The following is a 57,671-nucleotide window of genomic DNA, read 5'->3' as shown; positions in this document are numbered from 1 at the left end:
GTGGCTCACGGCCAAGTCCACCGCCCGGGCGACGAATTCGAGGCTGGTTGGATCGGTCCAATGCGCATCTTCGAAAATCATCAGCACGGGATGGATCCGTGCCAGCGCCTCGATGTGCGAGCCAAGCGCTTTCAGCGTTTTCTGACGACGGAGCTGCGGCTCGACTTCAACCGGAGGGTAGCGCCCATCGCTGGGCAGCGACAGCATTTCGGCAAACAGCGCCACATCCTCTGAAGGCGTCGAGCTTTGCACCAGCAGCGCGTCGAGCTTGTCAGCTTTCGCTTGCTGGCTGTCATCGTGAGTGGAGCCGGCGGCGCGCCACATCTCGCCGATCACCGGGTAGAGCGTGCTGTCGGTATGCTGCGGCGAGCAGAAGTACTGCAGGCGGATGTGCGGCTCGCGAGCAAGCTTCTCCAGAAGCGCGACGGTGAGCCGTGATTTGCCGATGCCCGCTTCACCAGAAAGCAGCACCACCTGGCCTTCGCCGCTCCTGGCCCGCTTCCATCGGCTCAGAATTAGCTCCATTTCTTCATCACGACCGATCAGCGGCAGCACATCGCAGCTTTGCAGAGCGTGCGATCGGCTGGTCACCGTTGTCTTACCGGCGACTTGCCAGGCCGCGACTGGTTTTGCGAATCCCTTGATCTCGACCTTACCGAGATCGAGATACTCGAATTGCGGTCCCGTGATCGTCTTTGTGCGACCCGAGATGACAACGCTGCCTGGTTGTGCGAGCGATTGCAGCCGGGCGGCAAGGTTCGGGGTGTCGCCGAGGATGCCATGCTCCTCGGAAATCGCGCTGTCGGACATATCGCCGACAATCGCTATGCCCGTTGCAACACCGATGCGCGCGCTTAATTTCTGTTTCGCGGGCAAGGCGGCGATCGCCTGCACCAGTGCAAGGCTGGCTTGAACGGCACGCTCCGCGTCGTCTTCGTGCGCCTGCGGATAGCCAAAGCATACGATCGCGCCGTCCCCATGATGTCGCGCGACAAAGCCGTCGAAGCTGGCAACGGTTTCAGTAATGCAGCGCCGGTAGCCGGCGATGATTGCGCTGAAGTCTTCGGGATCGAGCCCCGCAGAGAGTGCAGTCGATCCGACCAGGTCACAAAACAGTACGGTAAGCTGCCGGCGCTCGATCGGGCGCGAGTCCCGCACCATCGGTACGGGAGAATCCACACGCAATTTGGTCCCACAGTCGACGCAAAATTTGTTCAGGGCTGGGTTTGCCGCACGGCAGGCCGGGCAGCGTCGCATCATCGCCGCTCCGCATTGCCAACAAAATTTGCTTTGCTCGGGGACTTCGGCTGCGCAACTCGTGCAGTGCATCCGGACCTCAAGAGATATCAACAGCGGCGGCACAATGCGCCCGAAGTCGAGGGAACAATATGATCTCGGTCACAACTCCAGGTGTCTGTCTCGAGGTTCCATAGTGATTCTAAAGCGCTGACGTTCGGGGTTGATAATGTCAGGCGTCCGCTCACACCGGCGATGGGTTTCGCTGAACTCTACCCATCCTACGCGCTGCAACCAAACGATCCGCAGCTACTTCGTCGAGGTTTGCGCACGCGATGGCGCGGTCGCGGTACCGAAACGCAACAGCCGGCCACAATCAGATTTCAGAATCAGAGTTGCAACGAAGGAACCAACCAGGCTCAGGGTTAGATTCCCTACGATTGGCACTTGGCAGGGGGCTGCAATGCCATACTTGTCCGATCCGCGACAGGCCCAACCTCTAACAGCGGCATCGTTCGCCGACGGCGACGCAACTAGAGCACGTTGGTCGCATGCCGCGACAGGACACCCATACTTACGTTGGTGGCGGCGCTTCTTGACGTTCGCCCGGCCCGTCTGGAGCGAGATTAAATGAACGAATTACCGGAGCTGGCCGGAACGGGCTCGCATCGGTTGCGTTCGCAAAGGGTGCACTGTAAACGGAGTACAACCATGCGCCCAACAACCTCAATAGTAGCTCTAAGCCTGATAGCCGCTGGTCTAACCCTGCTACCTGTTGAATCGGATGCACGTCCACGTGGTCGGGCGGGCGGATTTCATGCAGGCGGGTTTCATGCGGGCGGTCACCCTGGAGTAAGACCCGGTTGGCACGGCGGCGGCACCCGGTGGGCCGGCGGTCGGTACTACCGCGGAGGCTATTACGGCAGAGGCTGGGGGTATCCGGTTGCCGCAGGCGTGGCGGCTGGTGCCGCACTCGGTGCCGCGGCTGCTTACGGGTCCTGCTACCAAACTCAGTCCGTGTGGAACGGCTACACGTACGTTCAGCAGACGGTTAGGGTCTGCTAGTCCCGGAGCTTTGCGGACATCAGGCGGTGACGCACTTTGCCATGGACCGCCGATGTCCGAGCTCCGCCGACGTCCCGGGTGAGCCCGTGCGCGGTTGGCGTCATTCGAGACCAAAGCGCGGAGTCGATGAACACCAAGGAAACGTGGGGTTGAGGCCTTCTTTTCCCCAGACGGCGCGAGCAGCCGGTGAACAGCTTCGACATGGCCGACCGCCCGCCAGTAGCCGGCCCGGCCCGCAGCGTAGGATCAGAAGCCGGTTCGATCAAACCAGCCGTGACGGCGTCGCGCACGGCAAACGCAACCGCCATCGATAAGTATGCGGCCAGATGCACCGGCCACGCCTGGCCTATGTGACTGTTCAAAATGGGCATCGTGCGTGTCGGATTGCGCTCACACAAACAAAACGCGCCTGAAGGCGCTGGCACGCAGGTAGGAGAGGTAGGAGGTGCCGCGCACCAACGGCGAGTTGATTCCTGCGATTGGTGACATGGCCGATCATGCAGTTAGTTGTATCCGATGAGAATGTAGTTCACATGCCTCACCGACCGACATGAAGTCGCAAAACAAGGGCAAGAGCAGTCGCGCCACCAGCTTCGGCAGCGCCCATCGCGCAAAAGAATCGATTTTTCTTGAATAATGAATTTTACCCAACAACTTCAACGTGATTTGCCCCGTCCAGTCTCGCTCGAGAAAATAAACTCCTTCGCCGCAGACCCAAATCACGCTTACAACTTCCGCCGTCCCGTCCCGACAAGAGGGGCGTTGGCCATCGTCACGAACGTGGGGCGGGATGCGGTGGACGCGGCAGCGTCGGCGCGAGAAGTTGTTCGCAGGGCGGCTCTCGCCGTGAGCGGACACGGCGCGCAGGACGTACGGCGCCAATGCCCGGCGAAGCCTTCAGGCGAAGACGGGTGGCTGCGTACGGCAAAACCGTGTGGTCCTGGCACCCGTGGCTGGTGTCAAGCTGACGGAGGTGCGTCGAACCCAACCGGGTTCGACAAACCTTCAATCCGGCAGCGATGGAGGCAAGAGGAATTCGTCTCCAGGGAGAGCGCGGCATAAGCCGTAAAACCACTGCGCAGGGAATGCCGGAGTGCCTCGGCTGTACCTGTATGCTCGTGTGCGTTTCTTTTGCGCTATTTGCACACGAGACCGCGGGTGCAGCAAGCACCCGGCATTTCCTGCGCCCTCTTCCTTTAGGGCGAATGAATTTGCAAAGCTCGGGCGCAATGCGTCGCGAGAACGCGGACACGTATCTGGTTGTCGTCACCCGCGCAGGCGGGTGACCCAGTATTCCAGAGGCAGCAGTGATTGAACCGATAAGCCGCGGCGTACTGGATCCCCCGCCTTCGCGGGGGACGACGATCCGTTATGTGGCGAATGGATCGCTTCGCTCCGCCCATCCTACAAACTTAGAACAATTCGCAACAAATCGCTCCTGCAAGTGAGTGGCGATTGCGCATCCAACTGTCAGCTTTAATCCCACACAGCGCCCTGCTAAACCGCCGGCCATGACCACTATCCCCACCCTAAAAACCAACGTCGCCGCGATCTCGATCCTCGCCAGCGCCAGTATGGCTGCGGCGAAGTTCGCGGTTGGTATCGCGATCGGCTCGCTCGCGCTGATCTCGGAGGCGCTGCATTCCTCCGTCGACGTGATCGCGACCGTCATCACGTGGCTCGTGGTGCGAGTGTCCGACCAGCCCGCCGACGAGGAACATCACTACGGCCACGGCAAGTTCGAGAGCCTGTCGGCGCTGTTCGTCATCGCGCTGCTCTACGTGCTGGCCGGCGGCATCCTGGTCGAATCCTGGAGCCGGCTGCGCGAGGGCGCGCCGCCGCCGACGATATCGGCTGTCCCCTTCGTCGTGCTGGTGATCGATATTGCGGTCAATTTCTGGCGCGCGCGGGCGCTGCATCGCACGGCGCGGCAGACGCGGAGCCAGGCGCTGGCGGCGGACGCGCTGCATTTCGCTTCCGACGTGCTCGGCTCCCTCGCCGTCATCGCCGGCCTGGCGCTGACCGGGCTCGGCTATGCCTGGGGCGACTCGGTTGCCGCCATCGCCGTTGCCGTCATGATATCGATCCTCGGCCTGAGGCTCGGGCGCTCCACCGTCGAAACCCTGCTCGACCGCGCCCCGGCGGGCGCGTCGGAAAAAGCGACCGCGGCGATCCGCGCGGTGCCCGGCGTGGTCGGCGTCGAACGCGTGCGCGTGCGCATGGTCGGGCCGACGCATTTCATCGACGCCATCGCAAAGGTGCCGCGCACCTACCCGATCGACCGCGTCGAGGCGATCAAGAAGACCGCGCAAGTCGCGGTCACGCAAGCGCTCGGCGACGCCGACCTCACCTTCACCGCAGTGCCGGTCGTGCGCGACAATGAGAGCGTGCGCGAGCGCATCATGGTGATCGCCCGCAATTCCGGTCTCGCCGTCCATCATGTCACCGTGCACGATCTCGGCGACCGGCTGATTGTCGGCATCGACCTCGAAGTCGACGGCGACATGGAACTTACCGCCGCGCACGCCATCGCCCACGACCTGGAGCGCAGCATCCGCGAGGACTTTGGCGAGGACGTCGAGGTCGACACCCACATCGAGCCGCTCGAGCCGGAGCTTCCGCACGGCACCGATGCCGCGCCGGAACGCGTCGAAACCATCAAGGCCGCGCTGTCTCGCTTTGCCGGCGGCAACGGCGCGATCCATGACATTCACAATGTGCGGGTCCGCGACACCGATGCGGGCGAAATCGTCAACTTCCATTGCCGCGCTGCGCCATCGATGAGCGTCATCAAGGTGCATGAGAACGTCGATGAGATCGAGCGCGCGCTGCGCCGCGCGTTCCCGTCGATCAAGCGCGTCATCAGCCATGCCGAACCGCCGCGCGCGTAGCATTGCGGGCCCGTTCCCGTTTCGGACTCGCATCGAGCGTGCCTTACATTCGCGTTGGACAAGATTTATTTCGAATTAACGAATCGTTGACTCTCGACAGCCCGAAAAAAGTGGATTCAAATCGGCATGATTCGGAAGCTACGGGGTGCTTCCGGACAATGTGCAAAAGAGCCTTCGGCGGGGGTCTAAAGCATGGCGCGCGCGCATGCGGCGAATGCGGCGAACGCGTGTGTCCAATCCGATTCGATCAAAGGATTGGCGCAATCGATCGCAAAACCTGCCTACCACCGGCTACTCACCGCAGAGCCGGCGCTTCGCCGCGCCGTGCCCACGCTCATCATCGCCTTCCTGATCACGATCTGCCTCGGCGCCTTCGTGCAGGTGATCGACCAGAGCCGGCAGAAGCGCGCCTCCATGAAGCGCGACCTCTCGGCGGTCACCGAGCTCCTGGCCGAACGCCTCGACCGCTTCGCTTCGGTCCGGCAAGATCGCGCCGCCAATATCGAGCGGCTGCAGAGCCTGCTGCCCGACCTGATCCCGGCCTGGGGCGTTGCGAGCGGCCGCCACGTCATCATCACCGGCTCGGATCACCGGATTCTGGCCCGCGTTCCCGTCGAAGGCAGCCTTGGCGGCGATCGCATCCTCGACGTCATCAGCACGGCGCAACTGCTCGCCACGCCCGGCCAGCAGGGCGTCGTCAGCGACATGACGCTGCCGAACGGCAACGGCGCCATGGCGATCTCGCGGTTGGTCAAATCGCTGCCGGGCATGGTCATTGTCATCCAGGAACGGAACGAGCCGCTGTGGGGTTCGGATGCCGCTCTGTCGGTGACGCTGTCGGCCACCACCGGCTTCGTCGTGCTGATCCTCGGCTTCGCCTTCCACTGGCAATCGACCCGCGCCCGCGAGGGCGACCTGATCAACGACGCAGTGCGCGGCCGGATCGATACCGCGCTCAACCGCGGCCGCTGCGGATTGTGGGACTGGGACCTCTCGCGCGGCCGCATCTTCTGGTCGGCATCGATGTTCACGATGCTCGGCCTCGACTCCCGCAACGACCTCCTCACCTTCGGCGAAGTCAACGCGCTGGTGAAATCCGACGACATCGACCTGTTCGCGATCGCCGACCAGATGATCGCCGGCAAGATCACCCACATCGATCAGAGCTTCCGCATGCAGCACACCGGCGGCCACTGGATCTGGCTGCGCGTGCGCTGCGAGCTCAGTCACACCTCGGCCGACGGTGGGCTGCATTTGATCGGCATCGCGGTCGACATCACCGAGCAGAAGAGCCTCGCCGAGAAGACCGTGGAAGCCGACCTCAGGCTGCGCGACGCGATCGAAACCATTCCGGAAGCCTTCGTGCTGTGGGACGCGGAAGACCGCCTCGTGCTCTGCAACTCGCACTTCCAGCGCCTGCACAAATTGCCCGATACGGCGGTGACGCCCGGCACGTCGTACGAGACCGTGATCGAGGTCGGCAGCATGCCGGAGGTTCGCACCAGGCTGCAGGAGACCGGCGCGCAAGCGCCGGGAGCCCGCACGTTCGAGGCGCAGCTCGACGACGGAAGCTGGCTGCATATCAGCGAGCGCCGCACCAAGGACGGCGGCTACGTCTCGGTCGGCACCGACATCACCCGGATCAAGGCGCACGAGCAGAAGCTGATCGAAAACGACGCCCGCCTGCGCGCCAACGTGCTCGACCTGAAGCGCTCGCAGGCCGAGCTGGCCGATCTCGCGGAAAAATATTCGCAGGAGAAGAACCGCGCCGAGGAAGCCAACCAGGCGAAGTCGAAATTCCTCGCCAATATGAGCCACGAGCTGCGCACCCCGCTGAACGCCATCATCGGCTTTTCCGAGATCATGGGTAGCGGCATGTTCGGCGTGCTCGGCTCCGACAAGTATCAGGAGTACTGCCACGACATCCTGACCAGCGGCAAATACCTGCTCGAAGTCATCAACGACATCCTCGACATGTCGAAGATCGAGGCCGGCCGCATGAAGCTCGACATGGAGCAGCTCGACTTGTCGAAGATCCTGGCGGAGTCGCTGCGCGTGGTGTCCGGGCGCGCCGAGGACAAGCACCTTACGCTGGACGCGGACATCGAAAGCACCATTTCCGTGATGGCCGACCGCCGCGCGGTCAAGCAGATCTTCGTCAACCTGCTGTCCAATGCCGTAAAATTCACCCCCGACGACGGCAAGGTCACCGTGCGCAGCCACGTGCTGCCCAACTCGATCGTGCTGATGATCGCCGATACCGGGATCGGCATCGCGCCCGCTTCGCTGCGACGGCTGGGCAACCCGTTCGAGCAGGTCGAGAGCCAGCTCACCAAGACCTACCAGGGCTCGGGCCTGGGACTAGCCATCGCGCGGTCGCTGACCAGCCTGCATGGCGGCACGATGCGGCTGCGCTCCAAGCTCGGCACCGGCACCGTCGTCCGCATCGTGCTGCCGCGCGAACCGCAACAGCCGAAAACGAAAGCAAAGGCCGAAGCGGCCTGATCTTACGCCAGCGTCGGCGCCACTTCGCGGGCGACCTGCACCAGCGCCGCGATCAGCGGCGTCATCGGGTCGCGCTGCGGGATCACCATGCCGATGCTGTAGTCGACGACGGGATCGACGATCGGAATACTGCGGACGGAGTCGGCCAACCCCAGCGTCTCCGCAAGCTTGGCCGGCATCACGCTTGCCCAGCGCCCGGTCTTCACATGCGTGTAGAGCACCAGCAGCGAGTTCGAGGTCAGCGTCGGCGTGGCCTCGGCCCCGACGGAAGCCAGCGCGCGATCGATGATGCGGCGGTTCTGCATGTCCGGCGTCAACAGGCACAACGGCACCTGCCCGACCTCCTTCCAGGTGACCTGCTTGCGATCGCCGAACATGGCGTCCGGCGCCGTCAGCAGGCGATAGCTTTCGTTGTAGAGCGGAATGGTGCGTACCTTGCCGATCGGCTCGTTCTCTATGTAGGTCAGCCCGGCATCGACCTCGAGATTTTCGAGAAGACCCAGCACGTCGGCCGACGTGCAGGACTGGATGCGAAAGCGCACGTCGGGATATCGCGCGCGGTACGGCGTCGTGAGCTGCGCCACCATGCCGAGCACGGTCGGGATCGCGGCGATCCTGATTTCGCCGGAGAGCTTGTCCTTGAGGCTGTTGATCTCCTGCCGCATGGCCCGCGCGTCGCCGACGATACGCCGCGCCCAGTCCAACGTGCGCTCGCCCTCCGGCGTAAAGCCCTGAAAGCGGGAACCGCGCTGCACCAGCATGACGCCGAGAATTTCCTCGAGCTGCTTGAGGCTGGTCGACATGGTCGGCTGGGTGACGCCGCAGGCTTCCGCCGCCCGCCCAAAATGCCGCTCCTTTGCCAGCGCCAGCAGAAGTTCAAGCTTGTCGATCACCGAGAAAATCCCACGAAATTTGGCCGTATGGGCGGTCGCCCAAGTGCCACAAATAGCACGGGCGTGAAGGCGCCAATACTTCAAAACAGCGTCCGAGGGACGGAAATTCGATACTCATATTGTCCAATTTTTCAGCCCTATCGAGCAGGCAGGCTCGTAAGCGCTGCATACGTGTTCATCCCGCGTATGCAAGGAGACAACCCGGCGCGCTTGTCGACCGAACGCCATCCGCTTGCCGTATCGGTCATAGGGTTTGCCTATGCGCCGAGCCCATCGCGTTTTGAAATCGCAGCATGAGACAGCTTTATTGATATCCCGCGCAATTCCCCTACTCATCGGAGCACACAACCTCTGATGAGAACGTGGAAATGACATCGGCATACGAACCCTGGAATGAAGCGCGCGGCGCCGAGATCATCGCCGAGCACGAGAAGCTCGAAGGCGCGACGCTGGTGATCCTGCACGCGATGCAAGAGGCGTTCGGCTACGTGCCGGAGCCCGCGATTCCGATGATCGCATCCGCGCTTCGTCTTTCGCGCGCCGAGGTGCACGGCGTGTTCACGTTCTATCATGATTTTCGCCGCGAGCCCGCCGGCCACCATGTGCTGAAACTATGCCGGGCCGAGGCGTGCCAGGCCGCAGGTGGCGATGCGCTCGCCGCGCGCGCCGAAGCGACGCTCGGCATATCGATCGGAAGCACCACCGCCGATGCGCGTGTCACGCTGGAGCCGATCTATTGCCTCGGGCTGTGCGCCACCGCACCGTCGGCGATGCTCGATGGCCGCGTCATCGGACGGCTGGATGAAGCGCGTCTCGATGCGTTGGTCGCGGAGGCGCAGCGATGACGATACGCATCTTCGTTCCCCGCGATGCCGGTGCCCTCGCCGTGGGCGCCGATGACTTGGCCGTCGCGCTGGAGCAGGCCGCCGTTAAGTCCGGTATCCCCGTCGAGATCATCAGAACGGGATCGCGTGGGCTCTATTGGCTCGAGCCGATGATCGAGGTCGCGACATCACAGGGCCGCATCGCGTTCGGTCCCGTGACGGCAGTGGATGCGCCGTCGGTGTTCGATGCAATGACCACCGGTGGAGCGCACCCGCTGCGGCTCGGCATCACCGACGAAATTCCCTGGCTGAAGCGGCAGACTCGCCTGACATTCGCGCGCTGCGGCGTGATTGATCCCCGCTCGGTCAGCGATTACCGCGCCCATGATGGCTACAAGGGCCTGGAGCGTGCGCTGACGCTGACGTCGGACGATATCCTCGCCGACGTCACCGCGTCCGGCCTGCGCGGGCGCGGCGGCGCCGGCTTTCCCACTGGCATAAAGTGGAAGACGGTGGCGCAAGCCAACGCCGACCGCAAATACGTCGTCTGCAACGCCGACGAAGGCGACAGTGGCACTTTTGCCGACCGCATGATCATGGAGGGCGATCCCTTTGTCGTGATCGAAGGCATGACGATCGCGGGCATCGCCGTCGGCGCCACCAAGGGTTACATCTACATCCGATCGGAATATCCGCACGCGGTTGCGGCGATGAACGCCGCGATATCGGCCGCTAGGCGCACCGGCTATCTCGGCGAGAGCATCGTCGATTCCAACCACAGTTTCGACCTCGAAGTGCGGGTCGGCGCCGGCGCCTATGTCTGCGGCGAGGAAACCTCGCTACTGGAGAGCCTTGAGGGTCGCCGCGGCATCGTCCGCGCCAAGCCGCCGCTGCCCGCGCACAAGGGCCTGTTCGGCCGGCCGACCGTCATCAACAACGTGCTGTCGTTTGCGGCAATCCCGTTCATCCTCGCCGGCGGCGCAAAGGCCTATGCCGATTTTGGGATGGGCCGCTCGCGCGGCACCATGCCTATCCAGCTCGCCGGCAACGTCCGGTATGGCGGCCTGTTCGAAACCGCCTTCGGCGTCACGCTTGGCGAACTCGTCGACGACATCGGCGGAGGCACATTCACTGGCCGCCCCGTCCGCGCCGTGCAGGTCGGTGGACCGCTCGGGGCCTACTTCCCCCGCGCGCTGTTCGACACGCCGTTCGACTACGAAGCCTTCGCGGCGCGCGACGGACTGATCGGCCATGGCGGCATCGTGGTGTTCGACGACAGTGTCGACATGGCGAAGCAGGCGCGCTTTGCTATGGAATTCTGCGCGATCGAATCCTGCGGCAAGTGCACGCCGTGCCGGATCGGCTCGACGCGCGGCGTCGAGACCATCGACAAGATCATCCGCGGTGAGCGCACATCCGAAAGCCTCGCCGTCGTCGAAGACCTCTGCAACACCATGAAGTTCGGCTCGCTATGCGCGCTCGGGGGCTTCACGCCCTACCCCGTGCTGAGCGCCTTGAAACATTTCCGGGAAGATTTTGGCCCGGCACCGGCCACCTTGCAGGCCGCGGAATAGGAGACCGACAATGTCCTTGATCGAAGAGATCGACTTCGGCACGCCCCGTTCGAAATCCGAAACGATGGTAACGCTCACCATCGACGGGCAAAGCGTCACGGTGCCCGAGGGCACCTCCATCATGCGCGCGGCGATGGAAGCCGGCACGCAGATCCCAAAGCTTTGCGCCACCGACATGGTCGACGCGTTCGGCTCCTGCCGTCTCTGCCTGATCGAGATCGAGGGCCGCGCCGGCACGCCGGCGTCCTGCACGACCCCCGCCATGAACGGCCTCGTCGTGCACACCCAGACCGAACGGCTGAAGAAGTTGCGCAAGGGGGTGATGGAGCTCTACATCTCCGACCACCCGCTGGACTGCCTGACCTGCGCCGCCAACGGCGATTGCGAATTGCAGGACATGGCTGGCGCCGTGGGCCTGCGCGACGTGCGCTACGGCTATGAGGGCGAAAACCACGTGTTCGCCAAGTCGCACGGCTTCGACAATGACAGCTGGATGCCGAAGGACGAGTCCAATCCCTACTTCACCTACGACCCTTCGAAGTGCATCGTCTGCTCGCGCTGCGTCCGCGCCTGCGAGGAAGTTCAGGGCACCTTTGCGCTGACGATCTCGGACCGCGGCTTTGATAGCCGCGTCTCGCCCGGCATGGGTGAAAGCTTCCTCGGCTCGGAATGCGTGTCCTGCGGCGCCTGCGTGCAGGCCTGCCCCACCGCGACGCTGACCGAAAAATCCGTCATAGAGATCGGCCAGCCCGAGCATTCGGTTGTGACGACCTGCGCCTATTGCGGCGTCGGCTGTGCCTTCAAGGCGGAGATGCGCGGCGAGGAAGTCGTCCGCATGGTCCCCTACAAGGACGGCAAGGCCAATCGCGGCCATTCCTGCGTCAAGGGGCGCTTTGCCTGGGGCTACACCACGCACAAAGAGCGCATCCTTAAACCCATGATCCGCGAGCGGATCGAGGATCCCTGGCGCGAGGTCTCTTGGGACGAGGCTTTCAACTTTGCCGCCGCAAAATTCAAGGGCATCCAGCAGAGGTATGGCCGCGACGCCGTCGGCGGCATCACCTCCTCCCGCTGCACCAATGAAGAGACCTACCTGGTGCAGAAACTGATCCGCGGCGGCTTTGGCAACAACAACGTCGATACCTGCGCCCGCGTCTGCCACTCGCCGACCGGCTACGGCCTTTCGACGACGTTCGGCACCTCGGCCGGCACGCAGGATTTCGACTCCGTCGAGCATACCGACGTCGTGATGGTGATCGGCGCCAATCCGGCATCCGCCCACCCGGTGTTCGCCTCGCGGCTGAAGAAGCGGCTGCGCCAGGGCGCCAGATTGATCGTAGTCGATCCGCGCCGCACCGAGATGGTGGAAGGTCCGCATATGTCGGCGCTGCATTTGCCGCTGGTGCCTGGGACCAACGTCGCCGTGCTCACGGCGCTGGCGCATGTCATCGTTACCGAAGGTCTCGTCGACGAAGCCTTCGTGCGCGCGCGCTGCGACTGGAGCGAGTTCGAGGAATGGGCCGCGTTCGTGGCGCTGCCGAAGAACAGCCCGGAATCGACCGCGATCATGACTGGCGTCGACCCGAGGGCGCTGCGCGAAGCCGCACGGCTGTTCGCCACCGGCGGCAATGGCGCGATCTATTACGGCCTCGGCGTCACCGAGCACAGCCAGGGTTCGACCACGGTGATTGCGATCGCCAACCTCGCGATGGCCACCGGCAATATTGGCCGTCCCGGCGTCGGCGTGAACCCGCTGCGCGGCCAGAACAACGTTCAAGGCTCCTGCGACATGGGCTCGTTCCCGCACGAGCTGCCCGGCTATCGCCATATCTCGGGCGAGACCGTGCGCGACCAGTTCGAGGCGATGTGGAACGTCAAGCTCAATCCGGAGCCGGGCCTGCGCATTCCCAACATGTTCGACGCCGCGATCGAAGGCACCTTCATGGGCCTCTATGTGCAAGGCGAGGACATCCTCCAGTCCGATCCCAACACCAAGCACGTGGTGGCGGCGCTATCGTCGATGGAATGCGTCATCGTGCATGATCTCTTCCTCAACGAGACCGCGAACTACGCCCATGTGTTCCTGCCGGGCTCGACCTTCTTGGAAAAGGACGGCACCTTCACCAATGCCGAACGGCGCATCCAGCGCGTCCGCAAGGTGATGACGCCGCGCAACGGGCTTGCCGATTGGGAAGTCACCATCGGCCTTGCCAGGGCGATGGGTTACGACATGCGCTACGATCATCCGTCGCAAATCATGGACGAGATCGCGGCCCTGACGCCGACCTTCGCCGGGGTTTCCTACGCCAAGCTCGAAGAGCTCGGCTCGGTGCAGTGGCCCTGCAACGAGAAGGCGCCAGAAGGCACGCCGGTGATGCATATCGACGGCTTCGTGCGCGGCAAGGGCAAGTTCGTCATCACGGAATACCTCCCGACCGACGAACGCACCGGGCCGCGCTTTCCGCTGCTGCTGACGACGGGCCGCATCCTCAGCCAGTACAATGTCGGCGCGCAGACCCGCCGCACCGACAACGTGGTCTGGCATGCCGAGGATCGGCTCGAGATCCATCCGCACGACGCCGAGCAGCGCGGCGTGCGCGACGGCGACTGGGTGCGGCTGGCGAGCCGCGCTGGCGAGACGACGCTGCGCGCCGAAATCACCGACCGCGTCGCGCCGGGCGTGGTCTATACCACCTTCCACCACCCGGACACCCAGGCCAACGTCATCACCACCGACTTTTCGGACTGGGCCACCAACTGCCCGGAATACAAAGTTACGGCCGTGCAAATTTCGCCGTCGAACGGACCGTCCGACTGGCAGAAGGCCTATGATGAGCAGGCCCGCCATTCCCGCCGCATCCTGCCAGCGGAAGCAGCGGAGTAAGGCATGCACGATCCGGTCTACACCGCCGATCGGCAGATCTGGCGCAACGGTCAACTCGGCGAAAGCGCACGCCTGATCCCGGAGGAGACGGCCATCGCCCTCACCTACAATGGCGGCACCTATGCCGTGATGATGGCCACGCCGCAGGATTTGCAGAACTTTGCCATCGGCTTCAGCCTCAGCGAAGGCATCGTGCAGTCGTCCGACGAGATCGAGACACTCGACATCGTGGAACTCGATGACGGCATCGAACTTCGGATGTGGCTGAAGCCATCCAGCGCCGAGTTGATCAACGAGCGGCGGCGGCATATCGCGGGCCCGACCGGTTGTGGCATTTGCGGCGTCGAGTCGATTGCGGAAGCCGTCCGCCCTGCCGCGATCGTGCCAAGGGGGCGCACCTTCTCGCCGTCGGAGATCATGACCGCCATGGCGAGCATTGCCTTATTGCAGCAGATCAACATCCAGACCCGCGCTGTGCATGCGGCGGCATTCTGGACGCCGGCGCACGGTCTGGTGGCGTTGCGAGAGGACGTCGGCCGCCACAACGCGCTCGACAAGCTCGCCGGCGCGCTGGCGCAAGCTGCCGTTCCCTACGCCGACGGCATGGTGCTGCTGACCAGCCGCGTCTCGGTCGAGATGGTGCAGAAGACCGCCGCGATCGGCGCCCCGCTGATGGTCGCGATGTCGGCACCCACCGCGCTAGCGGTGCGGATGGCCGAAGCCGCTGGAATCACGCTCGCGGCGATTGCGCGATCCGACGGTTTTGAAATCTTCACGCATCCGGAGCGAATTGCGGTTCCACAAAACGCCGGCGTTGCGGAGGCTACCCATGTCGCCTGATCGATTGATCTATATGGCTAACCAGATCGGAAAGTTCTTTCAGAGCCAGGGCCATGACAAGGCCGTGCCTGACATTGCCGAGCATATCAGGAAGTTCTGGGATCCACGGATGCGCAAAGCGATCTTTGCGCACCTGGACAATGGCGGCACGGGGCTGGATCCGTATGTCCGCGATGCGCTCGAGACGCTGAAGAAGGCTTAGGCACCCCGGCTGAGCCCGAATTCACCGCCAGGTTCTGCCGGTCGCGCAAGCAACCGGCAGAACCCAGCCGTCTGGAGATTGCAGCGGTCGGCTACATTCCCATGATGGCGATGTCCTTGACCGTACCGCTGACGCCGGTGATCTTTGCCGCCTCGGTCGCCTTTCCGGTCGCGAGGTCGATGCTGTAGAGCGTGCCGCCCGCCATCAGCCAGGCTTCGTTCTTGCCGGTGCCGTCGGACCAGATGTCAAACGCGACGGTATCCGCCTTGATCCCGAGTTTGCCGATCGCGCCGAGCACGCCGTCATTCGGTGGCGCCTGCTTGATCAATCCTCCGATGGTGCCGTCGATATTGAACAACCCCGTCTCCTTTGCGCCCTTGACCGAATTGGTATAGGCGCCGGCGACGATGTTCGGCTTTTCGCCCTTGTGCATGTCGCTGTCGGCAAACTTGTGGTCGCCGTCCTTGGTCACCTTGCCGTCATCGACATTCGCACGCAAGTTCATCCCGTCCGCGCCCATCACACGCAAGCGGTCCGCCACCGGATTGAAATCCACCGTCGCGGCCACGCCCTTGGCAAGCATGGTGTCGAGCTTCGACTTCATCGTGGCCTTGCCGTCCATCGCGATGGTCACAATGGAGCCATCATCGACCAGTCCATAGAGCATGCCGTCGGCCGGACGTACGTCGACGCCGACCAGCGCACCGGAAATGCCGGTGACCTTGACCGATCCGGTCGCCTTCTTCTGCGCGGTATCGACCATCGCAATGGTGTCGCCGCCGATCAGGGCTGCGACCTGCGCGGCGTTGGCGGCTGCGGATGACAGCATTAGTGCGGCCGAAGCGGCGAAAATGGAACGATAGTTCATCGGTGAGCTCCCTGTGTTGCTATGATCCTCTCGGGACCAACACAGCGGGTACGGACGGCGCGGCGAAACGGATGCAGCACACCGAAAATAATTTTCGGCACATGCATCCAAATGCCGCATCTCAAGGTAGAACAACTATGCAAGGCATAGACATGACCGGAAATGGCACCATCACCGCCAACCTGCAGGCTCCCGCCCTGCTCGATCGGGAGCGCGAGTCGCAGCTTGCCGCGGCTCTGGCGCGTTGTGCGGCCGGTGACCGCACTGCATTGCGCGTGATCTACGATAGCGAGGCGCCGCGCATGGTCGGCATCGCGCGCCGCATTCTGTTTCGGCAGGACCTTGCGGAAGAGGCGGTGCACGACGCCTTTATCCGGATCTGGCGCGGTGCGGCCGGCTTCGATCCGCGTCGCGGTAGCGCGCGCGGCTGGCTCTATGCGGTGGTGCGCAACCGCGCCCTTAGCATTCATCGCGATGAGCACCGCTATGAAGCGTCGGATGAAAGCGTCCAGGATGTCGACTGCGAGGCCACCCTGTCGCGGATACCGGAGACCAGCGCGCTGCGCCGGTGTCTCGAGCAGATCGACCGTCCCCGCCGCGACGTCGTCGTGCTCGCCTATGTTCACGGCATGAGCCACGGCGAATTGGCGGGACGGCTCAAGGTCCCTCTCGGCACGGTCAAGAGCTGGGTGCGGCGCAGCCTCTTTGCGTTGCAGGAGTGCATGGGATGAACCTGCACGACGCCGATAACACCATGGCTGCCGATTACGTGATGGGCCTGCTTGACGGCGCAGAGCACGCCGCCGCCGAACGGCGCATCGCAACCGACCAATCGTTTGCTCAGGCCGTCAGCGCGTGGCGGGAACGGCTTGCGGACCTCGATCTCACGGCCGAGGAAGCTCCACCGAGCCCGGCGCTGTGGCAGCGCATCGCGGATGCAACCAAGATTGCGCCGATCGATGCCCTGCCCTCCGCACGCGCCGCACTGCGTGGCGCCACACTGTGGGACAATATCCGGTTCTGGCGCGGCCTCGGTATCGGCGGCGCCTTCGCTGCAGCGGTTTTTGCAATGATCATGATCGGGGCGCTAGCGACGTCGCGCCAGCTTCGTCATGACATGATCGCGCTCGCCCAGCGCAAGCCGGTTTACGTCGCCGTGCTGGTGAACGACACGACGAAAGAGGCCGGCGCCATCGTCAACGCGTTTTCGAACGGCCGGGTCGAGCTGATACCGCTACGGCCGATCGAGGTTCCTGCCGGCCGCACGCTGCAGGTCTGGACCCTGTGGGACCGCGCGATCGGCCCGAAATCGATCGGCGTCACCGGTCAATCGCGCACGCTGCAGCTGGACCTGGAGGCGTTGCCGGAAACCGTGCAGGATCAACTGTTCGAGATCACGCTGGAACCGGAAGGTGGCTCACCAATCGGACGACCGACCGGCCCAATCCTGTTCAAGGGCAACGCGGCACGGGCGTTGTAGTCGCCCTTGCCGCCCACCAACGCCAGGAACACCGCCTCGAAACAGCCAGCGCGGCGGAATACGCTATTCCGCGCTAACGAACTGCGCTCCGGCCTCCAGTTTCAGCACCAGCCCTTCTTCCAGTGACCGGGCGGGCAGCCGCGGCCGCGCCAACCGACCTTCCGGCCGCGACTCCAACCAAACGGACGGTAACCGTGCCCGCGGCCCCAACCATGCCCGCGGCCGTGCCCGCCCTTCACCTCGATCAGATCTCCCTTGACCAGAGCGTCGTGGATCAACGGGTAGCCGCGGGGCATTGCGGTTGCCGGGGACATGAAAGCTATTGGTAGTGTGAGTGCGATGCCAAATAGTAGTTTGCGCATGGGCCATCCCGCTCCAGGGTTGAAGATGCCGCTCTCAAGCAGGAAAAAGTGGCAACAGTTCCACGCGAATGAGGCGGATTTCGAAAGCTGCCATCGGCGCAGCGTTCCATCAAAATCAGGAAGGGCTGTCGATCGGCGGGGCCGCGCCATTTCTTTCGCTCGCAACCGAAAAAATTGGGAACAACATCCATCGTCCGGCGTTAAAGGAGCGAGCAGGTAGTTCAGGAAGGAGAAATCCAACCAGAATTATCAGCTCAAAAGCCCCGTCAGTTATTTTAGATAGCTGGCGGGGTTTTGATTGGGAGAGGCTTGTGCCCTACGCGCTGTTCGCCGACGACAGGCAGATCGGCCCTGGCCTTCCGACGGAGGCAGAGGTCTGGAAGCAAGCCCTCGACTATTCCCTGATTTCCGATCCTCCCGTTGCCGACAAAGCAGGCGGACCGGCTCTGCCGGCCCGCTATCACGTGAAGGAAACCAGGGAAGAGTGTTGCGCGCCCGATCCGGCCTGGATGCTTCCGGACGAAATTTCCTAGTGCTTTGCCAGCGCCTCACGCAGATCCCTGTTGTGCCTGCTTGACGAAGGCCAGACCGCTCACGGTCAGCCGTTCCTCGCTGGTTTCGCCTTCGGCCACCAGCCCTTCAAGATGGGTTTCGAGTTCCGGGAGCTTGCGGTCGAATTCGGCACCTAAGCCCATCAGCTCACACATTTTTCTGATGCGCCCGATGGGTTTGTCGAAGATGTCGATTTCGGTATGCATACCAGCGCCTCCCGATCCCCGGGGACAATTCCGAACTGCCGTGGGTGTTCCGCCCGTCGGAACAAACGGAAGCCAGAATTGACCGCCCTCGCCCCGCGGTGCAATTGCCGCGCAAGGGCAGCGATAACAGCGAAAGCTTTTACGCAGAGATGACGGGGGCCAGTCTCGCACGCTCCTCTAACCACCGCCGCCCACCAACGCCTGGAACACCCGCCTCACCTCGCCTTGCGTCTCGCGCAGGCGCGCTTCCAGCGTCGAGAAATCCGGCGTGTCGCCGGCGCGCGCCATCACGCGCAAGAGGTTCTCTCCGGACGTCTCCGGCTTGAATTTGCCGGTGACGCAAAGCCTGACGATCTGCGTCAGGTCGTGATAGAGCCGCGCCGCCGAGCGCAAAATTTCGGCGTCGGATGGCGGCAGCACGCCGAGGCGTGCGGCGTTGTCGAGCACCTGCAGCGTGGAGACGCTGAGGATCTCGGGCTTGTCCGAGGCGTGAACGAGCTGCAAATACTGCGCGATGAAATCGATGTCGACCAGGCCGCCGGCGGCCTGCTTGAGGTTCCAGATGTCGTCCTCGCCCTTCTCCAGCGCAATCGCCCGGCGCATGTCGGCGACGTCGCCGGCGGTCGAGGCCGCATCGCGCGGCCGCGTCAGCACGCTGCGGATCGCGTCCTCGATCTCTTTCCGAAACGCCGGTGAAGCCGAGATCACTCGCGCCCGCGTCAGCGCCATGTGCTCCCAGGTCCAGGCTTCGCGTTCCTGATAATCGGAAAAGGAATCGATCCGCGACGCCAGCGGCCCGGCGCGGCCCGACGGCCGCAGCCGCATATCGACGTCATAGAGTACGCCGTAATTGGTCCGCGTCGTAAACGCCGAGATCAGCCGCTGGGTCAGCCGCGTAAAATATTGCGCGCCGTGCAGCGATCGTTCGCCGTCGGAATCGGGATTGTCCGTGTCGAAATCATACAGCAGGATCAGGTCGAGATCAGAAGATGCCGTCATCTCGCGGCTGCCGAGCCGGCCCATCGCGAGGATCGCGGTCTCCTGTCCCTTGATGCGGCCGTACTGGGTCGCGAACTGGTCTCTCACCAGGCCGTGCACGGTGTGCACGATGCCCTCGGCGACGTCGGCAAAGGCGACGCCAGCGTGCTGGGCGGAAACCGTGCCGGACAGGATCCGCGTGCCGATCAAAAACAGGCTCTCCTGCCCGAACAGCCGCAGGCGATCGAGGAAATCTTCGTAAGAGTCCGCGTCCTTCAGCGTCGCCGCCAGCCGCGCCGACAATTCCTTCCGGTCCGGCATCGCGCCGAAGAAACGGGGATCGATCAAGCCGTCCATGATCTGCGGCTGGCGCGCCAGCATGTCGCCGAGCCGCGGCGCGGCGCCGAGGATCAAGGCCACCAGCGCGACCAGGTCGCGGTTCTGGCTCAACAGTGAAATCAGCCGGCCGCCGCGCTGCAATGCGCCGAGAAAGCGATCGAACGTGGTCACGGCGTCGTCGGGGTCTTCGGCATGCGCGAGACCGTGGATCAGGCCGGGCACGAATTCGATGAAGGCTGCCTTGGTCGCCTCGTTGCGGAGCGCGCGATAGTTGCCCTGCATCCAGTGCTGCAGGGTGCCAGCCACCGCGACCGGCTTCTTGAAGCCGAGCATCGTCAGGTGATCGAGCAGACGCGCATCCTCAGGCCCGCCGGCATAGTTGAGCTGCGGCAGCTTCAACGTACCGGTCGGATCGCCTTCGAACAACTTGCCGTAATGTCCCTGCACGATGTTGAGATGGTCGAGCAAGTCCTTCGCAAAGGCTGCCCGGCTCTCATAGCCGAAGAAGTTTGCAAAGCGCTCCACGGCCTCGGCATCCTCGGGCAGTGCATGGGTCTGCTCGTCCGAGATCATCTGCAGCCGGTGCTCGACGCGGCGCAGGAACTCATAGGCCGCGGTCAACTCGTCGTGGGCCTGAAAGCTGATCCAGTTGCTGGTCGCCAGCACCTGCAGCGCATGCAGCGTGGGGCGCACCCGCAATTCCGGATGGCGGCCGCCGGCAATGAGCTGCTGCGTCTGTGCGAAGAACTCGATCTCGCGGATGCCGCCGCGGCCGACCTTGACGTTATGACCTTCGACCGCGATCTCGCTCTGGCCGCGATAGGTCTGCATCTGCCGCTTCATGTCGTGGACGTCGGCGAGCGCGGCAAAATCCAGATGCTTGCGCCAGACGAACGGCGACAGTTCCGCGATCAGCGCCTCGCCCGCTTTGGCGTCGCCGGCGCAAACGCGCGCCTTGATCATCGCGGCGCGTTCCCAGGTCCGCCCTTCCCGCTCGTAGTAATGCAGCGCCGCCTCGGTCGAGATCGCCACCTGCGTCGAGGCCGGATCGGGCCGCAGGCGCAGATCGACGCGGAACACGTAGCCCTCGCCGGAGCGTTGCTGCAGCAGGCGGGCGAGCGTCTGCGTCACCCGCACGAAGAACGGCGCCGGCTCGATGTCTGCTACCAGCGAGGTGCGGGCGGGATCGAAAAACACGATCAGGTCGATGTCGCTGGAGTAGTTCAATTCCCCTGCGCCCATCTTGCCCATCGCGAGCACGATCAATCCGCTGTCTTCCTCCGGCCGGTCATGATTGAGCGCCGTCATACGGCCGCGCGTGACCTCCTGACGTAGCAGAAAGCGCAGCGCCGTCTGCACGGACACGGTTGCAAGATCGGTCAGCGCCGCGGTCACCCGCATCACCGGCCAGACCCCGCCGATATCGCACAGCGCGATCAACAACGCGGCCTCCGCCTTCATGCGGCGAAGCAAATGCATCACGTCGGCCTCGCCCGCGGCAGCGAGTACGTCGCGCGTGCCTTTCTCGATCAGCGAGGTGAGATATGGTTCCGGGTCGCATGCCAGCAAACGCAGCAGCCGAGCGGCGTCAGCCCGGATCAGGTCGAACAGGTATGGCGAGAACTCGGCGATGCCAAGCAGGATAGTCCTGGCGAGCGGGTGATCCAGCCACGCCGTGATCTCAGCCGATTGCTCCGGCTCCAGTTCGGCGAGCCAGTCTCCCAGGCGTTGTTCGGCGTTACTGCTGGCTGCGACATGGGGCCCGCTGACGAACCGCGCGGCCAAGGCGGAGGAATTCATGCCACCTTCTGTGGCACATCCTGCGTTTGAGCCGCAAGCCTGTTGCCCGCTGGGGCCCGGTTCTCATTGGATCAGAACCGGGCTCCAGCCCTTAGTTTTGACGCGTTTTCTTCACGCGAACCGGTGCCCACTTCGCTCGAAAACGCTATGGCAGGTAGCGCCGGGACGACCAGCGTCGCGGTCAGGCCGGGACGGGAATCGCCGAGCCTGAGTTCGCCGCCATGCAAGGTCGCCACCGCGGACGCCAGGCTGAGCCCGAGGCCGGAACCCGGCAGCGTGCGGCTCGCCTCAAGCCGCACGAATCGCTCGACCGCATGCTTGCGATCGCCTTCGGGAATGCCCGGTCCGTGATCGGTGACGCTGAGCAGCACGTCGTCGCCTTCGCGCCGCGCCTCGATCAGGATCTCCCGGGTGCGCGCCGCGGCGGCAGGGTCCAGCGGCTGCACCACCGGCGAGGGCTTACCGTACTTGATGGCGTTCTCGACCAGATTGGCAAGTGCCTGGCTGATCAGTTCGCGGTTGCCATGCAGCCGCGCGGTCGCGGCCTTGACGCGGAGCGTCATGCCGTCGTCTTCGGCCAGCGGCTCATACAATTCGTGGATGCCCCTGGCGACGTCGGCCGCGTCGAAATCATCCATGTTGCCGCGTGCCTGCCCGGACTCGGCGCGCGCGATCATCAACAGCGCGTTGAAGGTGCGGATCAGGCCGTCGGATTCCTCGATGGTCCGCTCCAGCGCAGCGCGGTATTCGGCCTCGCTGCCCGAACTCGCCAGCGCCTCCTCGGCGCGGTTGCGCAAGCGCGTTAACGGCGTCTTGAGATCATGGGCGATGTTGTCGGAGACTTCCTTCAGCCCCATCATCAGGGTCTCGATGCGCTCCAGCATGGCGTTGAGATTTTCCGCGAGACGGTCGAGTTCGTCGCCGGAGCGCCCGACTGGCAGCCGCCCCGAGAGGTCGCCCGCCATGATGCGCCTTGTGGTGCCGGTCATGGCATCGATCCGTTGCAACACCCGCCGCGCCACGAAGATGCCACCGCCGATGCCGAGCACGATGACGACCAGCAGCGACCATTGGGCGGCCTTGGCGACGATGCCGAACAGCCGCCGCCGTTCCTCAAGATCGCGGCCGACTAGCAGCCTGAATCCGTTGTCAAGTTCGGTGACGCGCACCAGCGCGCGATGATTGGTGGTATCCTGCTCGTCGAGCCTGCGATACACCGTCTCCGACCAGCCTGTGGAGGCCATCACGCCCGGGGACAGCGATTCGACATTGCCGCCGAACGCTTTCCCCTCAGGCGTGGTGACAAGATAGAGATTGGCGCCAGGCCGCAGCGCGCGGTAGCCGAGCGTGACGAAAAGGCCGCGCAGGCCGCGACGCGAGTAGATGGTCTCGATCTCGGCGATCTCGGCATTGACGATCGTGGTGATCTGCTCGTTGATCATCCGCCGCGTATTCCACGCGAAATAGCCGAGCAGCGACGCCGCAAACAGCGCAAACAAAAACAGATAAACCAGCGTCAGCCGGAACGCCGTGGTGCGGATCAGTTTACCGAAGGCCGTCACGGATCATGTATCCGGCGCCGCGGATCGTGTGCAGCAAGGGCCGTTCGAAGCCCTTGTCGATCTTGGAGCGCAGCCGCGAAATATGCACGTCGATGACATTGGTCTGCGGATCGAAATGATAATCCCAGACGTTTTCCAGAAGCATGGTGCGGGTCACCACCTGGCCGGCATGCTTCATCAGATATTCGAGCAGGCGAAACTCGCGCGGCTGCAGCGTCAGTTCATCCTTGCCGCGGGCGACACGATGAGAAAGACGGTCGAGCTCGAGATCACCGACGCGGTAGGTGGTCTCCTCGGCCGGGCCGACATTGCGGCGCGACAGCACTTCGACGCGCGCCTGCAATTCGGCGAATGAATAGGGTTTTGGCAGATAGTCGTCGCCGCCGGCGCGCAGGCCCTTGATGCGGTCGTCGACCTGGCCGAGCGCGGAGAGGATCAGAACCGGCGTGCGATTGCCCTTCTCGCGCAGGCTCCCGATGACGGACAGGCCGTCGCGCTTGGGCAGCATGCGATCCACGACCAGCACGTCATAGTCGCCGCCTTCGGCCATCGACAGCCCCTCCTCGCCATCGCTGGCGAGATCGGCGACATGGCCGACTTCACGGAACGCCTTGACCAGATAGTCGGCGGACTCGCGGTCATCTTCGATGATCAACAGGCGCATTTGTGGGGCAGTTGCGGTCACGGGAATGGGCTTTCTCTCACCATGGCGCGGCCGCCCTGCACATGCAAGGCGACCGCGGATGCTCTCGATCAAGTGAAAAAAGCGGGCGATGAGGCTGGGGGACCTCACCGCCCTTAGGCCCTTCCGACGGAGGGGGGCGTATTCCGAAGGAAGGTTGCCTGAGGGAGCGAGTTTTGGACCCGCTCCCCGGAAGGAGACGTCGGCGGGGGCGACGAATGCCGGCGTGACCCTCCATCTTGTATCTAGTCCTCGTTTAGCCCTTCGCCAGCGGCACCGCGACGAAGCGCGACGAACCGCCGCTCTTCACGCGCATGAGAACGCTGTTCTTGCTTTCGGTACGCGCGGCATCCAGTGCCTGGCGAACATCACCGGCGCTGGTGACGCTCTTGCCGGCGACCTCAAGAATGACGTCGCCTTCCTTGAAGCCGCGTTCGGCCGCCGCGCTCTTCGGGTCGACCTCCGTGACGACGACGCCTTCCCTGCCGGCGCCGGCAACGGTATTGGCGGGAGCCACCGTCAGGCCGAGCTTCGGAACATCGGTTCCCTTGGTCGCGCTACCCTTGTCTTCCTTGCCGATGTCGGCCTTGGTCTCGATCGTGTTCGGCAACTGGCCGAGCGTGAGGTTGACGACCTTGTCCTGGCCCTTTTGCAGCACGTTCAGCTTGACTGCGGCGCCCGGCGCGAGGCTACCGATGGTGCGGGCGAGCTCGCGGGCATCCTTGACCGGCTCACCATTGACCGCGGTGATGACGTCACCGGACTGGATGCCGGCCTTGGCCGCCGGACCATTGGCCTGCGGTTCCGCCACCAGCGCACCTTCCGCCTTCTTCATGCCGAGGCTGTCGGCGATGTCGGAGGTAACCGGCTGGATCTGGACGCCGATCCAGCCGCGGCTGACCGAGCCCTTGTCCTTGAGCTGGGCGATCACGTTCTTCACCGTCGAGGCGGGAATCGAGAACGCGATGCCGACGCTGCCGCCGGACGGCGAATAGATTGCGGTGTTGACGCCCATCACTTCGCCGTTGGTGTCGAACGCCGGACCGCCGGAATTACCCTTGTTCACGGGAGCGTCGATCTGGATGAAATCGTCATACGGACCGTTGCCGATGTCGCGGCCGGAGGCCGAAACGATGCCGGCGGTCACGGTGCCGCCGAGCCCGAACGGGTTGCCGACCGCCAGCACCCAGTCGCCGATCCGCGGCTTGCTATCGGACAGCTTGGCGAACGGGAAATCGGTGCGGCCCTCGACCTTGATCAGGGCGAGGTCGGTGCGCTGATCGGTGCCGATCACCTTCGCGGTGTAGGTCTTGCCGTCGTCCATGGTGACTTCGACCTTGTCGGCGCCGTCGACCACGTGGTTGTTGGTCACGGCATATCCGTCAGGCGAGATGAAGAAGCCGGAACCCTGGCCCGTCACCGGGCCGCGGCCGCCACGCGGTCCGCCGCGCAGGCCGGGCGGCAGGCCATCCGGACCGCCGAAGCGGCGGAAGAAGCGTTCCATCGGCGAGCCCGGCGGGAACGGCGAGTCCTCGTCCTTGTTGGCGCTGTCGTCCTTGGAACTCTTGTCGGCGATGTTGATCTTGACCGAAATCACCGACGGCTTCACGCGCTCGACGATGTCGGCGAAACCGATCGGCCGCTCGACCTTGCGAACCTCGGTATTGACCTGCGCATGCGCCGCGCTGGCAAAGACATCCGGGCCCTGCTGCGGCGAGAAACCATACACGGCGGCGCCGAGGCCGGCGACGACGGAGGCCATCAGCGCGAATTTGCGGGCGGAGAACAGCGAACGGCGTGCTGCGCCGGGCGACTGTAGCGAGGAAAGATCGATGGGACGTTCGGTCATGTTTCTAAAATCTCCAGAGAACCTGAATTGGACGGTACGGGGGCTGGGCACCTGACAGGACGGAAGATGGGGCCTGCCGCCTTACCGCGCGCTGGCTAGGGAATTAAACTTTTGTAATGGAGCGGATTAGGGATGTGGCAGAATAGCGCAGGCAATCAATGGGTTAGCGCTGGGTGAAATGGGCCTAGAGGGCGAACGGCTGCCCGTGCGGGGGTCGGCCGGACCCTGCCTCCTCTTGGCCCAAACGTAACCTAATGGCTTCGTGAGCGGCGGCATCCAGTACAACTTCCGGGGCGACGGCACGGTGACGACCCGGAAGGAAGGCATCGCAACATCAGTCGAGGATCAGCAGAAGTCTCCGGCAGCCACGCGCGTGGCATGATGGACTTCATCTCGAGCGACATCCGGGACAACAGCGTCTCGCGTGCCGACCTGATCGCCAAGCGCGACGCGCTGATGGGTGTATAGCGACCACTGAAAAAGGACGGCGCAGGAGCACCTCCTGCGCCGCTTTCTTTACCCCAACAGCCTCAGCTCTTCTTCATCTTCAGCCGCCCCATGAAATCCCTCTTGCCGAGCGGCACGCCGTTGGTGCGCAGGATGTCGTAGGCGGTGGTGGCGTGGAAATAGAAATTGGGCAGCGAGAACGACATCAGGAAGCCTTCCGCGGTGAAGGGCAGCTTGTGATCGCCGAGGTGGAAGACGACGTCGCGGCCGCCAAGCGCGTTGACTGCCTCCGGAGTCCAGCCCTCCAGAGCCTCGCGGGTTTGCGCGACCAATCCCTGCAATCCCGCATAATCGTACGGCGTCTTGGACGCGGGCGGATGAAACTCTCCGCGTTGCACGCCCTCGATGGCGCCGCGCGAATGCTGGGCGACGGAGATGATCTGGAAACGCAGCGGCAGCATGTCGGGCGCCAGCCGCGCCTCGACCATGCTATCGGGATCGATGTTCTTGTCGCGGAAATGAACGAGGCCGCGCTCGAGGAAGCCGCTGACGGCGCCAAGGGTCTGCAGATAGTTCGCCACGCTGGCGTCGTAGAGTGAAAAGGCCATGTCCCGTCTCCCCCTTGTTATGTTTATTTTGACAGGGGAGTCATAGCCAAAACCTACCCGCTTGCAATGGCGAGCTAGGATTTCTTGTCCGGCGCATCGGCTGCGAGCAAGCGCTCCAGCCTCGCCTGTTCCTCTTCCGTCAGATGCAACAGCGAAGGATCGGTCGCGCTGCCGGTGTTCGAACGGCGGCGGCTGTAGAGCCAGAGCGCCAGCCCGCCCCCGGCCAATGCGAGCGGCGGCAGCAGCCAGAGCAGCAGCGTGTGCGGCGTGAAGCGCGGCTTCAGCAGCACGAACTCGCCATAGCGCGCGACCAGAAAGTCGATCACCTGGCTGTCGCTGTCGCCGGACGCGATCCGCTCGCGCACCAACAGCCGCAGGTCGCGCGCCAGCGGGGCGTCGGAATCGTCGATCGACTGGTTCTGGCACACCATGCAGCGCAGCTCGCGCGACAGGTCGCGGGCTCGCGCCTCCTTTGCCGGATCGGCCATGATCTCGTCGGGCTGCACGGCGTGAGCCGGCCCGCAGAGCGTCGCGGCGACAACCAGCACACATGCTGCAATGAGGCGCTTCAAGGCACTACTCCGCCGGCTGCAGCGCGCGGGCGGCCTTGGCCGGCTTGGGCGCACCGACGCGCAGGCGGCGATCCGAGAGCGACAGCAGGCCGCCGAACGCCATCAGGACAGGGCCCCACCAGATCAGGAGAACCAGCGGCTTGTGATAGATGCGCACGGCGATGGCGCCTTCCGCATTGGTGTCGCCGAGCGAAACGTAAAGCTGGCTGGCGCCGCGGGTCAGCAGCGCGGCCTCGGTCGTCGACGAGTCCCGCGTGGTGAAGTTGCGCTTCGATGGCATCATCACTTGGAGCGTTTCGCCGTCGAGCGCAACCGTGAACTGCGCGATCATCTCACGGAAGTTCGGTCCCTGCCGTTGCGTGATCTCGTCGAGCTTCAACTGATAGCCGGCGACGCTTGCGACATCGCGCGGCTTCATCGTGCCGATATATTCGCTATTCCAGGTGGTCTCGCAGACGATGCCGATCAGCGCGACGCCAATGCCGGCATGCGCGAACGCCGTGCCCCAGGTCGCGCGCGGCAGCCCACGCGCACGGGCCATCGCAATGGCCAAGGGAACGCGGAACAGCGCCATGCGTTCGGCGAGATCACTCAAGGCGCCGCCAATCACGAATATCGCAAGCCCGATCGCCAGCGGGGCGAGCGTGGCTCCGCCATGGGTCCATGCAAACAGCACCGCAATTGCGACCAGCGCCGCGATGCCGGCCGCGGTCAGCCGCTGCGCCGCGCCGAGGAGATCGCCACGCTTCCAGGCCAGCAGCGGCCCGAACGGCATGGCGACCAGAAGCGGCACGAACAGCGGCCCAAAGGTCAGGTTGAAGAACGGTGCGCCGACCGAAATCTTGTCGCCGGTCAGCACTTCCAGCGCCAGCGGATACAGCGTTCCGATGAACACGGTGGCGCAGGCGGAGGTGAGAAAGAGATTGTTGAGCACCAGCGCGCCCTCGCGCGAGACCGGCGCGAACAGCCCGCCCTGCTTCAGCGCCGAGGCGCGCCAGGCATACAGCGTCAGACTGCCGCCGATGAACAGGCACAGGATCAGCAGGATGAACACGCCGCGCGAGGGATCGGTCGCGAACGCGTGCACCGAGGTCAACACGCCCGAGCGCACCAGGAAGGTGCCAAGCAGCGACAGCGAAAACGCCAGGATCGACAGCAGGATGGTCCAGACCTTCAGCGCGTTGCGCTTTTCCATCACGACGGCAGAATGCAGCAGCGCGGTGCCGGCGAGCCAGGGCATCAGGGAAGCATTCTCGACCGGATCCCAGAACCACCAGCCGCCCCAGCCGAGTTCGTAATAGGCCCAGTAAGAACCCATCGCGATGCCGAGCGTGAGGAATATCCACGCCACGAGCGTCCACGGCCGCACCCAGCGCGCCCAGGCCGCGTCGATCCGGCCTTCGATCAAGGCGGCGATCGCGAACGAGAACGAGATCGAAAACCCGACATAGCCGAGATAGAGCATCGGCGGATGCACGGCCAGCCCAATGTCCTGCAGCACCGGATTGAGGTCACGGCCCTCGATCGGCGGGCTCGCAATGCGCAGGAACGGGTTCGATGTGACCAGGATGAACAGATAGAACGCAGCCGCGATCCAGCCCTGCACGGCCAGCACATGGGCGCGCAGCGACAGCCGCAAATTGTTGCCGAAGGCGGCGACCAGGCCGCCGAACAGCGCCAGAATCGCCACCCACAGCAGCATCGATCCTTCGTGATGGCCCCACACGCCGGTGATCTTGTAGAGCAACGGCTTCGTCGAGTGCGAATTCTCGAACACGTTGACGACGGAAAAATCCGAGTTGACGTACAGCATCACAAGCGCCGTGAACGAGGCCGCCACGAACAGCAATTGCGCCAGCGCCGTGGAGCGCGCGACATTCATCAGTGCAGGATCGCCCCAGCGCGCGCCCAGCATCGGAACCGTGGACTGGATCAGCGCAAGTGCGAGCGCCAGCACCAGCGCGTAATGCCCGGCTTCCGCGATCACTTCGCGATCCCCTGCACCGGCGCAGATGCGGCCGTGGCGCCGGGCTTTGCGCCGTAGTCGTCCTTCCAGTGTCCCTGCTTCTTCAGGGCGTCGGCGACGTCCTTGGGCATATAGGTCTCGTCATGCTTGGCCAGCACGGTATCGGCCTTGAACACGCCTGACGCGTCGAGCGCGCCCTCGGCGACGACGCCCTGCCCTTCGCGGAACAGGTCCGGCAACATTCCCTTATAGGCGACCGCCAGCGTGGCGCTGCCGTCGGCGATGCTGAAGTTCACGGCAAGGTTGTCGCCGCGCACCAGCGAGCCCGGCTGCACCAGGCCGCCGAGGCGGAACCGCTTGCCGGGCGGGATCTGCTTTTCCGCCGCCATGGTCGGCGTGGAGAAGAACACAATGGAGTCGCGCATCGCGTTCAGCACCAGCGCCGCCGCAACCGCAAGCACCGCGAGCGAGCCGCCGATCATGGTCAAACGCCGCTGCTTGCGCGTCATCAATATCCCCTGCCTTCGTCTTTCGGTTCCGCCATCCGGCTCTATCCATCAAGCCCGAGATTTTTCAGGCCTTCATTGAGCTGGCGCAAGCGTTCGGCATCGCCCGCGACCGCCTGGCGCGCTTCGGTGCGCGCGCTCGTCGCCTTGTCGCGTTCGCCCATCACCATATAGGCCCGCACCAGCCGCAACCAACCCTCGACATCGCTGCCGTCCTGCTTCAGCCGCGCCGCCAGCCGATCGACCATGCCACGGACCATCGTCCCACGGTCCGCCTCGTTCATGTCCCTGGCCGCGGCCATTGCATCATCGGAGAGCGCCGGCGGGACGGGGGCGCCGACCCGGGTCAGCGCCGCCTCGATCAGCGCCCGCCACGGCGCGTCGGCCGGCGCCTTTGACAGCATCGCCCGCCAGATCGCCGCAGCGTCGGCCTTCCGGCCGTCCTGTTCGGCAGCGAGCCCGAGGAAATAGCTGGCCCTGGGATCGTCGGCGTTTTGCGCGACCGCGCGCTCGAACTCGCCCTTGGCTTCTGCCGTGACGACGCCGCCCGCCCTGATAACCAGCGCCTCACCGAGATCGGAGCGGCGTTCGGCGCTGTCGCCGGCATGTTGAATCACGTTGCGGTAGGCCCGGACCGCGTCATCGACACGACCGAGCCGCACCAGCACCGGCGCCAGCACGGTCCAGCCGCGACCGTCGGTTGGATTTTTCTCCAGATGCGCTTCGACCTGCGCCACCATGTTTTCGAGCGGCTGGCTGGCGTCCGCCATACGGGTGCGCGAGGCGAGCGGGAAATCACCGAGACGCGGCGATCCAAGCGCGAGGTAGAACGTCACTGCCGCGATCGGCAACCCCACCAGCGCTACGACAGCCGAGGCACGGCGCAGGCCAAGGTTGGCGTGCGCCGGCTGGTTGCGCTCGCCGTCCGCGGCGGCGAGCAGGCGGCGGCCGATTTCTACACGCGCGGCTTCGGCTTCGGACAAGCCGATCAGCCCGGCCGCGACATCGCGGTCGATCTCGGCGAGCTGATCCTTGTAGACGACCGCCTCGCTGCCGCCGGCCTGCGCAGACGAGCCGCGGCTCAACGGCCAGAGCACGGCAAAAATCGCCGCGACCGTCATCAGCGCGAACACAAACCACAGCGTCATCAAGCAGTTCCCGGGGGGCGGAACGGCGCTTCCCAAGCCAGCGCCGATGCGCCGCTTTACACCACCGGGGGCAAGTCCGGCAATTGACAATTGCGGCAGAAAGACCGGGAGGACGGCCTACCGCAGCCAGCGATCCGGAGTTCCTCGGCCAGTTCGCCCTGGGCTTTTCCGCCGGATCGCGGCTCGCAACCCCATCAACGGGAGATTGCAACCGAACCTGCATGCACGAGGGCGGGACCTCGCGCTCTTTGGCCTATAGCATTTGCACCAAGACGTAGGCGATGCTACACAATGGGGCTGAGACATTAATTGCGTGCAGAGGCAGATCGATGCGATCCTGGAAGGCATTTCGACGTGGCGCTGTTCCGTCCACCCCTGTCAAAACTCCAGTTGGCCTGAAACTCCGCCGCAGCGTTCCGCTTCTGTCACTTCCGCTGCTGTTGCTGTCATTTCCGGCCGCCGCTCCGGCCGCCGCCCAGGACGCAACGGAAAGGACAGTGATCGCGGCTGCAGCGCTACCCCGCGATCTCAGCCCCTGGGGCATGTTCATGCAGGCCGACGTCGTCGTCAAAGCGGTGATGATCGGTCTGGCCTTTGCGACCGCGGTCACCTGGACGGTGTGGCTCGCAAAGACGATCGAGCTGATCAAGGCGCGACGGAATGCCCGACGCGCCCTGCGCGAGCTGGCCAGCGTCCGGAACGTGGAAGACGCCGTGCGGCAGGTCCCCGAGGGCGCGGTTGCCCAGTTGCTCGAGGGTGCCCTGGCCGAATTGAGATTGAGCACCGATCGAATGGACAAGGAGGGCATCAAGGCAAGGATCGCCTCCCGGCTGCAGCAGATCGAGGCGGCGGCAAGCCGGCGCATCGGACTAGGCACCGGCGTGCTTGCAACCATCGGATCGACCGGTCCCTTCGTCGGACTGTTCGGCACGGTCTGGGGAATCATGAACAGCTTCATCGGAATATCGAAGTCGCAAACCACCAACCTCGCCGTGGTCGCGCCTGGAATTGCCGAGGCGCTGCTGGCGACGGCGCTCGGGCTGGTGGCGGCGATTCCCGCGGTGATGATCTACAATCTCTTTGCACGCCAGATCGCCTCATACCGGGCGCTGCTCGGGGACGGATCCGCAGAGATCACGCGACTGGTCGGCCGCGACCTCGATAGCGGCACCGTGCTGGTGCGGCGGCACCTCGCCGCGGCGGAGTAGCAGCCATGGCCGCCAGTCTGAACCAAGGCAACGGCGATCTCGCCGAAGTCCATGAGATCAACGTGACGCCGTTCATCGACGTCATCCTCGTTCTGCTCATCATCTTCATGGTTGCCGCACCGCTTGCGACCGTCGATATCGCCGTCGATCTTCCGGCGTCGAACGCGCAGCCGCAGCCGCGGCCGGACAAGCCGGTTTATCTGACGGTGAAACCGGACCTGTCGCTTTCCGTCGGGAACGAAACCGTGGGGCGTAGCGCACTGCCCGGCGCGCTCGATGCGAGCACCAGCGGCCAGAAGGATACCCGCATTTTCCTGCGTGCCGACAAGCTCGTCCCCTATGGCGAGGTGATGCAGGTCATGAATATGTTGCGGGCCGCCGGCTACCTCAAGGTCGCCCTGGTCGGAATGGAGCAAGCCTCATCGCCATGATGCAGCTTGCGGCCGAAGACCGTTCCGACCTTCGACGATGGATGTTCAGCAGCCTCGCGGTGCTGTGCGTCTATGCCGGATTGACCGCCACGCTCGCCACCTGGCGCGACGCGGACGACACCGTGGCTGCCGAACCTTCGGGCGCGATCGTGGTCGAGCTGGCACCGTTGGCCGCAGCACCAGCGACGACGCCGACCGACATTGCGCCCGGTCCGGAGCAGGTGATGTCGGAGGCGCAGCCGGTGGCGAAACCCGAGGAGACGCCACCCGATGAAACGCCCGAGTTGCCGCCCGCTCCCAATCCGGACGCGGCTGTGGCGCTGCAGAGCAAGCCGCAGCCTGACGTGACGCCGCAGCAGCAGGCGGCGGCCACCACGACATCGGCACCGCCCGCGATTAACGATCGGATCGCACCGGTCGCCGTGGCACCGACCCAGGGTGTGCCGAATGACAAAAATTCGGAGGCCGTCGTGACATGGCGAACCCAGGTCCTCGCTTTGGTCGAAAAGAACAAGCGGTATCCGGAAGCCGCGCGGTCGCGGCGCGAGCAAGGGACGGCGCAGGTGTCGTTTACGCTTGATCGCAAGGGAATGGTTGTCAGCGCGCGTGTAACTCAAAGTTCGGGATCCGGCGCCCTTGACGAGGAAGCGCTCGCGCTCCTCAAGCGCGCGCAGCCCTTCCCTTCGCCGCCGGCGACGTTTCCCGGCGAATTCGTTGTTGTGAGGCAGCCGATCCGCTTCACGGTCAAGTAGAGGCGACGACCGCAGCACCTGGTCGGCTGGTCGTGGGCTTCAGTTCGACGACTAATCCACGACGATCGCGTCACCGCCAAATCTGTAGTTGAACCCGACCCTGACTCCATCACTGGTCACACGCGTGTTGGCGTCGAACGCAACCGCCGTATTGACCGCCACAGGCGGGGTCGAACGCACCGAGCCGAAATCCATGTGGAGATATTCGAGCTTTGCGGTCCAGTTGCCTGTAAGCTGCTTCTCGAAACCGGCGCCGACAGCCCAGCCGAACCGATACAAGTGCCGATCCAGAGACGCCGTCCCCGCGACCCCCGCATTGTCGAAACCTGCAACCGCCGTTGACGTCGTCATCTTGCCGAACGGAACGCCCGCGGTGGCGTAGGCAAGCAGGTCCGGCGTCACAAGCGTTCCGACGCGGCCGCGAACCGAGGCCACCCAACCCAAGCGATAGTCGAGGCTCGCCGTCACGGTGGCGTCAAGCGGAGCGAGCGCCGGGTTGCAGATGTTGCCGGGACAAGCGGTGACGCTGCTTCCGCGCTGATTGCGATACTCAAAATCGCCTTCAATGCCTGCCAGCATCCGGCCCGACGTCCAGTTGTAGCCGGCCTGCCCGCCAATACTGGCGGTGTCGTGCGTGGACGACAGGCGGGCTCCGGCAAGCGAGGCACCGGTTGCAACGTCGTTGAACGCAGCGTTGGTACCGCCCTCACCCCTCAAATATCCGACATTGCCGCCGGCATAGATGCCCGCCCAGTTCCAGGCCACCGCTTCGAGCGCGGGGCTCTTGTAGTAGCCGTTGCCGGCCGGCGGTCTCGCCGCGCCGATCCAGGTGCCGGGCGGGCCGCTTGGCCGGTCGACACCGTATTTGACGTTGAGAAACAGCTTGAAGCCGCGACCCGGCTGCAGGATCTCGTCCTTGTGGAATTGAACGGAGTTGCGAATGTTGGCGTTGAGCAGATTGTCGCCAACCACCCCGGTCGCGACCTCAACCGCGCCCCACGGCGAATCCTTCCAGAATTTCCGGTGCTCGAGTTGTACCTTCACCAAATCATATCCGGCGGTCGGCGTGTCGAATTGCGGAATGTCGTTCTGCGCAAACGCGTGCAACACGCCGACGCGCGCGAACCAATTGTCGTTGCGCCAGTAGACGCCGCCGCCGAGGCGCATCGGAGGAATGCGCGGCACGTTGCTGCCGTCGGTGAAGGTTGCCCGCACGACATCATATTGGCCATCGAGGCCAAGGGTGCCATTGCCAAGTTGCGCGGCGTCCCACTGCCACGCCAGTTCGCCGCCGCGGAAAGTCGCGTCACGCTGATCGTAGTTGACCTGGATGTAATCGGTGCCGGCGCCGCATGAAGCAAACGTTTCCTGACAAAAGATGCCGGTGGCGCGCGAGAAAATGAACTTGTCGTACGACGTGTAGTAGGCATTTGCGGCGAACCTGAAATCGCCATCCGTACGTTTCAAGCCGATTTCCGCGGTCTGCGCTGTCTCGATTCCGAGGTTCGGGTTTCCGATCTTGAACGTCTTCTCCGAACCGTCGGGCCCCTGGGCGAACAGTTCGAGAGCGCGCGGCGCGCGTTCGATCCGTTGCAGCGTCAGGCTGGCGACCAGCGAGGATGGAAGATCCTTGATGATGCCGAAACTGACGCTCTTCGGCATGAAGTCGAGCTTGGCGGCGGCCCTGCCCGGCTCATCCGGCGGTGGGAGAAAATTCGGCGGAAAGGTGAATGCCGTTCCCGCGACATTGATCCCCTCGATGCGGCCCGCCAATTGCGTGCGCAGCGTCTCCGTGTGCCTGACTTCATTGAGGAAGTACGCCGCCGCTGTTCTGGTCTGGGCCGGAAGCAGGATCGCCTGCCCTGCCGTATCCAGTTGCTGGTAAGCACCTTGCGCACCGAAAATGCTGGTCAGAGGACCGATCGGCGTGGCGAGCGGCGCAAGCTCGAACTCGAGCTTGCCCTCGGTCTGCCGATTCTTGAAGGTGGCGGCAATCTCCTGGAAGCCGGTGGTAGCGAGCACCGTCTCGTCGTGCCGGTACTCCGAATATCCGGTCCAGTACCTGATCGCGGCAAGCACGTTTGCGTCCGGGCGATACTCGCCCTTGGAACTGATCTTGGTTTGCTCGAGGTCGTTGTGCTGGCGGGCATCCGCGGTCGCGATGCCGGGGACGTAGTAGTCGCTGGTGAAGCGGGAGACGGCGATGCCGGCATAACCGCCGTCGAAAAGCCAAGAGCCGCCGATTGCAGCGCCTGCGCTTTGCGAAGCGGAATTCGGCTGCTTGCCGTTAAAGGCAGGCGCAGGGATTGGCGGGACCAGATACGGGTAACTCGGGACGCTGTAATCGCTGGACGAGCGCCCGTAGACGTCGGCATGAACGGCGGCGTTGCGGCCGCCGGCATCCAGCAACAGGCCGCTCTCCCATCCCTTGTTGACGCTCGTCACGCCCGACCTCAGTTCTGCAGCCACTCCCCCGAGCGGCGCAGCGGTCGGAATCCGGTCGTTGTTGACGTCGACGACGCCGCCGACGGCCTGCGAGCCGAAGCGGAGCGCACCCGGCCCGCGAATGACGTCGACCTTCTGGATGGCGAGAGGGTCGATCGGCACCGCGTGGTCCTGCGCGATGTCAGACACGTCGACCGCACCGACGCCGTTCTCCTGAATGCGGACCTTTGCGTCCGACAGGCCACGCAAGATCGGGCGCGACGATTCCGTGGCAAGCCCTGCCGACGTTGCGCCGGGCATGTTGGCGAACAGGCTGCCGAAGCCACCGTTGCTGCTGCCGGTCTGGATCTGGTTGCTCCCGATCGTCGACAGCGGCGCGAATGGCTGATTGAAGGGTGACGTCGGCGCGGGCGCGGGCGTTGGGCCCGGCAGCGGTGCCGCCACGGTCGTCGAACGCCGACCGGGCTCGCTGCGCGCGGCCCGCCGCGCGGGTTTAGGCTGACGCCCCTCGACGGTCACTTGCGGCATGTCGATTTCCGCCGGCGCGTTCGGCGTGGCTTGCGGTCCGGCCGCCGGGGCCGGCGCGGTCTGCGATGGAGCCGGCTCCGCCGGCGTTTGCCCGGCCGGCGGCGGTGCCGGGGCGGCTGGTTCGGCAGACGGCGCGGCCTGGGGCGTCGGTGGCGCGGGCGCTGCAGTTTGCGCGAGCGCCGCGGCGTGGCTCAACCAAACCACGGCCAGTGCCGATGTGCCCGCAAGGGCCATTCGCGAAGCGCGCATATTCATCCCCAACCGATCGCGCTTCAGCAACAGCCACTTGATAAGCCGCAACACCAAAACGTAGGTAAGGCTACATGTTAATGCTGAACCGTTAACTGTCAAGATGCTGCGAACGAGTCGCAAATTCCAGGCGCCGGCCTGTTGCAGATCGGCGACAAGCCGCCAACTTGCAATGTGGTCGGCAGCACGCCATGGTCGCGCCTCGTCTGGATGGATTCGCCTGGAAGGTGAGAGTGGTGCGCAAGCCCTCGACAAATCGGGCCAAACCGATGCAGCCGCTGCCCGCGGAACAAACGCAGGCGCGCCGCTTCGGAAAGGCACGATCGGCGCGATCGACCGCGGTTCTGGAAGACTATGTCGAATTGATCTCCGATCTGCTCGGCACGACCGGCGAGGCGCGCCCGACCGACATCGCGCGCAGGCTGGGCGTATCGCACCCGACGGCGATCGACACCATTGCGCGGTTGAAGCGCGAAGACCTGGTTACGGCCCGCCCCTATCGCGGGGTGTTCCTGACCGAAAAGGGTGAGACCCTCGCCAAGCGCGTCCGCGCCCGTCACCGTCTGGTGGTCGACGTCTTGCTGGCGCTCGGCGTTCCGCAGGAAGCCGCGGAGGCGGATGCCGAGGGCATCGAACATCATGTTTCCGATGTGACGCTGAAGGCCTTCGCCGAATTTCTTCGCGACGCCAAGGATCGACGCAAGGCGTGACGCGATAGATCGAGAGGCGGCGCTAGAGCCTTTTCGGTTCTGATTGAATCAGAACCGGGCCTCTAGATTTTTGTTTTGACGCGTTTTCTTGACGCGAACCGGTGTCCACTTCGCTGGAAAACGCTCTATCCGGCTTTGGTCGTTTTCCGCTCGCCGGTCACGGCATTTTCGGCCGCCCGGTTCATCAGCGACGCATAGTCATGGCCGAACAGGATTTCGCAGAAGCGGATCGCCGCCTTGGCCTGCATCTGCCGGTAGGCGCGCGCCCTGGTGTCGGCGCCGCGCAGCGCCTGCACCAGGCTCTCGGTGGAATGCTCGACGTAATGCTGCAGGTCGGAATAGGTCCGCAGGGTGACTTCGTTGATGGCGAGTTCGCTGGCATAGGTGCGGCACACCGCCACGAAGTCGATCAGGGCGGCGATCTCTTCGACCTCCGCAGCGTCGATCTTCGGCGCCGAAGCGATATCCTTGTCGGCGCGCTGACGCAGGATGCGGCGGACCCGGCCGGGCACGCTCTCGATTTCCGACTGCAGCGAATTGGAAATATCGGCCCGGATCGCGGTGAGCTGGCGGCCCCACGCGGAATCGTTGCGCAGATCGAGCTCGGTGCGCAAGCCCCGCACGCCATCGTGCAGGATTTTCAGTTGGTCGCCGACATTGTCGAAATGACCGCGCCTGATGTCGGTGCGCAGGCAGGCGGTGAGAAACGAGAGATCGTGCAGCGCGATCGTGACGGCGATGCCGTAGGGCGTGGCCGCCACCCGAATCTCGTCGTCGGAGGCCGCCATCTTGACCGCGAGGCGGATGATCTGCCACGGCGCCGCCAATCGCTGCATGATCAGCGACAGCGCGAACGGCAGCAATTGCGGCGTCTGCAACGACGGCACGTTGAGCGCCGACGTCACCGTCTCGAGCTGGGAGGGCGTCATCGCCCGAATCTGGCCGGGAAGCCGGCTGCCGAGCGTCTCCATCGCCTCGCGGGCCCGCAGCACCGCGCCGATCGACAGCAAATCCTCGACTACATTCGGCGAGCCAATGCGCGAGAGCGCACGATGCCTGTCCTCGCCCTGCACCGGAGTGGCGATCTTGACGATCGCCTCGGCTGTGGCGAGCTGGAATTTACGAGTGGCGGCTCCGAGACCTGCGGTGGAGCCGCTCAGCCTGATCCCGCTGAGTGTCGCTTCGAATGCGCGCACGGCCTCGGGCGCGCCGTCGCGGCCCAGCCATTGCCAGACCGGCAGCAGCGACGCGCGCCGGATCTGCCCGGCGCGCACCGGAAAATTGCCCTCGACGAGAAATGGCTCGAGCGGACCGTACAACAGCCGCGCCGGATCGTCGGTGCGCGGACGCGCCTCATCGTCCTCCTCGGTCCCGCGGACGACCTTGCGCAACTGCTCGAGCACGAAATTGGCGACTGCGAGGTCTTCCCCGCGCTCGATGGCGCGCTCGAACTCCCGCATCAGCAGCGCCTGCGATTGAGGCGGGAGCTGGGCGAGATAGTCCCTCAGCCGCTCTGTCGATGTCTGGCTCATTCGCCCGGTGTGGATTTGTTTGTATCACGCGGACGGCAAAGCGCGTCCACCGCCGATTTTAGAAGTGCGCGCGTTAAGAAGCCGTTTAGGAATAACGAAATCGCCCCGGGCAGTGCCGGATAGCCGCCCCTTCAATCCCAGGCAATTCAGCCCGATAAGGCGTTCATATCCCCGGCAACACCAGCTCTGCCCGCAGCCCGCCGATCGGGGCGTCGCCCAGGACGAGGCTACCGCCATAAAGGCCGGCGAGATCGACCACGATCGAAAGCCCAAGCCCGGAGCCCGGCTTGGATTCGTCCAGGCGCTGGCCGCGCCGGGATACCTGCGCGCGCTCGGCAGCGGACAATCCGCGGCCATCGTCATCGACAATGAGCCGCAGCCGTGGCCCGGTACCGGGCTCGGCCGGCGATTCCGCGTGCACCTCGATGAATACCTGCGAGGCCGCCCATTTGCAGGCATTGTCGACCAGATTGCCGGCCATCTCCTCAAGATCCTGGCGCTCGCCGCGGAACTTTGCCTGCGGGTCCGCCTTGACTACGATCTTGACGCCACGATCCCGGTGGATCTTTTCCATGGTCCGGCGCAGCGCCTCGATGGCGGGCGCGACCTCTGTGACAGTGCCGACGATGGTGACGCGCGCGGCGATGCGTGCGCGCTCGAGATGATGCGCGACCTGATCCCGCATCACAAAAGCCTGCTCCAAAACCTTGTTCGCAAAGGGATCCACCGTGTGGGCGGAGGCCTCGTTGACGATCACGGACAGCGGTGTCTTGATGGCATGGGCAAGGTTACCGACATGGGTGCGGGCGCGCTCGACGATCTCGCGGTTGGCGTCGATCAGCGCGTTGGTCTCGCGCGCCAGCGGCGCGATCTCGACCGGAAACTGGCCCTCAAGCCGTTCGGCGCGTCCGGAGCGGATGTCGGCGATCGATTCCGAAATGCGTTTGAGCGGCGCCAACCCGAAGCGGACCTGGAAGATCGTGGTCAGGAGCAGCACGATACCGAGCGCTGCAAAGGTGCCGCCGAGGTAATAGTCGAAGGCGCGGATTTCGTCGAAAATCTCGGATGCATCGCCGGCCACGCTGACCAGAAACTTGCCGTCGGCGCCGAGGTCGACCGGCCGCTCGACTACCCTCAGATCCTGGCCCTCCGGACCGTCGACGTAGCCGAGACGGATTCCGGCCGGGGTCAGCTCCGCGCCGATATCCTCGAGCTTCGGCAGCTTCTTGTCCCACAGCGAACGCGAGGCCTTTGTCTCGGCCTTCTCGTCGGTCCGGACGATCTGCCAGTACCAGCCGGACAAGGGCAGTTCGAACAGCGGTTCGCCGAGCGACTGGAACTGTTGGTCAGGCGGCTCGTCCGGCGTTGCGACTTCGGCGATCAGGGTGCGGAGGTAGAGGTTGAGGCGGCGGTCGAAGGCGCGCTCGGTCGCGTTCCGGTAGACCGATGACAGGATCACGCCGGTGATGACCAGGATCACGACCACCCACGCGGTCGCCGACAGGAACAACCGCGTGGCGAGCGAACTTCCGCGCATCAGAACAAGATCCCGAAAAGCGTATCCCCAGGCTCCAATCCTGCGGATGGAGACCGGCCTTCGGATAAGATCATGCTCGAATAAAAGAGCAAGGCTCATCAGGCGCCCGGTGAGGGCGGCGTCAAGAGATAGCCGAGCCCACGCACGGTCTGGATGATGTCGACGTCGAGCTTCTTGCGGATGCGGCCGACGAACACCTCGATGGTGTTGGAGTCGCGGTCGAAGTCCTGGTCGTAGAGATGCTCGACCAGTTCGGTGCGCGACACCACGCGCCCGGTGTGATGCATCAGATAGGCCAGCAGCCGGTATTCGTGCGAGGTCATCTTGACCGGATTGCCTGAGACGCTGACCCGCCCGGTGCGGGTATCCAGCGAGACCGGGCCGCAGGTCAGTTCCGACTGGGCATGGCCGGTGGAGCGGCGCAGCAGCGCGCGAATGCGCGCCAGCACTTCTTCGAGGTGAAACGGCTTTGCGACATAGTCGTCGGCGCCGGCATCAAACCCCTGCACCTTGTCGCTCCAGCGGTCGCGCGCGGTGAGGATCAGGACCGGCATGGCGCGGCCGTTGCGGCGCCACGCCTCCAGGACCGAGATGCCGTCCATCTTCGGCAGCCCGATGTCGAGCACGACGGCGTCATAAGGCTCGCTGTCGCCCAGATAGTGCCCCTCCTCGCCGTCGAACGCGCGATCAACCACATAACCGGCATCCGTCAAAGCCGTCGTAAGCTGACGGTTGAGATCCGGATCGTCCTCAACAACAAGCAGGCGCAAGCTGGCCTCCAATAGTGAGCCCTACAATATCAGTTCTCATGATGAGGCTCAGCGGGGTGAACGGGCCATGAACGAGGCACACCGGGCAGTGCGACTTTTTCGTCATGACGCTTTCTGCGGGCCCGGGCGCGCCCGCAAACCGCAGGCCCAACGCCTAACATGCCCGATCGGATGGCCCAAGGGGGCCGGCGGGTTGCTTATATGGCAACGGCTCCCGAAAAAACGGGCCCCCACTTCCCAGCCGCGCGGATAAGTATCCCGGTCGCGCAGCCTCGGTCAGTCCCTTACGTGCGGAAGAATATGAACCAGACGATGCCAAGGATCAGAATCGCGAGCCCGGTCGATACCGTCAGGAGTGCAAGCACGGACGGACCGGGTTCGGCTTGGCGGGCCTCGGTCGGGGTTTCGACGATCTGGCCATGTCGTTTCGTTGCCATGGGGACCTCTTCGAGTAAGTGCCTGTAATGTCAGCGAATGCTCCGACATCGCCTGTGGAAGCAACGCATGATCGAAAGTGATGTTCCGGGTATCGGACCGTGTCGCGCGGCCGCCATGTTCAAAAGGTCGCAGAACGGGCCCCTCGAGGGTTAACGCCGTTCCGAGATTCCGCAGCCCGGCATGTTTGAGACGGGGTGATCCGGTGGTATCCTTCCCTGTCGTCTGTTGCGTATTTTCGGAGTAGCCCATGGCCCCCCGCGCCAATTGGAAGGGTTTTCTGCGCCTGTCGCTCGTGACCTGTCCTGTCGCCCTCTATCCGGCGACCTCGGATACCGAGAAGGTCTCGTTCAACCAGATCAACCGCAAGACCGGCCACCGCATCAAATACGCCAAGGTCGACGCCGAGACCGGCGAGGAAGTCGCCAGCGAAGACATCATGAAGGGCTACAAGATCGATACCGACATCTACATCGAAGTGTCGAAGGACGAGCTTGACGACATCGCGCTGGAATCGACCCGCACCATCGAGATCGACGAATTCGTTCCGAAATCCGATATCGACGGCCGCTATCTGATCCGCCCCTATTATCTCGTGCCGGACGGCAAGGTCGGCCACGATGCGTTTGCGGTGATCCGTGAAACCATCCGCAGCATGGACAAGGTCGCGATCGGCCGCGTGGTACTGACCAACCGCGAGCACATCATCGCGCTGGAGCCGCTTGAGAAGGGGCTGATGGGAACGCTGCTGCGTTACCCCTATGAAGTGCGCAACGAGACGGAATATTTCGACGATATCCAGGACGTGAAGATCACCAAGGATATGCTTGATCTGGCAAGACATATCGTTGAGCAGAAATCCGCCTCATTCGAGCCCGAGCAGTTCGAGGACCGCTACGAGCAGGCGCTGATCGATCTGATCAACCAGAAGCGAAACGGGCTGAGCACGAAGGCCAAGGCGGCACCGAAGACCAGCGGCAACGTCATCAACCTGATGGACGCGCTGAAGCGCAGCATCGCCAGCGAGAAAGAGAGCGCCCCTGCCGCCGCCAAGGCCAAGGGCAAGAAGCCGAAGAAGGCCGCCGCCGGCCAGCGCGAGATGCTGTTGCCGATCAGCGGTAGCGGAAAGCGTGCCGCCAAGGAGACGGCGAAGGAAGCGCCGAAGAAGGCGGAGAAGCCGGTGCGTACCGCTGCCCGCACCAAGAAGGCCGGATGATCGGGCAAGGAGCGCGATAGATAGCACCATCTAGCGCGCGATGCCGTGGTCGACCCCGTTCGATGATCCGATACCGCTTCGCGGCGGCCGTAAGCTCGCGACGCTGCAGCAGGCCGCCGACTATGTCATGGCATTGCCGGAGGAAGTGCAGCACGAGGCGCACTGGCAGGTCGCGGTGGAAAATCTGATCAACGCGGCCGAGACCGGCGGCGGCTGGCTGATGTTCGCGCGGATCGCGATGCTGCGGGCCCTCAATGCGGACCCAAAAGACAAATAGCGCCGGTTTCAATCCCCGCCGCCGTCCCCGTCCCCGCTGCCGAAAATCCAATCCGCCATCGCAACTACCAGACGACCGGTCGTTGACCATCCAATCGAGCAACAAGGCTGCGACCAATATCGCGGAGAACACGCGCCACGGATTTTGCTGGACATAGGCCAGGATTGGTGGCCCCCAGGACACCAACAGCGGCCCAAATAGCAGTTCCAGCATGTGTCTGTGCGGCCTTGCCGCTATTTGAGCGAGGTGCTGACGTCGGAGAATTTCGTGCTGAGCGTGCTCCCGATGCCGTTGACGGCGGTGACGATCACGATGCTTATGCCGGCTGCAATCATGCAATATTCGATGGCGGTAGCGCCGCATTCATCGCCGACAAATCGTTTCAGTAATCGACGCATGGACAAACTCCTGTCGACGCTTCCCAAAATTCTCCCGCGCCATACTGCCTAAACTCTAGATCGGAACGGTTGAAGAGGCCTTGCGGAACAGAATGAACGATTGATTAAGGGTGACGAGGAATCCCGCCCCGGAATCCTACGGTACGGAAAATTTACCATCGATTGTGTGCCGACCAACCACCCTCGCCCGATCGGCGCCTTGCGGAGTGAGCGCACATGATTGCGCAGAAGCGCGAAGCGGTAAGGAATTACATCGGTCTCTTGCACGACGAGACCGAGGAGCAGCGCGCCGCCGACATCTCGGCGGCCGCGAATTACCCTATCCTGGATCAGGTACTCGACCTGCTTGCGGCGATGTTCAGCCGCCGCGGCGAAGCGAGGTAGTCACCCCATCCGCCGCGGCGTTGAAAAAGGGACCGGGCAATGGCCCGGTCCGAGGATCGCTGTCAGAAGTTACGTTGGGCGCGGAACTGGAGCAGGACGGTGTCCTGATCCTTGAACTCGTAGAGCGCGTTCGGCTTCGGAGCGGCCGCCGTGAAAACCGAAGAGCCCGACATCTTCTGATCGAGGTGGAACCACTGGACTTCGCCCGAGAAGGTCAGGTTCTTGACCGGGGTCCAGCGGGTAACGACGCCGAGCTGTGAGACGTTGAAGTCGGGGTTACAGGTGTAGTTGCCCGCAGCATTCCCGGCCAACGCCTGACCGGGGTGGCTGGCGGCGAAAGCGGCGCAATAAGCGCCCTTGGCCGTCGAGGTCCCCGCACCCAGCAGGTTGTCGTTCGCGCCGCCGTCATACCTGACGGCGGAATAGCTGCCGAACAGGCTGGTCGACCAGTTCGGATTCCAGTTGTGATTGAATGCGCCGCGCACGCCCCAGGCCGTCGTCAAAGCGATACCGCCGGTACCGGCCGCGCCCGGGAAGTAGACGCCGTCGGTGGTCGCGCCGAAGCCGACGCTCTGATAGCCGAAGCCGCTATCGCCGAACATCGCAAAGCTCGGCGAGGAGCCGCTGGTGGCGATGACGTACTTGGTGGCGCCCTTGGCGTAGGATACGTCGAGCTTGATATCGTCGCCCGCACCGGTCGGAATGTTCTTGATCTGCAACGCCGCCATCACCGCGCCGCCCCACTTGCTCTCGGGGTGGCCGCTGATTTCGGAAAATGCATTCGGGACAGAGCCCGCGCCCAGCGTATTGTACGAACCGCTCACTTCATGCGCGGCAGCCGAAAACTGGAACAGGCCCCAGGCCTGGTCCACCCGGATTCTGCCGACGATGTCCGGAGCGTGCGTGCCGGCATAGGCATTCGATCCGGTGCCGTTGGCGCCGATCGCGCTGGGGATGCTCAGATTGTAGACGGCGGTGCGATCCCATACGGTCGGGTCGTCGAGACCGATCGAGCCCGATACGCCGTTGCCGAACTCGGCGGTGTACTGGATGTTGTTGACGCCGGTGTCGGTGTTCTGACCGCCGAGCAAGGAGGAGTTGATATTCCCCGGGAAACCCTGCCACGGCGTGGCATAGGCTGATGCGGACTTACCGAAGGTGAAGCCGGCGAACTGGATGAAGAGATATTCAACCGCGACGTAGCCGCCGCCAGGGATGGACAGCGCGTTCGCCGCTCCGCCCGGAAACGCCGAGAGCGTGGACGGATTGGAGCTGCCGAAATTGTTGAACTGGAAGTCGCCCTGGCCGAAGGTGCGGACCACGCCGTACTCGGTCGCGGTGCGGGTATCAATCGTCAGCGCCATACGGGAGCGGGCGACGAAGTAATCGCGGTAGCGGTTTTGCTGGCCAAGGTCGCTGCTCCAGGCCGGAGCGCCGTGCGCGCCGCCGTTGAAGGTGACGTCCGCACGCAGATAGCCACCGATCTTGATGCAGGTGTCGGTGCCTGGGATATAGAAGAAGCCGGCGCCGTAAAGCGTACAGATCTTCACATATTCGACTGCCTTGGCTTTGACCGGAAGGTCGGCCGCTTGTGCGCCGCTCAGGGCGATCAAGCCTGCCGCCGAGCTTAAAATTAAAGTTCGCGCTGTTTTCATTGTTATAAGTCTCCTGTTCGCGATGCCCCGCGACTTATGCAAATTGTGTCCCGCGATGCCCCGCGTTTCATGCAAATGCATGCGCACACACCTAGTGCAAAAATCTCCAGCGAGAATGACAAGGCCGTGAAGCCGCTTCAGTTGGCTGGCGGCTGTGATCTTTTCGCAACGCAGCAGCGTCGAAGCCGGGTAAAAGCGATCCGCTTTCACCTCCAGCTCAGGCGCTCACAGCAAGAATATTCTCCCCGCGGTTGGCGTCCCTTTCGCTTGGGCGGCAAAACGCATATCAGCACTTCCGAACGCACGCGCCGTCCGCGCTTTACCGGGTCGGAAAATCCTGTCCAACTGTCGCAAATCGGCTGGACCAAACCGGCCCGTATCGAGGGGAGAAGACCGTCATGAAGCTCGGCGCCGCCATCGCAGAAATCATGAAGCGCGAGGGAATCGAAATCCTCTGCGGCTATCCGGTCAATCATCTCATCGAATATGCCGCCAATGCCGATATCCGCCCGGTGATGGTGCGGCAGGAGCGCATCGGCGTTCACATGGCGGATGCGATCTCGCGCGTTACCTCGGGCCGTTCGATCGGCGCGTTCTGCATGCAGCACGGGCCCGGCGCCGAGAACGCGATGGGCGGCGTGGCGCAATGCTACGGCGAATCGGTCCCCGTGCTGGTGCTGCCGATGGGCTACGCGCGAAGACTCGCCAATATCGATCCGAACTTCAATTCCAGCCAGGCGATGAAGGCGTTCTCGAAGTCGTCCGAGCCGATCAACATCGCGGCGGAAGTCTGCAACATCTTCCGCAGAGCCTTCACCAAATTGAAGAATGGCCGCGGGGGACCGGTCATTGTCGAAATCCCGGCCGACATGTGGAACGAGGAAGTGCCGGAGCCTCTCAACTATACGCCGGTGCTGCGCACCCGCTACGGCGCGGATCCCCTGCATGTAAAGGAAGCGGCGGCCCTGCTCGTCGCAGCGAAGCGTCCGGTGATCTATGCCGGCCAGGGCGTGCATTACGCAAAGGCCTGGCCGCAGCTCAGACGGCTGGCCGAGCGCCTCGCCATTCCCGTCACGACCAGCCTCGGCGGCAAGTCGTCGTTTCCGGAGACGCATCCGCTATCGCTGGGCTCGGGCGGCCTCGCCGTGCCACGCGCGGTGCCGAAATTTCTGGGCGACGCCGACGTGATCTTCGGAATCGGCTGCTCGTTCACCGAGACCTCGTTCGGCATCGCCATGCCGAAGGGCAAGACCATCATTCATTCCACGCTCGATCCCAATCATCTCAACAAGGATGTCGAAGCCAAAATCGGTCTGGTCGGCGATGCTGCCCTGGTGCTCGATGCCTTGCTGGAAGAGATCGGCAAGACCGTTACGTCAGATCGTGACGCAACCGCAGTCGCCGCCGAGATCGCCGCCTCTCACAAGGAATGGCTGGCGAAATGGATGCCGAAGCTGACGCATAACGAGGCGCCGCTGAGCCCCTATCGCGTATTGTGGGACCTGCAGCACACCGTCGACATCAACAACACCATCATCACTCACGACGCCGGCAGCCCGCGCGACCAGCTCTCGCCGTTCTGGAAATCGGTCGAGCCTTTGTCCTATATCGGCTGGGGCAAGACCACGCAGCTCGGCTACGGCCTTGGCCTTGCGATGGGCGCCAAGCTGGCAAAACCCGACAAGCTCTGCATCAACGTCTGGGGCGATGCCGCGATCGGCTTCACCGGCATGGATTTCGAGACCGCCGTGCGCGAACGCATCCCGATCATGTCGATCCTGCTGAACAATTTTTCCATGGCGATCGAACTGAAGGTGATGCCGATCTCGACCGAGAAATACCGCTCCACCGACATTTCCGGCGACTACGCCGCGATGGCGCGCGCGTTCGGCGGCTACGGCGAGCGGGTGACGAAACCGGAAGACATCATCCCGGCCATCAAGCGCGGTATCCAGAAGACGCAGGAAGGCGTACCCGTGTTGCTGGAGTTCATCACCAGCAAGGAGACCGAGGTTTCGAGGCCCGGGACCTGAGGCTCAACGCACAGATCATCGCCGATGCGCGTCACCATTATCGAAACCGGCCTGGTCAACCCCAAGAACCGCGAGCTCTACGGATCCTATCCGCAAATCGCGAAAACAACCCCATGCAAAGTAGAAGAGGCCCGGAGACGACGGTAACGCCCTACTCCGCCATCTCCGCCGGGGTCGACGGACCGGCCAGCGGCCGTTCTTCCATCGCGATGATGCACACCGCCGCGCAGGCCAAGAGCGCGGCGGCAGCGCCGAACACATAGCGGAACGCCGCGATCATGTCGGCCATGGGAATCGCGTTTGCTGGTCCGCGATGTTCGCCGAGCGAGATGCCGGCGCCGAGCGCCATCAACAGGATCGCGCTGAAGGCAGCGACCGTGAACGACGACATCAGCGCGCGGAAGAAATTCATCGCCCCCGTGACGGTGCCGATCTGCGGGCGCGCCACCGAGTTCTGTAGCGAGACCACGCTGACCGGGAACGTCGTGCCGAGCCCGAGCGCGAACAGCGACAGGACGATCAGCAAACCCCACAGCGGCAGCGTCGTCACGGTCAGCACCATACCGAAGATCGCCGCCGCCAAAGTCCCCACGATGGCCACGCGCTTGTAGTGCCTGGCGCGCGCCATCGTCCGTCCGGCGATCGCGGCACCACAGGTGGAGATCGCGGCGAGCGGAATCAGCGCAAGCCCCGCTTCGCTCGCGGTCAGATGATAGACGACCTCGTAATACAGCGGCAGATGCACGGTCAGCCCGGTGATGGCGCCGAGCGCGCAGGCGCCGGCCACCATGGCGTAAGGCACCACTGTTCCGCCGAGCAGCGGCAGCGGCAGGAACGGCTCTTCGGCATTGCGCGCGTGCCAGACAAAGGCGAGCGCCAGCGCCGCCGAGGCGCCGATCATCGCCATGATCGCGGGCGACAGCCAGGCATAACGGTTGCCACCCCAGGTGAGCACCAGCATGACCACAACGGCAGACGCCATCAGCAGCACGCCGCCGAGCCAGTCGACCTTGCGGCGGCGGTGGAACACCGGGATCTTGCCCATCTTCGGCAGCAGCAGAAACATCGCGCCGACCGCAAGCGGCACGTTGATCCAGAAGATCATCGACCAGTGCAGATGCTCGGCGAACACGCCGCCGAGCACAGGGCCCATCAGCCCGGCCGCCATCCAGACGCCGCTGAAATAAGCCTGATACTTGCCACGCTCGCGCGGGCTAACCACGTCGGAGATCACGGTCTGCACGACCGGCATGATGCCGCCGCCGCCAAGCCCCTGCAGGCCGCGCGCAACGATCAATACCGGCATGTTGGGCGCCACCGCGCAAAGAATCGAGCCGACCGTGAACAGGGCAAGCGAAACCGTGATCATGACGCGGCGGCCGTAGATGTCGCTCAGCGTGCCGAACACGGGTGCAACCGCGGTCGAGGCCAGGAGATAGGCCGTGATGACCCAGGACAGATTGCTGACGTCGTTGAACTGGCGGCCGATGGTCGGCAGCGCCGTCGCCACGATGGTCTGGTCGAGCGCCGCCAGGAACATCGTCAGCAACAGGCTCATCAGGATGGTGCGGACCTCGTCCGGGGTCAGCGGCGCCGGCGGCGCAATCGGCGGCGCATCGCTGACCTCAATGACCTCTGTTGTGATGCGCGAGAGCTCGCCGCCGATATCGTCGGGCAATGTCGTCTGGTCGGCAGGTTCACGGCCCTGCCGCTGGTGCTGGTTCATGTCGGACGTAATATTGTTCTGCGCGACCAAAGCCGCCGAGATGGATTCGCCATATAGCCAGCACCTTAGAGAGCAAATTCCTCTCGGGGCAGCGCCTCGCGCGCATGGGTGCATCCCGCGAGAATATCGTCGCGTTTCCGTGATCGATCAGGACGGGAGGTTCAGGCCTTGGGCCGCTTCTTGAGCCGTGCCCGCTTCGGCAACAAGGCCGGCCACTGCACGATGTGGTCCTCGAGGTCTTCGTCGGGGATCTCGTCCTCGGTGCCCTGGACCCGCCCGCGCACCGAAACGCCGGCTTCATGCACGGTATTGGGATCGCCCGAGATCAGCGGATGCCACCAATAGAGATCGCGTCCCTCGGCGACCAGCTTGTAGCCGCAGCTCGGCGGAAGCCAGCTCAGGGTGCGGACGTTCTCGGGCGTCAGGCGGACACAATCCGGAACCTTGTCGGAACGGTTCTGGTAGTCCTTGCAGGTGCACAGGCCGGAATCGAGCAGCTTGCAGGAAACATGGGTAAAGTAGATTTTCCCGGTATCCTCGTCTTCGAGCTTTTCCAGGCAGCAGCGCGCGCAACCGTCGCACAGGCTTTCCCATTCGGCGCTGGACATCTCCTCCAACGTCTTGGTTTTCCAGAAGAAACCCTCTTGGCCGGAAGGCGATTTGCGCGGCGCGGTCATGCAATCAATCGTTTTCTCGGGTCGGTCGGCTGCGGCCCTTCTAGGAGGTCCGGCAACGGGGGCGCAAGCGGGTCTCACTACGGAGCCAAAAGCCAACGGCAGCGTTAGGCCTGACCGTCAAAATGGTGAGCGAGAGCATTGGTTTATAGCCCCCGCTCGGATAGAACAATGGCGAGTCCCCGAGGACGTAAAAGCGCCTTGGGTTTGCCGCAACATCCAAGCAAGACGTCTCGACCGGCTCCGCCGGGCGCGACCAGAACAGATACCAGAACAGATCAAGGGTCCCGGTGCGCCAGATCGTACCTCCAGAGCTGCAGCAGAAGATCCGGAACTTCCTTCTGGATCTGGATGCGCGTATCGACTCGACGCTGTTCTCGTCGGGCAAGGGCCTGCGCGAGCTGTACGAGCGCTACTCCACCTTCATGGACCGCTTCTATGTCGGCCGCTGGAAGCGCTGGGTCTTCATCGAGCCGTTTTCGGAAGCCGCCACGATCGGCCTTGGTGGCCTGATCGTGATGCTGGCGCTGGCGATCCCTGCGTTTCGCGAGACCTCCGATGACGACTGGCTGAAGAAATCCGATCTTGCGGTGCAGTTCCTCGACCGCTACGGCAACCCGATCGGCAACCGCGGCATCAAACATAACGACTCGATTCCTCTGGAAGATTTTCCGGACAATCTGATCAAGGCGACGCTGGCGACCGAAGACCGCCGCTTCTATGACCATTTCGGCATCGACTTTCCGGGCACCGCGCGCGCGCTCGTGACCAACGCGCAGGCCGGCGGCGTGCGCCAGGGCGGTTCTTCGATCACGCAGCAATTGGCGAAGAACCTGTTCCTCAGCAACGAGCGCACCATCGAGCGCAAGGTGAAGGAAGCTTTCCTTGCGATCTGGCTCGAGACGCGGCTGACCAAGAACGAAATCCTGAAGCTATATCTGGACCGCGCCTATATGGGCGGCGGCACGTTCGGCGTCGACGGCGCGGCGCATTTCTACTTCAACAAGTCGGCGCGCGACGTCACTCTGGCGGAATCAGCGATGCTGGCCGGGCTGTTCAAGGCGCCGACCAAATACGCCCCGCACATCAACCTGCCCGCCGCCCGCGCCCGCGCCAACATCGTGCTCGACAACCTCGTCGATGCCGGCTTCATGACCGAAGGCCAGGTGTTCGGCGCCCGGCGCAACCCGGCCTTCGCCGTCGATCGCCGCGACGAGAACTCGCCGAACTACTATCTCGACTACGCCTTTGAGGAAATGCGCAGGCTGGTCGATACCTTCCCGAAATCCTACACCGAGCGCGTCTTCGTGGTCCGTACCTCGATCGACATGAACGTGCAGCGCGCCGCCGAGGAAACGGTTGAAAACCAGCTCCGCCAGTTCGGCCGCGACTACCACGCGACGCAGGCATCCGTCGTGGTTGCCGACCTCGACGGCGGCGTCCGCGCCATGGTCGGCGGACGCGACTATGGCGCGAGCCAGTTCAACCGCGCCACCGACGCCTATCGGCAGCCGGGCTCATCATTCAAGCCCTATGTCTATGCCACGGCACTTTTGAACGGCTACACCCCGAGCTCGAAAGTGGTCGACGGCCCGGTCTGCATCGGCAACTGGTGCCCGCAGAACTATGGCCACAACTATTCCGGCTCGGTGACGCTGACCCAGGCGATCACCCGCTCGATCAACGTCGTGCCGGTGAAGTTGTCGATTGCGCTCGGCGGCAAGGTAGCGAACCCGGCCAAGGCTGGGCGCGCCAAGATCACCGAGGTGGCACGCCGGTTCGGCCTCACGGCTCCCCTGCCCGATACGCCCTCGATGCCGATCGGCTCCGATGAGGTCACCGTGCTCGAACACGCGGTCGCCTACGCGACCTTCCCGAACAAGGGCAAGGCGGTGAAACCTCACGCGGTGCTGGAAGTGCGTACCGGCGCCGGCGACCTGGTCTGGCGCTTCGACCGCGACGGCAAGAAGCCGGTGCAAGCCATTCCCGCCTCCGTCGCCGCCGACATGTCGGAAATGATGAGCCATGTCGTCAGCGAAGGCACCGCCCGCCGCGCCGCGATCGACGGCATCCCGACCGCGGGCAAGACCGGCACCACCAACGCCTACCGCGACGCCTGGTTCGTCGGTTTCACCGGCAATTTCACCTGCGCGGTCTGGTACGGCAACGACGACTACTCGCCCACCAACCGCATGACCGGCGGTTCGTTGCCTGCGCAAACCTGGCACGACATCATGGTCGTCGCGCATCAGGGCGTCGAGGTGAAGGAAATCCCAGGCTTCGGCATGGGCACGAAGCAGCCGCAGCCCGCTCAATCCGCCAGCGCCGCGGCCAATGGTGCGGCGCGGGCGCCGGAGACCAAGCCGGGGCCGCCGCCGGTATTGACCAAGCGCGGCGCGGATATTCTGGTGCGCGTCGAGAAACTGCTCGACGAGGCCGGGAGGACCGCAGGCAAGACCTCGTCCAACGACCAGAAGCAGCCCTCCAGGCCGGTCACGTCAGGCGCGCTGGCGTTTCCGGAGAACTATGTCGCAGCCGCTGGCGAGCGGGCCGCGCCGGCGGAGCGGAAGAATTAAAAGGCATGATCCGGCAGAAGCTTAACCGGCGTTCCTCGGAACAGATGCGAAGCGTCCGCCCCGACACGTTCGAAACAAGAGAAGCGCTTCAGGTTTCGGATGAAGCCGGTTCAAGCGGAAACTGATGCCGTGAGATTTCGGAGCACTGGCCTGTGCGGCTGATCTTCATCACCTTGCTGGCATTGGCGCTTGCCACGGCCGTAGGTCTCGGCTCGACCTACCTGACGGCGACGCGCGGCACCGATCTCGGCACACTCACGATCGGCGCCTGGACCGCACGGCCCAAGGCCGGCAGTTCCGAAATCGATCCCTATTCGCGCGCCTCGATTGCCCGCAGCGGCGAATTGCCCGTTGGCACCGGCGACGGCATCGCCTTCACGGCCACCACCGACGACAAGAACAAGCCGCTCGACGGGCGCTGCGACGTCATCGTCAGCGGGGTGACGCCGGCGGCCCGGTTCTGGACGCTGACGCTGTTCGACCGCAAGGGGCATCTGGTCGCCAATTCGCTGCAACGCTACGGCTTCACCAGCCAGGAAATCGTCCGCGGCTCCGACGGCGGCTTCGAGATCCGGGTGGCGGCGCGCTCGCGCGCCGGCAACTGGCTGCCGACCGGCGGCATCGAGCGCTACGCGCTGATGCTGCGGCTTTACGATACGCCGGTCGGCGTTGCGACGCGCACGCAGCGCGACGCGCCGATGCCCGCCATCACCACGGTGAACTGCCCATGATCCGGCTGCTGTTCACCATCATCGCAGGCGTGCTGCTGGGCGGCGTGGTGCATCTCGTCAGCGTGCTCGCGCTGCCGCGCATCGCGACGCAAGACGCCTATTCGCGGCTGACGCCGATGACCAAAGAGAACGCCGTCACGGCGCTGCCGCTCGCCGAACCGAACAACGCGCCGATGCCGTTCATGGACCCGGCCTTTGCAGTCGCGATCTGCCGCTACGACCTCTCCGAGGGACCGCTCAAGCTGACCGTGCCGGTCAGTCAGGCCTATACGTCGGTGTCGTTCTATACCCGCAACGAGGTCGCCTACTACGCCATCAACGACCGCTCGGCCGGCCGAAAGGTGATCGAGCTCGATCTGATGACGGAGGAGCAACACGGCGAGTTGCCGGAGGATGAGGAAGTCACCGCCGCCGACCGGCTGATCATCGACTCTCCCACCACGACCGGCCTGATCGTGCTCAAGGCCCTGGCGCCGGAGCCCGGCCTGATGCCGCAGGCGCAAGCCGCGCTCGCCGCGTCGCGTTGCGCCATAGAGACCGAGCCGACGCCGGCCAAGCAACCCGAGCCGGCGCCGCCTGCGCCGGCCCCTGCGCCAAAGTCCAGGCGCTGAATCACGACTTGGTCGGGGCCGACACTTGCCCAGGGCGTGCACTTATAAATCCGACATGTCCGCGTTCGAGGGGTAAAGCGGACACGCGGCCCCGATCACGGGATGTCGCCTTGTGGACCCCAACGCGGTCTTCGCTCCAGCAGACCTAATGGCAAGGGTTGGGCTGCCTCAGTTGGCTCCCTATGGTGGCGTGTAAGGAGCAGGCGTGAACAAGCAGGCCTCTTCCACTCCTCCTTTGAGACGACAGTCCCAAAACTTCTCGACCATGATGCCCGCAACGATCATGGACAGCACTACCAAGCAAAACACCGCCAGTCGATTATCTGCTTTCATACTCTCGCCTCACTTGGCGGCACGTTTATAGACCCGTCTCCTGTAGATGCGGTTACTGCATGTTCGCTTATTGGCCCCAAGCCGACCAACTTCATTGGTATTGAGGGCATTCCGGATTTCGCATCAGCGATGCTTCGACCGCCGCTTGTGACCCGGACCGTTTGTATTGGCCTTGTGGCTGGCCTGTTTCGACCTCATATTGGTCGACTTCTCTCCCGTAAAGGCGCGCCGTTCCTGTGACGCTTGAGCTGAAGCATCCGAACGTTTGCGTAAGTCTTGATCACTGCGTGGGAATTGCCGATCCCTCCGTATGACCGATCGCGCCTGCCGCACTCTGCGGAACAAATCAACGTGCTCGTGCGTCGCGATGCTGACATAACGCCGTTGTTTATCGTGCCTGCCCTTTAGGAGCGAGGAGGAGCCGATCGATGAAAGCCGAAGACGCCGCTGATATGATGGACCAGGAGAAGCAGAACGACCGCTTCAAGCAGCGGGCAGCGGTCGGCATCGCCATTCTGGCGATGCTGCTGGCCATCACCGGGCTTGGCGGCGCCAACGCCGGCAAGGAGGCGACCAACAACAACATCTATGCCGCGAACCACTATGCCTTCTACCAGGCCAAGAACATCCGCCAGACCGGCTACAACCTCGCGGCCGACGCGATCGAACTGGCGTTCCTGCAGGACGGAAGCCTCAACGCCGAGGCCAGGACGGCCCTGAAGGCAAAAGCGGAGGCCTATCGCAAGACGGCGACACGCTACGAGTCCGAGCCCGAGACGCAGGAGGGCAAGAAGGAATTGATGGCGCGGGCCAAGGACTACGAGAGCAGGCGCGACCATGCGCTGAAGCAGGATCCCTACTTCGACTATGCCGAAGCTCTTCTGCAGATCGCCATCGTGCTGATCTCGGTCTCGATCGTCGCGACGCTGCCCTGGCTTGCGATCGTCGGCGGCATCGTCGGTGCCGCCGGTGGCCTGCTGATGGTCAACGGCTACACACTGGCGGTCGAGATACCGTTTCTGGCAGCATAGAGGTCCGCACGCGGATGGTGCAGGTGCTGTTTGGCAAGGACGAGGGGAGCGACGACCATGTGACGCAGGCAGCGCATTCCTCGGTGTTGGCTTTTAGCGCTGACGGCCCCTGAGTTAGCGCGTGGTGCGCTGATTAATGAATGCCAGCGCCCGCCCGAAGATCGGGTGCCAGGAGTCGTTTGGCTTCTGGCCAAGGGGATACCAGAAGAACTCAAAATCCAGCCCGCCGCCATCGCTCGTTCGATGCGTCCACGTCTCAGGCAGCTTTCCCACATCGCAGACAACAAAATGCCATTCCTGCTCCGGCTCACTCATTTGGACCGTACCTAGATAATTGCCGGCAGCGCCAACGACCCCACTCTCCTCGAGCAACTCGCGCTCGGCTGAACGCTCCACTGTTTCTCCGACCTCCATCGTCCCCTTCACTAGCTGGCAACCAGCGAGCGGATGGCGGAAGGCCAGAATTTCAAGCTCTCCGGCTATTCGGCGGACGACTACTGGACAGGCTTTTCGTGGTCCTGCCATGGGGCTCCCCTCTTTCCGAAGTTGAATGAGACATTAGCGACCGGCTGGGTGGCGCAAAGTCAAGTCTGCGGCACGCGCAGATGCTGGCCGCAGCGGCAGCGCTCATAGTCCACGGGATCATGGCTGTTGAAGATGGTCACGGCATCGCCATGCTTTGCCTTGAGCGTCCGTAGCCGCTCCTGGTTTTCGATCCGCATGGCGCGATCCATGTCGCCGCGGCGCTGAAACATGCCGAGAACCAGCGGCACCCGCGGCGGGGTCTGCATCTGGCCGTGAAAGAAATAGGCATCGCCCGCGTGCAGCAGCCATTTGTCCCCGCTCCGCACGGCGATGCCGCAATGGCCTGATGTATGGCCGGGCAGCGGGATCATCAGGATATCGGGTTCGCGGTCGCCGAGCGCGCGCACGCCCTTGAAGCCGAACCAATCCTCGCCACCCTCCCCGTAGAACGCCCAATCCGGACCGTGCTTCCACTGATCGGTGATGTAGCGGCCCTTCGGCGCGGGCGCCGTGCGCGCCACCGCCATGTCGTATTCGCGGCGATGGACATGCACTTTTGCGTTCGGGAAATCCGGAATGCCGCCGGCATGATCGCGGTCGAGATGCGTCAGTAGCAGATGCCGCACGTCGCCTTTCGAAAAGCCGAGCGCCTCGATCTGCCGCACAGCGGTCTCGGCCGGATCGAGCCGTGGCGTCGTCTGCCGAACCCATTTGGGACCGAGCCGCGGCGGGTTCGCGATATCGTCCAGTCCGATGCCGGTGTCGACCAGCGCCAGCCCGTCATGGGTCTCGACCAGCAGACAATGGCACACCATGCGCGCGCGCTGAAAGATGCTGCCGGTGCCGTTCACGAGGCGCCGGCCGATCGGGCACATGGTGCCGGTGTTGAGATGGTGGACGCGCATGACGATGCCTCCTTGAGATCGGAGCCTCAGCTTGCCATCCGGATCACCATAGGTAAAATATCAATATTCGATATCATCGATAGGATGAACCTATGGATATCCGCGAACTCCGCTATTTCTCGGCCGTGTTCAGGGAGCGCAATCTGACGGTGGCGGCCAGACGCTGCTTCATCTCGCAGCCCTCGATCTCGGCGGCGATCACCAATCTCGAGGCCGAGCTCGGCACAGCGCTGTTCATCCGCCACAAGAAGGGCGTGGCACCGACGAAGGCCGCCGAACAATTTCATGCGGTCGCGCGCCGCATCATCGATGAAGCCGACGCCGCAAGAAACCTGTTCCGAAAACCTGCGATGCGGAACACGCTGACGCTCGGCCTGATGCGCACGCTCGATCGTCCCCGCACCATCGCGCTGCTAAAGCCGCTCACGGGAACGTCGGATCTCGCGCTCCGCCTGGTCGGCGTCGATGACGCCGCCGACGCCCGGATCGTCTCGAAAAATCTGCTGCGCGCCGACGAGCACTTCGTTCCGCTTTGGGTCGAGCGATACGTCGCGGCATTGCCGCCATCGCATCCACTGACGCTGAAGGAGCGGCTCCGCACCGCAGATCTCGCCGGCACCGCCATGGTCGATCGCTGTCATTGCGAGCAGAGCGAATTCTTCGGCCGTGCCGCATCGGCCAAGCGGCAGCCCGCGGCGATTGCCGAATCCGAAGACTGGGCGATGGCGCTGGTGGCCGCCGGCGTCGGCATCGCCATCGTTCCTGAGGGCGTGGCGCGCGCCAATTCCGATGTCGCCGTGCGCGAGATCGACGTCGACGTGAAGCGCCAGGTCGGCCTCGCCTACAGCGCGGCACGGCCGCCGTCGGAAACGTTGCAGAACTTCATTGCGAAACTGCAGCGGCAGCGGCCCAAAGGGAGCGGCGTCAGATCGGCAGGAAAGACCGGGCGCAAGGACGTGTATCCACAAAACGAGAGATGACAACTCTTAAGACAAGAGCAGACATGCGCTGGTCACTTGGGAATTTCGCCTTTTGTGAAGGGTTTCGGATGCCGGCCGCTTGAGGGACGTCGCGGCGTATTCGGCGGCCGGCGTCCGAAAGCCTCCAAGGGAGGAAACCGCGGGAGGGAGCACGTGGGTAGCGCGGCGTGGCTATGGGGA

The 57,671-nt window shown here is 63.9% G+C and carries 47 protein-coding genes (1 of these 47 running past the window's edge); 23 read left to right on the top strand and 24 right to left on the bottom strand.

Going from position 1 to position 57,671, the window contains the following annotated elements; all coding sequences use genetic code 11:
• On the bottom strand, positions 1-1,329 hold the beginning of the coding sequence (locus tag LMTR3_RS28585; protein ID WP_084029868.1) for an adenylate/guanylate cyclase domain-containing protein. Its footprint begins 1,986 nt before the window's first position; the window shows 1,329 of its 3,315 coding nt (coding positions 1-1,329); it begins with the start codon at positions 1,327-1,329; its stop codon lies off the left edge, out of view.
• A 2,483-nt stretch (positions 1,330-3,812) separates the two neighbouring features.
• Between LMTR3_RS28585 and LMTR3_RS28575 the strand changes: the two genes are divergently transcribed.
• Both LMTR3_RS28575 and LMTR3_RS28570 read left to right on the top strand, forming a co-directional pair.
• Positions 3,813-5,192 (top strand): cation-efflux pump, encoded by a 1,380-nt coding sequence (locus LMTR3_RS28575; protein WP_065748305.1) that lies wholly within the window; start codon positions 3,813-3,815, stop codon positions 5,190-5,192.
• A gap of 192 nt (positions 5,193-5,384) precedes the next feature.
• The gene (locus tag LMTR3_RS28570; protein ID WP_065748304.1) at positions 5,385-7,697 is read left to right on the top strand and encodes a PAS domain-containing sensor histidine kinase; all 2,313 of its coding nucleotides are present in this window, start codon (positions 5,385-5,387) and stop codon (positions 7,695-7,697) included.
• Positions 7,698-7,699: 2 nt separating this feature from the next.
• Here LMTR3_RS28570 and LMTR3_RS28565 read toward each other — a convergent pair whose 3' ends face one another.
• On the bottom strand, positions 7,700-8,590 hold the full coding sequence (locus tag LMTR3_RS28565; RefSeq protein ID WP_057847652.1) for a LysR family transcriptional regulator: 891 nt from the start codon (positions 8,588-8,590) through the stop codon (positions 7,700-7,702).
• A gap of 368 nt (positions 8,591-8,958) precedes the next feature.
• Here LMTR3_RS28565 and LMTR3_RS28560 point away from each other — a divergent pair, with 368 nt between their 5' ends.
• The 5 genes from LMTR3_RS28560 to LMTR3_RS28540 are packed head-to-tail and all read left to right on the top strand — an operon-like array spanning position 8,959 to position 14,914.
• A complete protein-coding gene (locus tag LMTR3_RS28560) occupies positions 8,959-9,435 on the top strand; it encodes a formate dehydrogenase subunit gamma (RefSeq protein WP_065748303.1) in 477 nt (158 codons plus the stop codon).
• Positions 9,432-10,988, top strand: coding sequence for a formate dehydrogenase beta subunit (locus LMTR3_RS28555; RefSeq protein WP_065748302.1), 1,557 nt, complete (start codon positions 9,432-9,434; stop codon positions 10,986-10,988). Before LMTR3_RS28560 ends, LMTR3_RS28555 begins: the two co-directional genes overlap by 4 nt.
• 10 nt (positions 10,989-10,998) lie before the next feature.
• Positions 10,999-13,872 carry a formate dehydrogenase subunit alpha gene (gene fdhF / locus LMTR3_RS28550; protein ID WP_065748301.1) on the top strand — a complete coding sequence of 958 codons (2,874 nt, stop codon included), beginning with the start codon at positions 10,999-11,001 and terminating at the stop codon, positions 13,870-13,872.
• 3 nt (positions 13,873-13,875) lie between these two features.
• Entirely contained in the window at positions 13,876-14,712 is an 837-nt protein-coding gene (gene fdhD, locus LMTR3_RS28545) for a formate dehydrogenase accessory sulfurtransferase FdhD (RefSeq protein WP_065748300.1), read from the top strand.
• The gene (locus tag LMTR3_RS28540) at positions 14,702-14,914 is read left to right on the top strand and encodes a formate dehydrogenase subunit delta (RefSeq protein WP_065748299.1); all 213 of its coding nucleotides are present in this window, start codon (positions 14,702-14,704) and stop codon (positions 14,912-14,914) included. Before fdhD ends, LMTR3_RS28540 begins: the two co-directional genes overlap by 11 nt.
• A 91-nt stretch (positions 14,915-15,005) precedes the next feature.
• Here LMTR3_RS28540 and LMTR3_RS28535 read toward each other — a convergent pair whose 3' ends face one another.
• Complete coding sequence (locus tag LMTR3_RS28535) at positions 15,006-15,782, bottom strand: DUF4394 domain-containing protein (protein WP_065748298.1); 777 nt, start codon at positions 15,780-15,782, stop codon at positions 15,006-15,008.
• A gap of 152 nt (positions 15,783-15,934) precedes the next feature.
• Here LMTR3_RS28535 and LMTR3_RS28530 point away from each other — a divergent pair, with 152 nt between their 5' ends.
• The 3 genes from LMTR3_RS28530 to LMTR3_RS39500 all read left to right on the top strand — a co-directional run bounded on the left by LMTR3_RS28530 (position 15,935) and on the right by LMTR3_RS39500 (position 18,157).
• Positions 15,935-16,513, top strand: coding sequence for a sigma-70 family RNA polymerase sigma factor (locus tag LMTR3_RS28530; protein WP_084029867.1), 579 nt, complete (start codon positions 15,935-15,937; stop codon positions 16,511-16,513).
• Positions 16,510-17,262, top strand: a complete 753-nt coding sequence (locus LMTR3_RS28525; protein ID WP_065748297.1) for an anti-sigma factor — start codon at positions 16,510-16,512, stop codon at positions 17,260-17,262. Before LMTR3_RS28530 ends, LMTR3_RS28525 begins: the two co-directional genes overlap by 4 nt.
• 430 nt (positions 17,263-17,692) lie before the next feature.
• The gene (locus LMTR3_RS39500) at positions 17,693-18,157 is read left to right on the top strand and encodes a hypothetical protein (protein ID WP_245320027.1); all 465 of its coding nucleotides are present in this window, start codon (positions 17,693-17,695) and stop codon (positions 18,155-18,157) included.
• A gap of 15 nt (positions 18,158-18,172) precedes the next feature.
• Here LMTR3_RS39500 and LMTR3_RS28515 read toward each other — a convergent pair whose 3' ends face one another.
• From LMTR3_RS28515 to ccmI, 10 genes are all read right to left on the bottom strand, one after another.
• The gene (locus LMTR3_RS28515) at positions 18,173-18,382 is read right to left on the bottom strand and encodes a hypothetical protein (protein ID WP_065748295.1); all 210 of its coding nucleotides are present in this window, start codon (positions 18,380-18,382) and stop codon (positions 18,173-18,175) included.
• Between the two features lie 177 nt (positions 18,383-18,559).
• Positions 18,560-21,499 carry a bifunctional [glutamine synthetase] adenylyltransferase/[glutamine synthetase]-adenylyl-L-tyrosine phosphorylase gene (locus LMTR3_RS28510; protein ID WP_065748294.1) on the bottom strand — a complete coding sequence of 980 codons (2,940 nt, stop codon included), beginning with the start codon at positions 21,497-21,499 and terminating at the stop codon, positions 18,560-18,562.
• A 71-nt stretch (positions 21,500-21,570) separates the two neighbouring features.
• Positions 21,571-23,061, bottom strand: coding sequence for a sensor histidine kinase (locus tag LMTR3_RS28505; protein ID WP_084029866.1), 1,491 nt, complete (start codon positions 23,059-23,061; stop codon positions 21,571-21,573).
• On the bottom strand, positions 23,045-23,725 hold the full coding sequence (locus tag LMTR3_RS28500; RefSeq protein WP_057840551.1) for a response regulator transcription factor: 681 nt from the start codon (positions 23,723-23,725) through the stop codon (positions 23,045-23,047). The genes LMTR3_RS28505 and LMTR3_RS28500 overlap by 17 nt, the downstream gene beginning before the upstream one ends.
• A gap of 274 nt (positions 23,726-23,999) precedes the next feature.
• Positions 24,000-25,592 (bottom strand): Do family serine endopeptidase, encoded by a 1,593-nt coding sequence (locus LMTR3_RS28495; protein WP_065748293.1) that lies wholly within the window; start codon positions 25,590-25,592, stop codon positions 24,000-24,002.
• 530 nt (positions 25,593-26,122) lie between these two features.
• Entirely contained in the window at positions 26,123-26,647 is a 525-nt protein-coding gene (locus LMTR3_RS28490) for a DUF1993 domain-containing protein (protein ID WP_065748292.1), read from the bottom strand.
• A gap of 74 nt (positions 26,648-26,721) precedes the next feature.
• Complete coding sequence (locus tag LMTR3_RS28485; RefSeq protein WP_065748291.1) at positions 26,722-27,219, bottom strand: cytochrome c-type biogenesis protein; 498 nt, start codon at positions 27,217-27,219, stop codon at positions 26,722-26,724.
• 4 nt (positions 27,220-27,223) lie between these two features.
• A complete protein-coding gene (locus LMTR3_RS28480; RefSeq protein WP_065748290.1) occupies positions 27,224-29,206 on the bottom strand; it encodes a heme lyase CcmF/NrfE family subunit in 1,983 nt (660 codons plus the stop codon).
• Positions 29,203-29,694: a cytochrome c maturation protein CcmE gene (gene ccmE / locus LMTR3_RS28475; protein ID WP_065748289.1), complete on the bottom strand. Its 492-nt coding sequence runs from the start codon at positions 29,692-29,694 to the stop codon at positions 29,203-29,205. The genes LMTR3_RS28480 and ccmE overlap by 4 nt, the downstream gene beginning before the upstream one ends.
• A 41-nt stretch (positions 29,695-29,735) precedes the next feature.
• Entirely contained in the window at positions 29,736-30,839 is a 1,104-nt protein-coding gene (gene ccmI / locus LMTR3_RS28470; RefSeq protein ID WP_065748288.1) for a c-type cytochrome biogenesis protein CcmI, read from the bottom strand.
• A gap of 497 nt (positions 30,840-31,336) precedes the next feature.
• Here ccmI and exbB point away from each other — a divergent pair, with 497 nt between their 5' ends.
• From exbB to LMTR3_RS28455, 3 genes are read left to right on the top strand one after another with little or no spacing between them, the layout of a single operon-like run.
• Positions 31,337-32,047, top strand: coding sequence for a tonB-system energizer ExbB (gene exbB / locus LMTR3_RS28465; RefSeq protein ID WP_065748609.1), 711 nt, complete (start codon positions 31,337-31,339; stop codon positions 32,045-32,047).
• Between the two features lie 5 nt (positions 32,048-32,052).
• Positions 32,053-32,478, top strand: coding sequence for a TonB system transport protein ExbD (exbD, locus tag LMTR3_RS28460; RefSeq protein WP_065748287.1), 426 nt, complete (start codon positions 32,053-32,055; stop codon positions 32,476-32,478).
• The gene (locus LMTR3_RS28455) at positions 32,475-33,230 is read left to right on the top strand and encodes an energy transducer TonB (RefSeq protein WP_065748286.1); all 756 of its coding nucleotides are present in this window, start codon (positions 32,475-32,477) and stop codon (positions 33,228-33,230) included. The genes exbD and LMTR3_RS28455 overlap by 4 nt, the downstream gene beginning before the upstream one ends.
• A gap of 51 nt (positions 33,231-33,281) precedes the next feature.
• Here LMTR3_RS28455 and LMTR3_RS28450 read toward each other — a convergent pair whose 3' ends face one another.
• Positions 33,282-36,452, bottom strand: a complete 3,171-nt coding sequence (locus tag LMTR3_RS28450; protein WP_176722013.1) for a TonB-dependent receptor domain-containing protein — start codon at positions 36,450-36,452, stop codon at positions 33,282-33,284.
• Between the two features lie 191 nt (positions 36,453-36,643).
• Here LMTR3_RS28450 and mntR point away from each other — a divergent pair, with 191 nt between their 5' ends.
• On the top strand, positions 36,644-37,162 hold the full coding sequence (gene mntR / locus LMTR3_RS28440) for a manganese-binding transcriptional regulator MntR (RefSeq protein WP_084029864.1): 519 nt from the start codon (positions 36,644-36,646) through the stop codon (positions 37,160-37,162).
• A 125-nt stretch (positions 37,163-37,287) separates the two neighbouring features.
• On the opposite strand, the gene LMTR3_RS28435 is transcribed toward mntR, so the two are convergent.
• The 4 genes from LMTR3_RS28435 to LMTR3_RS38705 all read right to left on the bottom strand — a co-directional run bounded on the left by LMTR3_RS28435 (position 37,288) and on the right by LMTR3_RS38705 (position 41,438).
• The gene (locus LMTR3_RS28435; RefSeq protein WP_065748283.1) at positions 37,288-38,694 is read right to left on the bottom strand and encodes a hypothetical protein; all 1,407 of its coding nucleotides are present in this window, start codon (positions 38,692-38,694) and stop codon (positions 37,288-37,290) included.
• A gap of 163 nt (positions 38,695-38,857) precedes the next feature.
• Positions 38,858-40,231 (bottom strand): ATP-binding protein, encoded by a 1,374-nt coding sequence (locus tag LMTR3_RS28430; RefSeq protein WP_065748282.1) that lies wholly within the window; start codon positions 40,229-40,231, stop codon positions 38,858-38,860.
• Positions 40,232-40,329: 98 nt separating this feature from the next.
• A complete protein-coding gene (locus LMTR3_RS28425; RefSeq protein WP_028348898.1) occupies positions 40,330-41,001 on the bottom strand; it encodes a response regulator transcription factor in 672 nt (223 codons plus the stop codon).
• A 284-nt stretch (positions 41,002-41,285) separates the two neighbouring features.
• Positions 41,286-41,438: a hypothetical protein gene (locus LMTR3_RS38705; protein ID WP_176722012.1), complete on the bottom strand. Its 153-nt coding sequence runs from the start codon at positions 41,436-41,438 to the stop codon at positions 41,286-41,288.
• A 248-nt stretch (positions 41,439-41,686) separates the two neighbouring features.
• Between LMTR3_RS38705 and ku the strand changes: the two genes are divergently transcribed.
• Together ku and LMTR3_RS28415 are read left to right on the top strand one after the other, a co-directional pair.
• A complete protein-coding gene (ku, locus tag LMTR3_RS28420; RefSeq protein ID WP_065748281.1) occupies positions 41,687-42,652 on the top strand; it encodes a non-homologous end joining protein Ku in 966 nt (321 codons plus the stop codon).
• Between the two features lie 40 nt (positions 42,653-42,692).
• Positions 42,693-42,929 carry a hypothetical protein gene (locus LMTR3_RS28415; RefSeq protein ID WP_057848135.1) on the top strand — a complete coding sequence of 79 codons (237 nt, stop codon included), beginning with the start codon at positions 42,693-42,695 and terminating at the stop codon, positions 42,927-42,929.
• A gap of 233 nt (positions 42,930-43,162) precedes the next feature.
• Here LMTR3_RS28415 and LMTR3_RS28410 read toward each other — a convergent pair whose 3' ends face one another.
• Positions 43,163-43,327 (bottom strand): Flp family type IVb pilin, encoded by a 165-nt coding sequence (locus tag LMTR3_RS28410; protein ID WP_065748280.1) that lies wholly within the window; start codon positions 43,325-43,327, stop codon positions 43,163-43,165.
• Positions 43,328-43,543: 216 nt separating this feature from the next.
• Between LMTR3_RS28410 and LMTR3_RS38700 the strand changes: the two genes are divergently transcribed.
• On the top strand, positions 43,544-43,711 hold the full coding sequence (locus tag LMTR3_RS38700) for a hypothetical protein (RefSeq protein ID WP_176722011.1): 168 nt from the start codon (positions 43,544-43,546) through the stop codon (positions 43,709-43,711).
• 62 nt (positions 43,712-43,773) lie between these two features.
• Here LMTR3_RS38700 and LMTR3_RS28405 read toward each other — a convergent pair whose 3' ends face one another.
• Positions 43,774-45,366 (bottom strand): porin, encoded by a 1,593-nt coding sequence (locus tag LMTR3_RS28405; RefSeq protein WP_065748279.1) that lies wholly within the window; start codon positions 45,364-45,366, stop codon positions 43,774-43,776.
• A 398-nt stretch (positions 45,367-45,764) separates the two neighbouring features.
• On the opposite strand from LMTR3_RS28405, the gene LMTR3_RS28400 reads away from it, so the two are divergent.
• Positions 45,765-47,399 carry a thiamine pyrophosphate-requiring protein gene (locus LMTR3_RS28400; RefSeq protein WP_065748278.1) on the top strand — a complete coding sequence of 545 codons (1,635 nt, stop codon included), beginning with the start codon at positions 45,765-45,767 and terminating at the stop codon, positions 47,397-47,399.
• Between the two features lie 151 nt (positions 47,400-47,550).
• Here LMTR3_RS28400 and LMTR3_RS28395 read toward each other — a convergent pair whose 3' ends face one another.
• Together LMTR3_RS28395 and LMTR3_RS28390 are read right to left on the bottom strand one after the other, a co-directional pair.
• Positions 47,551-49,125 (bottom strand): MDR family MFS transporter, encoded by a 1,575-nt coding sequence (locus LMTR3_RS28395; RefSeq protein WP_065748607.1) that lies wholly within the window; start codon positions 49,123-49,125, stop codon positions 47,551-47,553.
• 161 nt (positions 49,126-49,286) lie between these two features.
• Positions 49,287-49,802 (bottom strand): YcgN family cysteine cluster protein, encoded by a 516-nt coding sequence (locus LMTR3_RS28390; protein WP_028348904.1) that lies wholly within the window; start codon positions 49,800-49,802, stop codon positions 49,287-49,289.
• A 287-nt stretch (positions 49,803-50,089) separates the two neighbouring features.
• On the opposite strand from LMTR3_RS28390, the gene LMTR3_RS28385 reads away from it, so the two are divergent.
• The 4 genes from LMTR3_RS28385 (at position 50,090) to LMTR3_RS28370 (ending at position 55,081) form a co-directional block, all read left to right on the top strand.
• Positions 50,090-52,375, top strand: coding sequence for a transglycosylase domain-containing protein (locus tag LMTR3_RS28385; RefSeq protein WP_065748277.1), 2,286 nt, complete (start codon positions 50,090-50,092; stop codon positions 52,373-52,375).
• Positions 52,376-52,527: 152 nt separating this feature from the next.
• Complete coding sequence (locus tag LMTR3_RS28380) at positions 52,528-53,106, top strand: DUF1214 domain-containing protein (protein ID WP_028348906.1); 579 nt, start codon at positions 52,528-52,530, stop codon at positions 53,104-53,106.
• A complete protein-coding gene (locus LMTR3_RS28375; protein ID WP_065748276.1) occupies positions 53,103-53,717 on the top strand; it encodes a DUF1254 domain-containing protein in 615 nt (204 codons plus the stop codon). The genes LMTR3_RS28380 and LMTR3_RS28375 overlap by 4 nt, the downstream gene beginning before the upstream one ends.
• 761 nt (positions 53,718-54,478) lie before the next feature.
• Positions 54,479-55,081, top strand: coding sequence for a DUF4337 domain-containing protein (locus tag LMTR3_RS28370; RefSeq protein ID WP_084029863.1), 603 nt, complete (start codon positions 54,479-54,481; stop codon positions 55,079-55,081).
• 114 nt (positions 55,082-55,195) lie between these two features.
• Here the strand turns inward: LMTR3_RS28370 and LMTR3_RS28365 are convergent, their stop codons facing one another.
• A complete protein-coding gene (locus LMTR3_RS28365) occupies positions 55,196-55,606 on the bottom strand; it encodes an NUDIX hydrolase (protein WP_065748275.1) in 411 nt (136 codons plus the stop codon).
• 59 nt (positions 55,607-55,665) lie between these two features.
• A complete protein-coding gene (locus LMTR3_RS28360; RefSeq protein ID WP_065748274.1) occupies positions 55,666-56,511 on the bottom strand; it encodes an MBL fold metallo-hydrolase in 846 nt (281 codons plus the stop codon).
• Between the two features lie 92 nt (positions 56,512-56,603).
• Between LMTR3_RS28360 and LMTR3_RS28355 the strand changes: the two genes are divergently transcribed.
• Entirely contained in the window at positions 56,604-57,491 is an 888-nt protein-coding gene (locus LMTR3_RS28355) for a LysR family transcriptional regulator (protein WP_065748273.1), read from the top strand.
• Positions 57,492-57,671 lie beyond the last annotated feature (180 nt).

The sequence above is a fragment of the Bradyrhizobium sp. LMTR 3 genome, from assembly GCF_001693485.1.
Classification (GTDB): domain Bacteria; phylum Pseudomonadota; class Alphaproteobacteria; order Rhizobiales; family Xanthobacteraceae; genus Bradyrhizobium.
The sequence above is the reverse complement of the archived record's forward strand: the minus strand, read 5'-3'. Positions and strand labels throughout refer to the sequence as shown.

Bases quoted from the DNA above. Each gene is read 5' to 3' on its own strand.
- LMTR3_RS28575 (WP_065748305.1), top strand. From the start codon at position 3,813: ATGACCACTATCCCCACCCTAAAAACCAACGTCGCCGCGATCTCGATC.
- LMTR3_RS28570 (WP_065748304.1), top strand. From the start codon at position 5,385: ATGGCGCGCGCGCATGCGGCGAATGCGGCGAACGCGTGTGTCCAATCC.
- LMTR3_RS28560 (WP_065748303.1), top strand. From the start codon at position 8,959: ATGACATCGGCATACGAACCCTGGAATGAAGCGCGCGGCGCCGAGATC.
- LMTR3_RS28555 (WP_065748302.1), top strand. From the start codon at position 9,432: ATGACGATACGCATCTTCGTTCCCCGCGATGCCGGTGCCCTCGCCGTG.
- fdhF (WP_065748301.1), top strand. From the start codon at position 10,999: ATGTCCTTGATCGAAGAGATCGACTTCGGCACGCCCCGTTCGAAATCC.
- fdhD (WP_065748300.1), top strand. From the start codon at position 13,876: ATGCACGATCCGGTCTACACCGCCGATCGGCAGATCTGGCGCAACGGT.
- LMTR3_RS28540 (WP_065748299.1), top strand. From the start codon at position 14,702: ATGTCGCCTGATCGATTGATCTATATGGCTAACCAGATCGGAAAGTTC.
- LMTR3_RS28535 (WP_065748298.1), bottom strand. From the start codon at position 15,782: ATGAACTATCGTTCCATTTTCGCCGCTTCGGCCGCACTAATGCTGTCA.
- LMTR3_RS28530 (WP_084029867.1), top strand. From the start codon at position 15,935: ATGACCGGAAATGGCACCATCACCGCCAACCTGCAGGCTCCCGCCCTG.
- LMTR3_RS28525 (WP_065748297.1), top strand. From the start codon at position 16,510: ATGAACCTGCACGACGCCGATAACACCATGGCTGCCGATTACGTGATG.
- LMTR3_RS39500 (WP_245320027.1), top strand. From the start codon at position 17,693: ATGAGGCGGATTTCGAAAGCTGCCATCGGCGCAGCGTTCCATCAAAAT.
- LMTR3_RS28515 (WP_065748295.1), bottom strand. From the start codon at position 18,382: ATGCATACCGAAATCGACATCTTCGACAAACCCATCGGGCGCATCAGA.
- LMTR3_RS28510 (WP_065748294.1), bottom strand. From the start codon at position 21,499: ATGAATTCCTCCGCCTTGGCCGCGCGGTTCGTCAGCGGGCCCCATGTC.
- LMTR3_RS28500 (WP_057840551.1), bottom strand. From the start codon at position 23,725: ATGCGCCTGTTGATCATCGAAGATGACCGCGAGTCCGCCGACTATCTG.
- LMTR3_RS28495 (WP_065748293.1), bottom strand. From the start codon at position 25,592: ATGACCGAACGTCCCATCGATCTTTCCTCGCTACAGTCGCCCGGCGCA.
- LMTR3_RS28490 (WP_065748292.1), bottom strand. From the start codon at position 26,647: ATGGCCTTTTCACTCTACGACGCCAGCGTGGCGAACTATCTGCAGACC.
- ccmE (WP_065748289.1), bottom strand. From the start codon at position 29,694: ATGACGCGCAAGCAGCGGCGTTTGACCATGATCGGCGGCTCGCTCGCG.
- ccmI (WP_065748288.1), bottom strand. From the start codon at position 30,839: ATGACGCTGTGGTTTGTGTTCGCGCTGATGACGGTCGCGGCGATTTTT.
- exbD (WP_065748287.1), top strand. From the start codon at position 32,053: ATGGCCGCCAGTCTGAACCAAGGCAACGGCGATCTCGCCGAAGTCCAT.
- LMTR3_RS28455 (WP_065748286.1), top strand. From the start codon at position 32,475: ATGATGCAGCTTGCGGCCGAAGACCGTTCCGACCTTCGACGATGGATG.
- LMTR3_RS28450 (WP_176722013.1), bottom strand. From the start codon at position 36,452: ATGCGCGCTTCGCGAATGGCCCTTGCGGGCACATCGGCACTGGCCGTG.
- mntR (WP_084029864.1), top strand. From the start codon at position 36,644: ATGGTCGCGCCTCGTCTGGATGGATTCGCCTGGAAGGTGAGAGTGGTG.
- LMTR3_RS28435 (WP_065748283.1), bottom strand. From the start codon at position 38,694: ATGAGCCAGACATCGACAGAGCGGCTGAGGGACTATCTCGCCCAGCTC.
- LMTR3_RS28430 (WP_065748282.1), bottom strand. From the start codon at position 40,231: ATGCGCGGAAGTTCGCTCGCCACGCGGTTGTTCCTGTCGGCGACCGCG.
- LMTR3_RS38705 (WP_176722012.1), bottom strand. From the start codon at position 41,438: ATGGCAACGAAACGACATGGCCAGATCGTCGAAACCCCGACCGAGGCC.
- ku (WP_065748281.1), top strand. From the start codon at position 41,687: ATGGCCCCCCGCGCCAATTGGAAGGGTTTTCTGCGCCTGTCGCTCGTG.
- LMTR3_RS28415 (WP_057848135.1), top strand. From the start codon at position 42,693: ATGCCGTGGTCGACCCCGTTCGATGATCCGATACCGCTTCGCGGCGGC.
- LMTR3_RS28410 (WP_065748280.1), bottom strand. From the start codon at position 43,327: ATGCGTCGATTACTGAAACGATTTGTCGGCGATGAATGCGGCGCTACC.
- LMTR3_RS38700 (WP_176722011.1), top strand. From the start codon at position 43,544: ATGATTGCGCAGAAGCGCGAAGCGGTAAGGAATTACATCGGTCTCTTG.
- LMTR3_RS28405 (WP_065748279.1), bottom strand. From the start codon at position 45,366: ATGAAAACAGCGCGAACTTTAATTTTAAGCTCGGCGGCAGGCTTGATC.
- LMTR3_RS28400 (WP_065748278.1), top strand. From the start codon at position 45,765: ATGAAGCTCGGCGCCGCCATCGCAGAAATCATGAAGCGCGAGGGAATC.
- LMTR3_RS28395 (WP_065748607.1), bottom strand. From the start codon at position 49,125: ATGAACCAGCACCAGCGGCAGGGCCGTGAACCTGCCGACCAGACGACA.
- LMTR3_RS28390 (WP_028348904.1), bottom strand. From the start codon at position 49,802: ATGACCGCGCCGCGCAAATCGCCTTCCGGCCAAGAGGGTTTCTTCTGG.
- LMTR3_RS28375 (WP_065748276.1), top strand. From the start codon at position 53,103: ATGATCCGGCTGCTGTTCACCATCATCGCAGGCGTGCTGCTGGGCGGC.
- LMTR3_RS28370 (WP_084029863.1), top strand. From the start codon at position 54,479: ATGAAAGCCGAAGACGCCGCTGATATGATGGACCAGGAGAAGCAGAAC.
- LMTR3_RS28365 (WP_065748275.1), bottom strand. From the start codon at position 55,606: ATGGCAGGACCACGAAAAGCCTGTCCAGTAGTCGTCCGCCGAATAGCC.
- LMTR3_RS28360 (WP_065748274.1), bottom strand. From the start codon at position 56,511: ATGCGCGTCCACCATCTCAACACCGGCACCATGTGCCCGATCGGCCGG.
- LMTR3_RS28355 (WP_065748273.1), top strand. From the start codon at position 56,604: ATGGATATCCGCGAACTCCGCTATTTCTCGGCCGTGTTCAGGGAGCGC.